Origin of the sequence: Corynebacterium uterequi (assembly GCF_001021065.1) — a bacterium.
GTDB lineage: Bacteria > Actinomycetota > Actinomycetes > Mycobacteriales > Mycobacteriaceae > Corynebacterium > Corynebacterium uterequi.
In genome coordinates, this window is record NZ_CP011546.1 from 1,140,803 (window position 1) to 1,196,286 (window position 55,484).

The 55,484-nt window shown below is 64.2% G+C and carries 56 protein-coding genes and 1 tRNA gene (1 of these 57 cut by a window edge); 22 read left to right on the forward strand and 35 right to left on the reverse strand.

Translation table 11 applies throughout. The features are described 5' to 3' along the window. The 11 genes from CUTER_RS05310 to CUTER_RS05355 form a co-directional block, all read right to left on the reverse strand. Positions 1–2,022: the 5' portion of a DEAD/DEAH box helicase gene (locus tag CUTER_RS05310; RefSeq protein WP_047259550.1), read on the reverse strand. It extends 621 nt beyond the left edge of the window; only the first 2,022 of its 2,643 coding nucleotides appear in the window; the start codon lies at positions 2,020–2,022; the stop codon falls past the left edge of the window. Positions 2,023–2,027: 5 nt separating this feature from the next. Then, entirely contained in the window at positions 2,028–3,071 is a 1,044-nt protein-coding gene (gene tatC, locus CUTER_RS05315) for a twin-arginine translocase subunit TatC (protein ID WP_236684770.1), read from the reverse strand. A 68-nt stretch (positions 3,072–3,139) separates the two neighbouring features. After that, positions 3,140–3,421: a Sec-independent protein translocase subunit TatA gene (gene tatA / locus CUTER_RS05320; protein WP_047259551.1), complete on the reverse strand. Its 282-nt coding sequence runs from the start codon at positions 3,419–3,421 to the stop codon at positions 3,140–3,142. Between the two features lie 49 nt (positions 3,422–3,470). Beyond that, positions 3,471–4,457 carry a helix-turn-helix transcriptional regulator gene (locus CUTER_RS05325; protein ID WP_047259552.1) on the reverse strand — a complete coding sequence of 329 codons (987 nt, stop codon included), beginning with the start codon at positions 4,455–4,457 and terminating at the stop codon, positions 3,471–3,473. Beyond that, positions 4,454–5,377 (reverse strand): helix-turn-helix transcriptional regulator, encoded by a 924-nt coding sequence (locus CUTER_RS05330; protein ID WP_047259553.1) that lies wholly within the window; start codon positions 5,375–5,377, stop codon positions 4,454–4,456. The genes CUTER_RS05325 and CUTER_RS05330 overlap by 4 nt, the downstream gene beginning before the upstream one ends. Then, positions 5,377–6,681 (reverse strand): Pup--protein ligase, encoded by a 1,305-nt coding sequence (pafA, locus tag CUTER_RS05335; protein WP_082121400.1) that lies wholly within the window; start codon positions 6,679–6,681, stop codon positions 5,377–5,379. Before pafA ends, CUTER_RS05330 begins: the two co-directional genes overlap by 1 nt. Before the next feature lie 20 nt (positions 6,682–6,701). Next, complete coding sequence (locus CUTER_RS11300; RefSeq protein WP_082121279.1) at positions 6,702–6,878, reverse strand: ubiquitin-like protein Pup; 177 nt, start codon at positions 6,876–6,878, stop codon at positions 6,702–6,704. Positions 6,879–6,891: 13 nt separating this feature from the next. Continuing rightward, a complete protein-coding gene (gene dop, locus CUTER_RS05340) occupies positions 6,892–8,430 on the reverse strand; it encodes a depupylase/deamidase Dop (RefSeq protein WP_047259555.1) in 1,539 nt (512 codons plus the stop codon). A gap of 33 nt (positions 8,431–8,463) precedes the next feature. Further along, the gene (gene arc / locus CUTER_RS05345) at positions 8,464–9,957 is read right to left on the reverse strand and encodes a proteasome ATPase (protein ID WP_144412269.1); all 1,494 of its coding nucleotides are present in this window, start codon (positions 9,955–9,957) and stop codon (positions 8,464–8,466) included. A 10-nt stretch (positions 9,958–9,967) separates the two neighbouring features. Next, the gene (locus CUTER_RS05350) at positions 9,968–10,804 is read right to left on the reverse strand and encodes a tRNA (adenine-N1)-methyltransferase (RefSeq protein ID WP_047259557.1); all 837 of its coding nucleotides are present in this window, start codon (positions 10,802–10,804) and stop codon (positions 9,968–9,970) included. A 34-nt stretch (positions 10,805–10,838) separates the two neighbouring features. Continuing rightward, the gene (locus CUTER_RS05355) at positions 10,839–12,032 is read right to left on the reverse strand and encodes a M18 family aminopeptidase (RefSeq protein WP_047259558.1); all 1,194 of its coding nucleotides are present in this window, start codon (positions 12,030–12,032) and stop codon (positions 10,839–10,841) included. A gap of 17 nt (positions 12,033–12,049) precedes the next feature. Between CUTER_RS05355 and CUTER_RS05360 the strand changes: the two genes are divergently transcribed. From CUTER_RS05360 to CUTER_RS12105, 3 genes are all read left to right on the forward strand, one after another. Further along, positions 12,050–12,877 carry a RecB family exonuclease gene (locus tag CUTER_RS05360; RefSeq protein WP_047259559.1) on the forward strand — a complete coding sequence of 276 codons (828 nt, stop codon included), beginning with the start codon at positions 12,050–12,052 and terminating at the stop codon, positions 12,875–12,877. Positions 12,878–13,314: 437 nt separating this feature from the next. After that, positions 13,315–13,827: a hypothetical protein gene (locus tag CUTER_RS12100; protein WP_456236263.1), complete on the forward strand. Its 513-nt coding sequence runs from the start codon at positions 13,315–13,317 to the stop codon at positions 13,825–13,827. Continuing rightward, on the forward strand, positions 13,809–14,000 hold the full coding sequence (locus CUTER_RS12105) for an integrase core domain-containing protein (RefSeq protein ID WP_456236264.1): 192 nt from the start codon (positions 13,809–13,811) through the stop codon (positions 13,998–14,000). Before CUTER_RS12100 ends, CUTER_RS12105 begins: the two co-directional genes overlap by 19 nt. Before the next feature lie 355 nt (positions 14,001–14,355). Here CUTER_RS12105 and CUTER_RS11045 read toward each other — a convergent pair whose 3' ends face one another. The 10 genes from CUTER_RS11045 to CUTER_RS05415 all read right to left on the reverse strand — a co-directional run bounded on the left by CUTER_RS11045 (position 14,356) and on the right by CUTER_RS05415 (position 24,495). Continuing rightward, positions 14,356–14,853, reverse strand: coding sequence for a helix-turn-helix domain-containing protein (locus CUTER_RS11045; protein ID WP_052844044.1), 498 nt, complete (start codon positions 14,851–14,853; stop codon positions 14,356–14,358). Positions 14,854–15,558: 705 nt separating this feature from the next. Next, on the reverse strand, positions 15,559–17,217 hold the full coding sequence (locus CUTER_RS05375) for a formate--tetrahydrofolate ligase (protein WP_047259561.1): 1,659 nt from the start codon (positions 17,215–17,217) through the stop codon (positions 15,559–15,561). Between the two features lie 75 nt (positions 17,218–17,292). Next, entirely contained in the window at positions 17,293–18,600 is a 1,308-nt protein-coding gene (locus tag CUTER_RS05380) for an anaerobic C4-dicarboxylate transporter (RefSeq protein ID WP_047259562.1), read from the reverse strand. Positions 18,601–18,614: 14 nt separating this feature from the next. Then, on the reverse strand, positions 18,615–20,060 hold the full coding sequence (aspA, locus tag CUTER_RS05385; RefSeq protein ID WP_047259563.1) for an aspartate ammonia-lyase: 1,446 nt from the start codon (positions 20,058–20,060) through the stop codon (positions 18,615–18,617). Between the two features lie 52 nt (positions 20,061–20,112). Continuing rightward, positions 20,113–20,955: an ATP phosphoribosyltransferase gene (gene hisG / locus CUTER_RS05390; protein WP_047259564.1), complete on the reverse strand. Its 843-nt coding sequence runs from the start codon at positions 20,953–20,955 to the stop codon at positions 20,113–20,115. 13 nt (positions 20,956–20,968) lie between these two features. Next, positions 20,969–21,232, reverse strand: coding sequence for a phosphoribosyl-ATP diphosphatase (locus CUTER_RS05395; RefSeq protein WP_047259565.1), 264 nt, complete (start codon positions 21,230–21,232; stop codon positions 20,969–20,971). An 11-nt stretch (positions 21,233–21,243) separates the two neighbouring features. Continuing rightward, positions 21,244–21,912 (reverse strand): HAD family hydrolase, encoded by a 669-nt coding sequence (locus CUTER_RS05400; RefSeq protein ID WP_269079423.1) that lies wholly within the window; start codon positions 21,910–21,912, stop codon positions 21,244–21,246. Then, entirely contained in the window at positions 21,902–22,285 is a 384-nt protein-coding gene (locus CUTER_RS05405; protein WP_047259567.1) for a hypothetical protein, read from the reverse strand. The genes CUTER_RS05400 and CUTER_RS05405 overlap by 11 nt, the downstream gene beginning before the upstream one ends. 24 nt (positions 22,286–22,309) lie before the next feature. Next, positions 22,310–23,521 carry a cysteine--1-D-myo-inosityl 2-amino-2-deoxy-alpha-D-glucopyranoside ligase gene (gene mshC, locus CUTER_RS05410; RefSeq protein ID WP_047259568.1) on the reverse strand — a complete coding sequence of 404 codons (1,212 nt, stop codon included), beginning with the start codon at positions 23,519–23,521 and terminating at the stop codon, positions 22,310–22,312. Between the two features lie 101 nt (positions 23,522–23,622). Then, positions 23,623–24,495 (reverse strand): undecaprenyl-diphosphate phosphatase, encoded by an 873-nt coding sequence (locus CUTER_RS05415; RefSeq protein WP_047259569.1) that lies wholly within the window; start codon positions 24,493–24,495, stop codon positions 23,623–23,625. A gap of 65 nt (positions 24,496–24,560) precedes the next feature. Between CUTER_RS05415 and CUTER_RS05420 the strand changes: the two genes are divergently transcribed. Beyond that, entirely contained in the window at positions 24,561–25,544 is a 984-nt protein-coding gene (locus CUTER_RS05420) for a YncE family protein (protein WP_144412270.1), read from the forward strand. A 15-nt stretch (positions 25,545–25,559) separates the two neighbouring features. Further along, entirely contained in the window at positions 25,560–26,630 is a 1,071-nt protein-coding gene (locus CUTER_RS05425; RefSeq protein ID WP_047259570.1) for a quinone-dependent dihydroorotate dehydrogenase, read from the forward strand. Here the strand turns inward: CUTER_RS05425 and CUTER_RS05430 are convergent. Then, positions 26,627–27,181 (reverse strand): YbhB/YbcL family Raf kinase inhibitor-like protein, encoded by a 555-nt coding sequence (locus tag CUTER_RS05430; protein ID WP_047259571.1) that lies wholly within the window; start codon positions 27,179–27,181, stop codon positions 26,627–26,629. The two genes, CUTER_RS05425 and CUTER_RS05430, sit on opposite strands and share 4 nt — an antisense overlap. 119 nt (positions 27,182–27,300) lie before the next feature. On the opposite strand from CUTER_RS05430, the gene CUTER_RS05435 reads away from it, so the two are divergent. Continuing rightward, positions 27,301–27,387: transfer RNA gene (locus CUTER_RS05435), tRNA-Leu, on the forward strand. A gap of 141 nt (positions 27,388–27,528) precedes the next feature. Here the strand turns inward: CUTER_RS05435 and CUTER_RS05440 are convergent. After that, entirely contained in the window at positions 27,529–27,954 is a 426-nt protein-coding gene (locus CUTER_RS05440; protein ID WP_047259572.1) for a cupin domain-containing protein, read from the reverse strand. Positions 27,955–28,051: 97 nt separating this feature from the next. Here CUTER_RS05440 and CUTER_RS05445 point away from each other — a divergent pair, with 97 nt between their 5' ends. Both CUTER_RS05445 and CUTER_RS05450 read left to right on the forward strand, forming a co-directional pair. Next, entirely contained in the window at positions 28,052–28,738 is a 687-nt protein-coding gene (locus CUTER_RS05445; RefSeq protein WP_236684771.1) for a TVP38/TMEM64 family protein, read from the forward strand. 27 nt (positions 28,739–28,765) lie between these two features. After that, a complete protein-coding gene (locus tag CUTER_RS05450; RefSeq protein ID WP_047259573.1) occupies positions 28,766–29,308 on the forward strand; it encodes a DNA-binding protein in 543 nt (180 codons plus the stop codon). On the opposite strand, the gene CUTER_RS05455 is transcribed toward CUTER_RS05450, so the two are convergent. The 3 genes from CUTER_RS05455 to CUTER_RS05465 are packed head-to-tail and all read right to left on the reverse strand — an operon-like array spanning position 29,264 to position 31,795. Next, positions 29,264–30,535, reverse strand: a complete 1,272-nt coding sequence (locus tag CUTER_RS05455) for an SPFH domain-containing protein (protein ID WP_047259574.1) — start codon at positions 30,533–30,535, stop codon at positions 29,264–29,266. The genes CUTER_RS05450 and CUTER_RS05455 overlap by 45 nt on opposite strands. Next, a complete protein-coding gene (locus tag CUTER_RS05460) occupies positions 30,536–30,961 on the reverse strand; it encodes an NfeD family protein (protein ID WP_047259575.1) in 426 nt (141 codons plus the stop codon). 9 nt (positions 30,962–30,970) lie between these two features. Further along, on the reverse strand, positions 30,971–31,795 hold the full coding sequence (locus CUTER_RS05465; protein WP_047259576.1) for a DUF3097 domain-containing protein: 825 nt from the start codon (positions 31,793–31,795) through the stop codon (positions 30,971–30,973). Between the two features lie 33 nt (positions 31,796–31,828). Here CUTER_RS05465 and CUTER_RS05470 point away from each other — a divergent pair, with 33 nt between their 5' ends. Further along, the gene (locus CUTER_RS05470; RefSeq protein ID WP_047259577.1) at positions 31,829–32,491 is read left to right on the forward strand and encodes a hypothetical protein; all 663 of its coding nucleotides are present in this window, start codon (positions 31,829–31,831) and stop codon (positions 32,489–32,491) included. Between the two features lie 22 nt (positions 32,492–32,513). On the opposite strand, the gene CUTER_RS05475 is transcribed toward CUTER_RS05470, so the two are convergent. Together CUTER_RS05475 and CUTER_RS05480 are read right to left on the reverse strand one after the other, a co-directional pair. Continuing rightward, a complete protein-coding gene (locus tag CUTER_RS05475) occupies positions 32,514–33,548 on the reverse strand; it encodes a ferrochelatase (protein ID WP_047259578.1) in 1,035 nt (344 codons plus the stop codon). 59 nt (positions 33,549–33,607) lie between these two features. Then, positions 33,608–35,125 (reverse strand): DIP1281 family NlpC/P60 protein, encoded by a 1,518-nt coding sequence (locus CUTER_RS05480; RefSeq protein WP_052844046.1) that lies wholly within the window; start codon positions 35,123–35,125, stop codon positions 33,608–33,610. A 612-nt stretch (positions 35,126–35,737) separates the two neighbouring features. Here CUTER_RS05480 and can point away from each other — a divergent pair. Continuing rightward, complete coding sequence (can, locus tag CUTER_RS05485) at positions 35,738–38,554, forward strand: aconitate hydratase (protein WP_236684772.1); 2,817 nt, start codon at positions 35,738–35,740, stop codon at positions 38,552–38,554. Positions 38,555–38,562: 8 nt separating this feature from the next. Next, positions 38,563–39,126, forward strand: coding sequence for a TetR/AcrR family transcriptional regulator (locus tag CUTER_RS05490; protein ID WP_047259580.1), 564 nt, complete (start codon positions 38,563–38,565; stop codon positions 39,124–39,126). Between the two features lie 51 nt (positions 39,127–39,177). Here the strand turns inward: CUTER_RS05490 and CUTER_RS05495 are convergent, their stop codons facing one another. Genes CUTER_RS05495 through CUTER_RS05505 form a run of 3 tightly spaced genes read right to left on the reverse strand, consistent with a single transcriptional unit; the run spans position 39,178 to position 42,324 of the window. Further along, the gene (locus tag CUTER_RS05495) at positions 39,178–40,302 is read right to left on the reverse strand and encodes an ABC transporter permease (protein ID WP_047259581.1); all 1,125 of its coding nucleotides are present in this window, start codon (positions 40,300–40,302) and stop codon (positions 39,178–39,180) included. Next, a complete protein-coding gene (locus CUTER_RS05500) occupies positions 40,299–41,369 on the reverse strand; it encodes an ABC transporter permease (RefSeq protein WP_047259582.1) in 1,071 nt (356 codons plus the stop codon). The genes CUTER_RS05495 and CUTER_RS05500 overlap by 4 nt, the downstream gene beginning before the upstream one ends. Positions 41,370–41,388: 19 nt before the next feature. Next, positions 41,389–42,324 (reverse strand): ABC transporter ATP-binding protein, encoded by a 936-nt coding sequence (locus CUTER_RS05505; RefSeq protein WP_047259583.1) that lies wholly within the window; start codon positions 42,322–42,324, stop codon positions 41,389–41,391. A gap of 115 nt (positions 42,325–42,439) precedes the next feature. On the opposite strand from CUTER_RS05505, the gene CUTER_RS11050 reads away from it, so the two are divergent. Together CUTER_RS11050 and CUTER_RS05515 are read left to right on the forward strand one after the other, a co-directional pair. Beyond that, positions 42,440–43,057, forward strand: a complete 618-nt coding sequence (locus tag CUTER_RS11050) for a TetR/AcrR family transcriptional regulator (RefSeq protein WP_052844047.1) — start codon at positions 42,440–42,442, stop codon at positions 43,055–43,057. Further along, positions 43,054–43,728: a DsbA family protein gene (locus CUTER_RS05515; protein WP_047259584.1), complete on the forward strand. Its 675-nt coding sequence runs from the start codon at positions 43,054–43,056 to the stop codon at positions 43,726–43,728. Before CUTER_RS11050 ends, CUTER_RS05515 begins: the two co-directional genes overlap by 4 nt. Here the strand turns inward: CUTER_RS05515 and CUTER_RS05520 are convergent. The 3 genes from CUTER_RS05520 to CUTER_RS05530 all read right to left on the reverse strand — a co-directional run bounded on the left by CUTER_RS05520 (position 43,721) and on the right by CUTER_RS05530 (position 45,862). Next, complete coding sequence (locus CUTER_RS05520) at positions 43,721–44,401, reverse strand: copper homeostasis protein CutC (RefSeq protein WP_047259585.1); 681 nt, start codon at positions 44,399–44,401, stop codon at positions 43,721–43,723. The two genes, CUTER_RS05515 and CUTER_RS05520, sit on opposite strands and share 8 nt — an antisense overlap. Before the next feature lie 14 nt (positions 44,402–44,415). Beyond that, positions 44,416–44,658 (reverse strand): PLDc N-terminal domain-containing protein, encoded by a 243-nt coding sequence (locus CUTER_RS05525; RefSeq protein ID WP_047259586.1) that lies wholly within the window; start codon positions 44,656–44,658, stop codon positions 44,416–44,418. 70 nt (positions 44,659–44,728) lie between these two features. Beyond that, entirely contained in the window at positions 44,729–45,862 is a 1,134-nt protein-coding gene (locus CUTER_RS05530; RefSeq protein ID WP_047259587.1) for an amidohydrolase family protein, read from the reverse strand. Between the two features lie 165 nt (positions 45,863–46,027). Here CUTER_RS05530 and CUTER_RS05535 point away from each other — a divergent pair, with 165 nt between their 5' ends. The 4 genes from CUTER_RS05535 (at position 46,028) to CUTER_RS05550 (ending at position 50,425) form a co-directional block, all read left to right on the forward strand. Further along, positions 46,028–46,291, forward strand: coding sequence for an ACT domain-containing protein (locus CUTER_RS05535; RefSeq protein ID WP_047259588.1), 264 nt, complete (start codon positions 46,028–46,030; stop codon positions 46,289–46,291). Next, positions 46,291–47,655, forward strand: coding sequence for a PFL family protein (locus CUTER_RS05540; protein WP_047259589.1), 1,365 nt, complete (start codon positions 46,291–46,293; stop codon positions 47,653–47,655). The genes CUTER_RS05535 and CUTER_RS05540 overlap by 1 nt, the downstream gene beginning before the upstream one ends. Before the next feature lie 79 nt (positions 47,656–47,734). Further along, the gene (locus tag CUTER_RS05545; RefSeq protein ID WP_082121281.1) at positions 47,735–49,249 is read left to right on the forward strand and encodes an amino acid permease; all 1,515 of its coding nucleotides are present in this window, start codon (positions 47,735–47,737) and stop codon (positions 49,247–49,249) included. 198 nt (positions 49,250–49,447) lie between these two features. After that, the gene (locus tag CUTER_RS05550) at positions 49,448–50,425 is read left to right on the forward strand and encodes a bile acid:sodium symporter family protein (protein WP_047259590.1); all 978 of its coding nucleotides are present in this window, start codon (positions 49,448–49,450) and stop codon (positions 50,423–50,425) included. 46 nt (positions 50,426–50,471) lie between these two features. Here CUTER_RS05550 and CUTER_RS05555 read toward each other — a convergent pair whose 3' ends face one another. Beyond that, a complete protein-coding gene (locus tag CUTER_RS05555; RefSeq protein ID WP_047259591.1) occupies positions 50,472–51,197 on the reverse strand; it encodes a metal-dependent transcriptional regulator in 726 nt (241 codons plus the stop codon). Positions 51,198–51,282: 85 nt separating this feature from the next. Between CUTER_RS05555 and nrdI the strand changes: the two genes are divergently transcribed. The 5 genes from nrdI to CUTER_RS05575 all read left to right on the forward strand — a co-directional run bounded on the left by nrdI (position 51,283) and on the right by CUTER_RS05575 (position 55,482). Continuing rightward, a complete protein-coding gene (gene nrdI, locus CUTER_RS05560; RefSeq protein WP_047260632.1) occupies positions 51,283–51,747 on the forward strand; it encodes a class Ib ribonucleoside-diphosphate reductase assembly flavoprotein NrdI in 465 nt (154 codons plus the stop codon). 25 nt (positions 51,748–51,772) lie between these two features. Next, a complete protein-coding gene (gene nrdF, locus CUTER_RS05565; protein WP_236684773.1) occupies positions 51,773–52,759 on the forward strand; it encodes a class 1b ribonucleoside-diphosphate reductase subunit beta in 987 nt (328 codons plus the stop codon). A 3-nt stretch (positions 52,760–52,762) separates the two neighbouring features. Beyond that, entirely contained in the window at positions 52,763–53,341 is a 579-nt protein-coding gene (locus tag CUTER_RS05570) for an NADPH-dependent FMN reductase (RefSeq protein WP_047259592.1), read from the forward strand. Between the two features lie 252 nt (positions 53,342–53,593). After that, entirely contained in the window at positions 53,594–53,746 is a 153-nt protein-coding gene (locus tag CUTER_RS11790; protein ID WP_162488648.1) for a hypothetical protein, read from the forward strand. A 1,145-nt stretch (positions 53,747–54,891) separates the two neighbouring features. Next, a complete protein-coding gene (locus CUTER_RS05575; protein ID WP_047259593.1) occupies positions 54,892–55,482 on the forward strand; it encodes an ATP-binding cassette domain-containing protein in 591 nt (196 codons plus the stop codon). Positions 55,483–55,484: the final 2 nt, after the last annotated feature.

Here is a 55,484-nt window from a genome sequence, read left to right on the forward strand (position 1 = left end):
TCGGCCTCGGTCGTGGAGCGCTTGGAGCCGACCAACCTCCTCCGCCGTACGGGCGAGCGCCTCCCGGTCCGCCGTGGGCCAGGAATGGACCGGGTGATTGTGCACCGCCTCGCGGTACTTCGACGACAGCCGTGTACGCTGCCGCATCTTCTTCGGCCTGTGGAAGCGCTGGCGTTTGAACTCCGCCACCACTGAGCGGACCGCCCGACGCGGCTGACGACGCGCCGCCGTCGACAAACGCATCCGGCCCACTTCGATGGGCGGAATAGTGATGCCTTCCGCGTCGATGCGCCCCGACCAGCCCTGCTCGGTGGTGATCCACGGCCGCGGATCCGAGGCCTGGGCGGCCGCCATGTTCACCACCGCGAGCAGTGGACGCTTCGCGGCGGCCAAGGCGATGACGTCGCCGGCCTGCAGACGCCCCAGGATGGCGATGACTTCCTTGCCGCGTTCCTCCGCCGCCTGTCGCTTTGCTTCGCGTTCCCGGTGCGCCAGGTCGCGTCGCAGCTCCACGTACTCCACCACGTCGTCGGCGGTGCCGGGCACCGCCAGGCGTTCAATCTGGTCAGCCAACCTTGCCTGCGCGGCGGTGAGCTTGGCGGTCGTGCGCTCCAACTCGCGGGCGTCGCCGACGACGGAGGCGTCCGCCTGATACTGGGCGAAGGATTTTTCAATGAGCGCAATGGACTCATCGAGGCCGTTGAGGCGCAGCAGGTTGATCGCCATGTTGTAGCCCGGCGAAAAGGTGGATATCAGCGGATAGGTACGCGTCGACGCCAACCCGGCTACTGCCCGCGGATCCACCGCTGGCGCCCACTGCACGACGGCGTTGCCGAGGGTATCGATTCCTCGCCGGCCTGCTCGCCCGGTGAGCTGCGTGTACTGCCCCGGGGTGAGCTCCACGTGGGCCTCGCCGTTGAATTTCACCAGGCGTTCCAACACCACGGTGCGCGCCGGCATGTTGATACCCAACGCCAAGGTCTCGGTGGCGAATACCGCCTTGATAAGGCCCTTGACGAATAACTCCTCGACGATGTGCCGAAACGCCGGCAGCATTCCGGCGTGGTGAGCGGCGAAACCGCGGGTCAGGGCCGAACGCCACTGCCTAAAACGCAGCACCCGCAGGTCCTCGTCGGGAATATCGGCGACCCGCCGGTCGACAATCTCCCCGATCTCCGCGGCCTCCTCCTGCGTGGTGAGCACGAGCCGGGAACGGTGGCATTGGATGAGGGCGCCGTCGCAGCCTGCCCGCGAGAAAATGAACGTGATGGCCGGCAGCATCTGCTGGCCATGAAGAACCTCCAGCACCTCCGGCCTGCCCAGAGGCTTGAAGCGGTCCTCGTGCGTTTCGATGCGCTCGATGTCTCGAAGGAGCCGGCCGTTGACCCGATCCCCGCCGGGCTCGAAGAGCTCGTGAATACGCCGCCCCACCATCATGTACTGGTTGAGCGGCACCGGCCGGAACTCCGACACGACGACCTCGGTGTCCCCGCGCACGGTGCGTAGCCACTGCCCAAACTCCTCGTAGTTGGAGACCGTGGCCGACAGGCCGACGATGGACACCGACTCGTCCAAGCCGAGGATGATCTCCTCCCACACCGCGCCGCGCTCTCGGTCGGCCAGGTAGTGAATCTCGTCCATCACTACGTGACTGAGGCGATCAAGGCGACCGGAGCGGGCGTAGATCATGTTACGAAGCACCTCGGTGGTCATCACGACCACGTCGGCCTGCGGGTTGATAGACACGTCGCCAGTGAGCAGACCCACCGCGTCCTCGCCGTGGGCCGCCACCAGGTCGTGATACTTCTGGTTGCTCAACGCCTTGATGGGCGTGGTGTAGAAGCACTTCGTCCCGCGGCTTAAGGCGAGGAATACTGCGTACTCCCCCACGACGGTCTTGCCGGCGCCGGTGGGGGCGCAGACGAGCACACCACGGTCGGAGTCGACCACCCGGCACCCCTCGAGCTGAAAGTCGTCCAGCTCATAGGGGCGGGCGGCAATAAAATCATCGAGAGCAGCCATGCCCCCTAGAGTACGTCGTCAAAGTAACTCGTCGACGGTGCGGAGTCGAAAGTGCCGGACGGGCGGGCCGCCTGGGTGGGAGCCGGGCTCGGCTCCTTCACGGGCGCCGGGGCGGCTACGGGTGCGGTCATAGCGGGGGCGGTCGCTGGCGCCGCGATCGGCTCAGCCGGGTCCACCGCCGCCGGGGTGTAGTCGAGGCGCGACGCCTCGTCGTCGCTGAGGTCCGCAAACTCCTCGGCGTTCATCCCGTGGCGCTTGTCGTTCCAGCGGCAGAATTGGAACGCCATCTCCACGAGCAGGCCGACCGATACGCCGAGTGCGAGCATCGAATACGGGTCGCCACCCGGGGAGAGCAACGCCGCGAAGATGAAGACCAGCACCCAGACGATCCGGCGCTTGCCCCTGATCGCGGCGTACTCCAGCAGCCCGATGGCGTTGAGGGAGACGATGATGAGCGGCACCTCGAAGGCGACGCCGAAGACCACCAGCAACGTCAGCACCAGGTTGTAGTACTTTTCACCGGTCCATGCCGCCACCTGCGTCTCCTGGCCGATTCCCGTGAGGAACAACAGGCCGAAGTCCAACACGAAGTACGCCAGCACCGCGCCAATGACGAAGAGCGTCACCGCGAGGCCGACGAAGACAATGGTGTAACGGCGTTCGTTCTTGAGCAGACCCGGGGTGATAAACGCCCAGATCTGGTAGAGCCAAAACGGAGAGGACAGTACTGCGCCGGCCAGTGCACCGACCTTGAGGCGCAGCATGAACATCTCCATCGGCGAGGTGGCCAGCAGGCGGCATTCGCCGTCTCCGGTGAGATCGGCGCGGTATTCCGGCGGCAGTGAGCAGTACGGCCCACGGATGATCTCACCGAGGGTGATGAACCCCGGGGGCGCCCAGCCGTACCAAATGAAGCCGACGATGGTGCCGACGAGCAAGAAGAGCACCGCGAAGATGAGCCGCTGGCGCAGCTCTTGCAGGTGCTCGACGAGGGTCATCTCGCCGGTGGGATTCTTCGGCCGCCGCCGAAGCTTGTTCTTCAGTGCCATGGAACTCCTAGCAGACGCGTCGCGACAGTCCTCTCGGGCGGTGAACCCAAGCCGGGAGGTCGGTGATTCTACTGCTGGGTCTGCTGCTGGTTCGGCAGGTAGTTCTGCGCGGGCGGCTGCTGCGGATCCTGCGCGATCTGACGCGGCTGGTTTTCAGGGCGATCCCAGAAATCAGGCTGCGGCTGCGGCTGCACCTGCGGGGCGTCCTCGTTTTTCATCTCCTTGACTTCGGACTTGAAGATGCGAGCGGAGCGGCCGACGGAGCGAGCCAGGTCCGGCAGCTTTTTGGCTCCGAAAAGAAGCAAGATGATGAGAAGGATGATGGCGATTTCCCACGGGCCGAGGTTCATCAGGGCCACCTTTCACGTTGACTAGTTTCCGGGATACCAGCCTAGCTGGCTAGGTCGATTGTTCATCGTATCCGGCGAGGCCGAGTTTTGCTCGACGAGCTACCTCCGCGGCCGCATCCGCCGGACTGAGCAGGGTCAACCGGTCGGCATGACTCAGACAGAAGCGAATGAGCCAGTCCCTGGAGCCGTAGGCGAGTTCGGCGAGGACGGACTCCTCGCCGTCGGTCTCTTCCGCCCTCGCCTCACACACTGTGGCGCTATCACTGACGGCGAGGGGCACGTAGTCCTGCAGCCATAACGCTCGCCGCTGGATGCGCACCGTGGCGTTGTGGCTAAAAGCGAAGGGATCGTCGGGCACCAGCTTGTGGTGCGGGTTAGCGCGCTCGTCTGTGACCGACGGGTCGCTGATCCGGTCGAGCCGGAAACTCCGGTGCTCCCCGCGGGAGTCATCCCACGCCAGCAAATAGGTCTCCCCATCGCGGACCACGAGACGCACTGGGTCGACGAGGCGTTGTTCGCTGGCCAACCGGGAGGCGTTCCAATACGTCATCGCCAGCCGGCGCCGGCCGTGAAGCGCCTCGGTGACGACCGCCAGATCGGGATCTCTCACGTCCGGGTCGGTGTCCGGCAGCCCGGCGGTGATCTGGGACTTCGCCGCCCGGATTTTGGCGGCCGCGCTACGCGCCGCAGTCGGATCGATGAGGTGGTCCTCAAGGTGCTCCAGCATGAGCAGCAAGGCGGTGGCTTCACGTGTGGTTAGCCGCAGCGGTGTGACCGCCCCTTGGTTCATCGGCCCCACAAACGGGTCGCTGCTTTCGAAGGCTAGTTCAAGCAGGGGGCCGGTGCTGTTGGCCACTCCGGAGATATGCGCCCGCTGGAGGGCGCGGAAGGCATCGCTGGGTTTCATTCCCAGGTTTATCGCGGCTTCGAAGGCGGTGTGGGTGGGGTGAGCCCGCAGGTAGGGCACGATGTTCAGGGCGCGGACCAGCTCGAGGTAGCGGTCATGCTGATAGTTGGCAGCGCCGGATGCGGTCATGACCTCTGTGCCTCCCTGAGCAGGTTGATGACGTGCTCGCGCACGCTTTCGGGCGATTCGACGATGACGCCGGGGGCGTAGGCCGCTGCGGTACGGGCGATGTCGTCGGCGTTGACCTGCGACAGCTCGATGATCCCGTCGACGGGCTGACCGAATTCGGTCGCTACTCCTTCGGCCACGCGAAGCCGAACGTCGACGAGTACCCGGAAGGATTGGAGGTTCTCTCGCACCACGTCGACGAGGCTTTTCTCCGGGACGGCGTGTGTGGACTTGCCGCAGCTATTGACGTCACTGACGCGGATGGCGCGGAAGCATCGGGTATCGTCGCGGTCCAGGTCGTGGCCGACGAGGTACAGCCGCCCGTCAAGCGGGACCAGGCTCCACGGATCCATTCGGCGGTGCTGCGCGGGTGCGTCGCCGGCCGGGTGATAGCTGAAGGTGATACTGAGCTTGTACTTGATGGCCATGAGCAGCCGCTCGATGATGTCCGGGTTGATGCGTATGACATCGTTTTCCTTCGTCAGGCGGGGAACATGGCCCGTGCGGGCGCTGGCGAAGTCCCGCTCCGCTCCTGAGGCGGCGAGTTTCGTCCACCCGGAATTCGCGAAGGCGCCGAGGGCACTGTCGTGGCCGAGTTGCCCAGCGATGGCGATCGTATTCGCCTCGTCGGCGTTGAATTCGATGGGCGTCAGCGCGTAGGAATCGACGTTGAGCGCGACGCGCCGGTCCTTGTCCACCCGAATGGGAACCCCGGTGGCGCGCAACGCCTTGATATCGCGGGCGACAGTGTTCTCGGATTTGATGTCCTCGTATCCGTCGACGTTATTTAACACCCACGAGTAGGAGCGCGGACGGGTCTCGTTGAGCAGGGCGAAGGTGAGATTGACCTGGCGGCCAAGCATCGAGTCGTACCGAGCCATCACCCCAGCCCTTCGATGAGGGCATCGACGCGCTCGTCGACGTTGGTAAACGGGTCAGGCAGCTCCACCTGGTTGAACTCGTGCTTGAGGCGAACCCAGTCCACGGTGACGCGGGCGCCGACGGCGTCAGCACGGGTGAGAAACGCCCCCCGGAGTGCGGCACGGGTCGTGGCCGGCGGGTGCTCGACGGCGTCGGCGATGTCCTCGTCGGTGGTCAGGCGTCGGGCCAAACCGCGGGACACCAGCACGCTGTGTAGGCCGCGTCCGGGGCGGATGTCGTGGTAGGCGAGGTCAATCTGGCGCAGCTTCGCCTCCGACGCTCGCCCGGCGTAGCGGTCAAGCAGGGTTTTCTTTATCACCCAATCGATCTCGGTGGCCACGCCTGCGAGGTCTCCGGTCTCGATGCCGCGCAGCGTCCGGGCCCACAGGTCAACGGCGTAAGTCAGCTCGGGGTCTGCCGCCTCGGCCGGGCGCTCGTCGAGCCACCGGGTCGCGGCGTCGCAATAAATCTGCTGAACGGCCAGCGCCGAGATGGTGGTCCCCGACTTCAGCAGCAGCGGCGTAGCCCCGGAGGCATCGCGGGCGATGTCGCGGATGTGCTTAATCGGGTTCGCTAGCTCCAGGCTCGGCAGGTCGAAGCCTGCCTCCATCATCTCCAGGACCAGCAGCGTCGAAGCGATCTTGAGGACGAACGTCGGCTCAGACATGTTCGAATCGCCGACGATGACGTGCATTCGGCGGAAACGTTGGGAATCCCCGTGCGGTTCGTCGCGGGTGTTGATGATCGGCCGGGCGCGCGTCGTCGCCGAGGAGATGCCCTCCCACACCTGGTCCGCCCGCTGGGACAGCAGGAAGGTCCCGTCCCGGTACAGCCCAGCCCCGCAGATGAGCTGGCGGGTGATGAGGAAGGGCAGCAGTTTCGTGCCGAGGGTCTTAAGCACCATGTCGCGGCCGAGGAGGTAGTTTTCGTGGCAGCCGTAGGAGTTGCCCACTGAGTCGACGTTGTTCTTGAACAAGTACACCGACCCGGAGATCCCCTCCGCTTGAAGGGCTTGCTCGGCGGTGAGGGCTAGCCGGTTGACGGTGGCGTCGCCGGCGCGTTCGTAACGCAGCAGCTGCCCGACACTGTCGCACTCCGCAGTGGCGACCTCCGGATGAGAGCCGACGTCCAGGTACAACCGGCCCGCGTTGTGCGTGAAGATATTCGTCGACGAATAGCGCGCCACCAGGGGGCGGAACAGGTAGCGGGCTGTCTCCTCGGGGCTGAGCGCCCCGGCGATGCCATACTCCGTCTCCACCCCCATGATGCGGCGGGTGAAGACGGTCACTGCCCGCCCTTTTGCACGTAGGAACGGACGAACTGCTCGGCGTTGTTCTCCAGCAGGCTGTCGATCTCGTCGAGGAGATCGTCGGCGCCGGTGAGGTGCACCTGGCCGGCGGACTGGGCCTCGGAGGAGGCGTCGTCGTTGCCGCCGGAACCGAACATCTGTTGCTGTGCCATTTAAAAGACTCTCCTAACGTGTTGTAGATAGATTATCGCTTAGAACGACGTCCACGCCCGCGTTAACAAGGCCGGCGACGAGTTCATCAACGCTGGTGGCCGATTCGACGAGGTCACCCACCAGCTCCCGGGTGCCGCCATCGACAGCGGTTTGGGCGATGACCGCCGTGCCCGCCGTCGTGGCGAGGGTGATGTGCAGCCACGACGCGGAAACCACGTCCTCCGGGAAGCGAGCACACAGCCGGCCCCGGAGATAGGCTCGCGAGTCCGACGGCGGCGTGTCGACGGCGCGGGCGATGGCCTCCGCGTCGACAAGAGTGCGCATCCTGCCTGAGCGCACCAGCGCGTGATAAAGCGACCGTTGTGGGTCGATGTCCGCGTACTGCAGGTCGACGAGCGCGAGCTTGGCGTCATCTAGCGCTACTCCCCGGTCCAGGTAGCGGGAGATGAGCGCGTACTTGGCGGTCCAATCCAACCGGTCCGCGGTGCTCAGCGGGTCCCGGGCAAGGTCGGTGAGCACCTCGTCCCACAGCTTCGCGACGCGTCGCTGCACCGTCGTGGCCGGGTGGACGCGGTCGAGGTAGACGCGCAGGATCTCTATCGCGGTCAGGCGCCGGCCGTCGCGCAACTGCAGCCGGTGGGTGAGGCTGAGGTCGTGGGAGACGGCCTTGATCTCCGCGACGGCATTGCTTAGCCGCAGGTCGGTGAAGTCCACGCCGTCCTCGATGGCGTCCAGGACCAGCTCGGTCATGCCCATCTTGAGGAAGGCGGAGTACTGAGACATATTCGCATCGCCGACGATGGTGTGCAGGCGCCTAAACTGCGCCGGGGCGGCGTGCGGCTCGTCGCGGGTGTTGACGATGCCCCGGTTGAGCGTCGTCTCCAGCGAGATCTCCTGCTCGATGTAGTCCGCGCGTTGGGAGATCTGGAAACCGGGCCGCTCGGAGTTTTGGCCGATGCCCATCCTGCCAGCGCCGATGATGACCTGGCGGGTGGTGAAAAACGGGATGAGCGCCTGCGCGACGACGTCGAAGTCGATGCTCCGCGAGTACTGGTAGTTCTCGTGGCTGCCGTAGGAAGCACCCTTGCCGTCGACGTTGTTCTTGTAGATCTTCAGCGGCGGACAGGGATCGTGGCCCTTGAGCACCGACACGCCTTGGGCGTGTAACTCGGCGAGGTCCTTCACGCAGCGGTGCAGGACCAGATCCCCGGCGGCGTCGTACACCATCGCGTCGAAGGCGTTAGACACCTCCGGGCTGGAGTATTCGGGGTGGGCGTGGTCCACATAAAAGCGGGCGCCGCTGGCGGTCATCACATTAGCCACCCCGATGGTGTCCGCCTCAACGACCGGCACCGTGTGATAGCGGCGGAGGTTGAAACCGCGGGCGTCGGCCAACGGCTCCTCGTCCTGGTAGTCCCACCGGGAGCGGGCCCCGGTGCGCAGCGCCGCATAGGAGACGACGGCGTGGGTAGAGGTGATAATCGGGCTGAGTTGCGGACGCGACGGCGTGGCTATTCCGTATTCGGTCTCGGTTCCCATAAAACGCGTCATAATGAACCAGAATATCCGAGGCGCCCGCGGGATCTAGGTCAGAACGCGCGCGGACACCACTCGAAGGCCGTGGCGGCCGGTGATCCGGCTCCACTCGTCCGGGGACGCCGTGTTCGGCAGGTCCTCGCTCTCACTCTGCTCGGCGGCCACCGCGTCGATAAGATGCCGCGCCGACACACCGGCCGTGCTCACGCCGGCGAGGTGGTCCTTAATGGCCGCCTTTTTCGCCCGGTCCACGACGTTGGCGATCATCGCCCCGGTCACGAAATCCCGATAGTACAGCGTTTCGGTGCTGCCATCAGCGAGGGTGAGTTCCACGTACTGCTTGGGAGCGAAGAGAGCGTCGACGATCGTCGCCGTGAGGTCGGCCAAGTCGCCGTCGTGCGGGGTGGCCTCGGTGAGATGGCGAGCGACGATGTCCGCCGCCCCTGCCCGGTCCGGCCGGCCGATGCGCACCTTAATGTCCAACCTCCCGGGGCGCAGAATAGCTGGGTCAATTAGCTCCTCGCGGTTCGTGGCCCCGACGATGATGACATTGCTTAAGTCCTCCACCCCGTCCATCTCGGTGAGCAGCTGCGGGACGATGGTGGTCTCCATATCCGAGCTCACCCCCGAACCACGGGTACGAAACAGGGACTCCATCTCGTCGAAGAAAATGATGACCGGGCGGCCCTCACCGGCCAGCTCCCGGGCGCGCTCGAAGATAAGCCGGATGCGGCGTTCGGTCTCGCCGACGTACTTGTTGAGCAGCTCCGGGCCCTTGACGTTGAGAAAGTAGGACCCGTCGGAGCCGAGGGAATGGGCGATGGCCTTGGCGATCATCGTCTTTCCGTTGCCCGGTGGACCATAGAGCAGCACCCCCTTCGGCGGGGTGAGCTGATAGGAACGGAACAGCTCCGGGTGGGCGAAAGGCAGCTCCACGGAGTCGCGGATCTGCTCGATCTGCGCGTCGAGCCCGCCGATGTCGGCGAAGGTGACGTCCGGGACCTCCTCTAGAGCCAGCTGGGTGATCTCCGCCTTATCCACCTTCTCCACGGCCACTCCGGCCTTGACGTCTGCGAGAACGGTATCGCCCGCCCGGGCTCCGTCCGTGAGCGCGGCGGCGAGGTGGACAAGGTGCTCGTCGCCCTGCGGGCCCTGCACCACCGCCCGGTCCGGGCCGATCTTCTCCACGAGCGTGAACAAATCCCCGGCGGCGGCGAAGCCGCAATCCTCCACGACGACGTAGCCCTCCCCCAAGCGCACCAGGGCCCCGGGCGTGAGCTCAGCGACATTCGGGGACACCTTGACCCGCATACGCCGGCCCTGAGTGGAGATGTCCGCCTGGCCGGGGCAGGGTACCGCCAGCACCACACCGAACGTCGAGGCCGGCTCCGCCAGGGCCTCCACCTGGGCGTTCATCTGTGCGAGCCGATCTCGGGAAGCCTTGAGCATCTCGGCGAGCTTCGTGTTGCGCAGGCCGAGCGCCCGGACCTCGCGCTTGAGCTCGGCGTTGTCCTGCCGGAGAGAAACGGTGGTTTCGGACATAAGCCCCAGGTTAGCGTCGGGCCTTGCGCTGCGGCCGCGGCGGGGTGACGCCATCGGCCAGCCGGCGCGTCATCACCAAAAAGGCGGTGTGGGCATTCATCCGGTGCTCCGGGCGGGTGGCCAGGCCCTCAACGCGCCACTCACGCAGCAGCGTCTCCCACGCGCGCGGCTCCGTGAAGCACTGCTGCGCACGGATGCCTTCCATGATGTTCATCAGCTGCGGCACAGTGGCCACGTAGGTCATGAACACCCCGCCGGGGATGAGGACGTTTTTCACCGTCTCCAGGAAATGCCATGGCTCCACCATGTCCAGGATGACGCGATCCACTGGCCCACCCAGGTCCTCCGGGGTGACCTCGCCGAAGTCCCCGAGGCGCGGAGACCAATGCTCCGGCTGCTGCCCGAAGTATTCGGTGACGTTATCAATCGCGAAGCTGAGGTGGTCCTCGCGAAGCTCATAGGAAAAGACGTGCCCTTTCTCCCCCACGGCGCGCAGCAGCGCCATCGACAACGCGCCGGATCCGGCGCCGGCCTCCAGGACGCGCGCGCCGCTGAAGATATCGCCCTCCACGAGGATCTGGCCAGTGTCCTTCGGATAGATCACCGCCGCGCCCCGCGGCATGGACAATACGTGGTCCACCATGAGGTGGCGGAAGCAGAGGAAATCCGTGCCCATCGTGGAGGTGACCACGGATCCCTCATCCGACCCAATGATCTCATCGTGGGCGATCATGCCCTTGTGCGTGTGGAAATGCGCGCCGGGAGTGAGTTCGAAGGTGAAGTGACGGCGCTTTGGGTCCGTGAGCTGGACCTTGTCGCCGGGTTGGAAGGGGCCAGAATATGCCACGGGATGCGTCTTTCCGTCGGAGATTACGTTCGATCTAGGAAGTCAAGTATGCCTCAAGGGCGTCGATGAGCGATATCTCATCGCGCAGGCTCATCATTTCCCGCGCCGAGTGCATACTCAGCAGCGGCACACCCACGTCCACCGTGGGGATGCCCAACCGAGTAGCCGTGATGGGGCCGATGGTGGAACCACAGCGCACCGAGTTATTGCTCACGAACACCTGGTGGTCAATGCCGGCGCTCGCCCGCTCCCACAGGGCAATGGTCGCCGCGTCGGAGGCGTAGCGCTGATTCGCGTTGACCTTGGTGACTGGACCCGCTCCCAGCACCGGCCGGTGCTGAGGATCATGCTTGTGGGGATAGTTCGGGTGGATCGAGTGCGCCGCATCGGCAGACACGCAACTCGACGCCGCGATGAGCTGGCGCGGATCCTTCCCCAGCGCCCCAGCCAGGCGATACAGAAGGTCCTCCAAGAGCGATCCCGCCGCACCCTGCGCACTGGCGGAGCCGACTTCCTCATGATTGAAGGCGGCAAGGACGACGACGTCGTCTAGCTCACCGACGTCGCGCGCCGCCCGCTCTAAGGCGATCATGCCGGCGAACACCGAGGAGAGATTATCGAGGCGCGCCGAGGTCACCACGTCTCCGGTGATCGCCGCCGGCTGGGCGTCGACGGTAATGAGCTCATGGCCGGCGATATCCGTCACCTCCACGCCGAGCTCCCCTGCTACCGCCTCCATGATCGGCCCGACAAGCGAGATCGGGCTCAGGTGTGCCTGTCGGTCGATGTCCTCCCGGCCCAGGTGGATGGCGAGATTCGCCAAGCGCAGCGCCGGGCCGGTGGACACGAGGTGCTCGGTGCCGTCGAGCAGCACCACCCGCCCAGCGACAGTGAGCTCCCGGTCGAAGAAACTCTCCAGGATCGGCCCGCCATAGACTTCCACCCCTACCTGGTCGAAGCCGAAGGCCTGGTAGTCCGGCCGCGGTTTGAGCATCAGCCCCGGGGAATCCGTATGAGCCCCGATGATGCGCACGCCGCGCGGGTTGGGCGGGATGACGTAGGACACCACTGCCCCGCCGCGGATGATGGTGTGCCCACCCACAGAGGCGTCGAAGTTGTCCTGTTCGAGTTGGCGGGGGAACCCCAGGTGGCGGGCGACCTCGTGGGCCGCGTGGAAGGCGCTCGGGGAAGCGACCAAAAATTCACGGAGGTCTCGTGCTACAGCCATGTCCTAAAGTTAGCAACATGCCCTCTCCCCTTGCCCTGTCCCCCTCCCGTGCCCTGGATTACTTGCAGTGCCCGCTGAAGTACCGGCTCGGCGCTATCGACAAAATCCCGCAGGAGCCGAAGGAACACCTCGTCAAGGGCAACCTCGTCCACGCGGTGCTGGAAAAACTGCACCAGCTGCCCCGGGCTGACCGGACATTTCCCGCAGCAGTGAAGCTCATCAAGCCGACCTACGCCGAGATGCTGGCCAAGGACTCAGGCATTGAGCACGCCATCGACGACGAGGACGTCTTCTTCAACGATTGCCGCGACCTGGTACGAGGCTATTTTCGGATGGAAAACCCCGGCGGCTTCGACTGCGACGCTACGGAGAAATACTTCGAGGAGATCCTGCCCAGCCGGGTGCCGGTGAGAGGCTTTATCGACCGCGTGGATACCGCTCCGACGGGCGAGGTGCGCGTGGTCGATTACAAGACGGGTAAGAAGCCCCACCCCCGGTACTCCTTCAACGCCTACTTCCAGATGCGGTTCTATGCACTCGTCTACTGGCGTACGACGGGCCGCGTTCCGGACCTGCTTCGCCTCATGTACCTGAAGGTGCTCGACGACCTGGTGCTCAGCCCGTCCCCGGAGGAACTGGAGGCCTTCGAGCGCGATCTCGCCGAGCTATGGGAGAAGATCGTAGCCGACGGCCGCAGCGGCCGCTTCCGGCCAAAGACGTCCAAGCTGTGCGACTGGTGCGATTACCGCGAGCTGTGCCCAGAGTTCGGCGGAGTTCCACCGGAATACCCCGGCTGGCCGGGGTCCACGGCGGATCACTCAACCCACCAGAACTTAGCAAAGTAGGTTCCGATGGCCCTCCTAGCCAACTTTACGGAAGATCACTTCAGACGTGTTATGTATCAGGACTGCAGTGACAGTTCTGCCTCAAGACATGTGTGACACAACCGGCTAGGGAGGGTGTGACACGTCGGCTTGGATCGATCGGGTGACCAAACGCGTAGAACCCATCGATCCGAAGATCCGCTTAGCGATTACGCCGTGGCCATAAGACGCCGAACGAGGCGCGGTGAGCGCGTTCTGCGCTGCCCATGGCATCTCGCTCCAGACCTTCTACAGGCTACCGTTCACGCGCTGTATCCGAAGGCCCAAACGCGATCCTGGATCCGAAATCCAGGCGTCCGCACACCAGCCCAACCAAGCTCGACGAAGCGATCAACGACCACGCCGCGGCTTAACGACGCGCTCTTGACGCCTCCGGGCTGGATTGCGGTCCGATCTCGGTGTACGACAAGATGACCGCCCTGGCACTGCCTTCGCCATCGATTGCTTCTTTAGCCAGGACCTTCCGCGAGCGTGAGCAATCACACCCACAGCCTCGTAAGAAGCCACGATCAGCGTATCGGCGGTTTGTCTACCCAGCCCCCAACGCCTGCTGGCAACTCGATGGGACAGAGTATGTTCTTGCTGGTGGGAAGAAATGCATCATCTTCCAGCTGCAAGATGACCACTCCCGTCTTGCTATCGCCTCTCTCGCTGCGGCCGGAGAAACCACTGCTGCAGCTATCGAGGTCTTCACCATAGGCGTGGCCCGCTGCGGACTACCACAGCGACTGTTGACTGATAACGCCCTGGCACTAAACCCCACCCGGCGAGAGATCAGCGCCGGGCTGAGCCAACACGTCACCGCAGGCGGAGTCGAAGCGATCACCGGCAAGCCGTATACACCAACCACCCAAGGAAAAACGAGCGGTTCCATCAAACGCTATTTCGATGGCTGGACAAACGCCCCCTAGCCTCAACCCTTCAGCAACTTCAGCGCATGCTCGATCAGTTCGATCAGTACTACAACAATCACCGCCCTCACCACCGGTTACCGGGACGTATGACCCCGGCGATGGCGTGGAACGCCACTGCTGTTGCTGCGCCACCACAACCGAAGCAGACGACCACCACCCACCGGAGGTAGGTGATACCCCTAGCGGGGCTCTATGGGGGGTGAGAATGCCAACGGGGCATAAGCCCAGGATGGTGAATGCTTCCGGGACGGTGGGCATTGCAGGAGTGCAACTGTGGGTGCCTCAGCTGCCCGTGGGGTCGCCTGTGATAGTGGCCTGGGATGTTCATACGGTGGACCTCACCGCCAACAGCGGTGAGGTCCACATGGAGTACCAGTGGCCTGCTACCCGGGTCAGCTATATCGGCAAGTCCTACGCCAGGTGGATCATCGATGACTCTCAGCTTGTGTCACTGATGTCGTGAGACACCAACTATCACTGATGTCTTGAGGCAGAACTGTCACACATGTCTTGAGATATCACATTTTAGATACTTTCGGGTAGTTCTTTCGGCATGGCCCATAGCTTCCTCCCTTCGTCGGTGAGTCGAATACCGGGGCGGATTTTGATGGCCATGCCTTCGTCTTCGGGGGTGCGTGGCACGTACGCAAAACCCGGTTTGCTGGAAAGCCCCTTTACTGCAGGGTAGCGGGGATCGTAGTCAATGACCTGTTGAAACAGCTTTAGCCTCTTGACCAGCGCGTTAACCCGTTCAAGGCTGGAAGGCGATATCTCATACAGTCCACTGTTATAGTGAGCCAGAAGTCTAATCACATAATAGAGTGACCCGTCCTGCCATTCAGTTGGGACTTCCCACGGCAAATTGTCCGTGACAATTCTCCCAACGTTTTCAGACTTGTGACCTCCCTGCTTAGCGAGCTTATGGACATACTGCCGTGAAACCTTGAACGTCCTAGCGATAGCCGATTGAGACTCACCGGCTTCCATTAGTTGCATCACTATCTCTGGTGTTAACCCGCTCATAAAACTCGCACTCCTAGGCAACTGTTCATACAGTCGCTAGTCTACCGGCTCTTCGTGCCTGAGCACCCCTCGCGGGGCGGGTGTCGTGTGTACACGAAGTGGCAGGAGCCTAGCAGAATTGGAGATTCGACTCACCACCAAACCTGAGATGTGGGAGGAGTCGAACCGTCTCCAACCCTACGGCCAATCGCCATCCGGTGAACCATTCACACCCTGCCGACTACTGACCGTGGCCAGAACCTCTCCTCACGGAGTTTCTCAACGAACCTCGGGCTTTGGTGACTAGAAGTGACCCTATTACCACTGTCGCCAGAAGTGATACTACGATTCCCACAGCTGCAAAGCTCATCCAGCCAGCTGCGGTCGCCGGGCTTCCATTTTGGGCGAGCACTGTAGCTACATATGCCACCAGCGTGGCTGCCAGTGTGGTGGCGTAGATTGAAATCGTCTTAGCCTTCACGGTATTTCTCCATCTCTCGGTCGTTCGTGGGACGCTGCTTGTATCCAAGGAGAACTCTAGCGGTCTTTCAGCGGCCATCTGGATGGATTATCGAAATACCATGAATTCGTGATCGTTTTGTTATCGTTCGGTGGCTTGGTCGTATCGGCTATCCTCCGGAAAGCCGAAAACCCAGGTCTCCGCCTTGGCTAAGACCTGGGCACGAGCTCAGCTGCCCGCTCGGTACGGTGGAGAGACTCCGACCCTTAGAACAGTCCGGAGATGACGCCGGCTGAATCGACGTCGATATTGTTCGCCGCCGGCTTCTTCGGCAGGCCCGGCATGGTCATGACAGCGCCCGTCAGGACCACGATGAACCCGGCGCCGGTACGCGGCAGGAGCTCGCGTACGTGCAGGGTGTGACCGCTCGGGGCGCCTAGCGCGGCCGGGTCATCGCTAAACGAGTACTGAGTCTTGGAGATGCACACGGGCATCTGGTCCCAGCCGTTGGCTTCGAGCGTGGCGATGTCCTTTTCCGCCTGCGGGGAGTACTCGACGCGATCGGCGTGGTAGATCTCCTTGGCGATCGTCTCGATGGACGCGCGCACACCAGCTGACGGGTCGTAGAGCTGCGTCGACGGGGTGTCGCTGCGGCTGGCGAGGACAGCGTCGGCGAGCTCCAGTGCCCCGTCGCCGCCCTTGGCCCACACGTCGGCCTCGGCGAGGGCAACGCCGAAGTCCTCGGCCCACTGCTTCATGAACTCCCGCTCCGCCTCGGTGTCCGAGGTGAAGAGGTTGACCGCCACGACTGGGGTGGCACCAAACTTGCGGACGTTGTCCACGTGGCGTTCCAGGTTGACGATGCCGGCACGCAGAGCGTCGAGGTTCTCCTCGTTGAGATCCGGGCGCGCTACCCCACCGTTGTACTTGATGGAGCGGATCGTGCTGACGATCACCACGGTTGCGACCGAGAGGTCACCGAAGCGGGCCTTGATGTCGAAGAACTTCTCGGCGCCGAGGTCGGAGCCGAATCCGGCTTCGGTGAGGGTGACGTCGCTGTAGGCCAGCGCGGTGCGGGTAGCCAGCAGCGTGTTGCAGCCGTGGGCGATGTTGGCGAAGGGACCGCCGTGGACGAACGCCGGAGTGCCGCCGAGGGTCTGCACGAGGTTGGGATTGAGGGCGTCCTTCATCAACGCGGTCAACGCGCCGTCGGCCTGGAGCTGCGCGGCGGTGATGGGCTCACCGTCGTAGGAGAAACCGATGGTGATGGCGCCCAGGCGGCGCTTGAGGTCCTCCAAGGAAGTGGCCAAACCGAGGATCGCCATGATCTCGGAGGCGGCGGTGATGGTGAATCCGGTTTCGCGGGGGACGCCGTTGACCTTGCCTCCCAGGCCAATGATGACGTTGCGCAGGGCACGGTCGTTGACGTCGAGGCAGCGCTGCCACGTCACGCGACGCGGGTCGATTCCCAGGGAGTTGCCCTGGTGGATGTGGTTGTCGATGATGGCGGCGAGGGTGTTATTGGCCGCCGCGATCGCGTGGAAGTCCCCGGTGAAATGGAGGTTGATCTCCTCCATCGGCACCACCTGGGAGTATCCGCCACCTGCGGCGCCGCCCTTGATTCCCATGACGGGTCCTTGGGAGGGCTCGCGCAGGGCGACGACGGTCTTCTTGCCGCGCTGGGACAGTGCATCGGCCAGGCCGATGAGCACCGTGGACTTGCCTTCTCCGGCCGGGGTGGGAGAAACGCCGGTGACGAGGACCAGCTGGCCGGGCTCCTGGTCCAGGTCAATCTTGGTGATGTCCACCTTTGCCTTGGTGGGGCCGTACGTCGTGACGGCGTCGGCCGGTAGTCCCGCGCGTTCGGCGATATCGGTGATGGGTTCCAGAGTGTGGGCCTGGGCGATTTCTACGTCGGATAGCACGTTGGTTGCGTCTCCTTCTCGGGTAGCAGGGAGGCACGTGCTGCGAGTAACACATCCCGGGCAACCCGGCGTGGTTTAAACCAGCACCGCACCTATGGCGTAGGCCATCACTATCGATAGTACGATGGTGAGCACTCCGGGGACGAGGAAGGAGTGATTAAACACGAGCTTTCCGATTTTTGTTGACCCGGTATCGTCCATTTCCACCGCGGCGAGAAGCGTGGGATACGTCGGCAGGACGAACAGCGCGGACACGGCCGGGAATGCCGCGAGGGCCGTAAGCGGGCTCACGCCGATGGCCAGTGCTGCCGGAATGAGCGCCTTGGCGGTCGCCGCCTGCGAATACAGCAGGCACGCGGCGAAGAACAGGACGACGCTGAGTAGCCACGGCTGGGAGTCGAGAACCGTGGCGGCGATGCCCTCAATGTCGTCGAGATAGTAGTTAATGAGCGACGTCCCCAACCACGCCACGCCGAGAACGCAGATCGCGGCGGACAGCCCTGAGCGAAACACCTGGGTGGACAGGACGTCGGCGGCCGGGATTTTCGCGATGAGGATGATGATGGTCGAGGCGGCGAGCATAATCGTCATGATGGCTTCGTTGCGCGGCAGCGTCGGCTCCGAGATGAGCCCCACCTGCTCGCTGATGGCGGTAGCGTAGGCCACCACCGCCAGGATGGCAGCGAGGAACACGAGGACGGACGCCTTCGCCCCGCGAGGGATGCTGTACTGCCGGTTGGCGATCGGCGCGGCTACGAGTCCCCGGGCGAGCCGGTCTTGGTAGATCGGATCCTCGTCGAGCTCCGGGCCGAGGTGATTGACGAGGAAGGAAACTGGGATGATGGCCAGCAACGTCGCCGGGATCATGACTGCGAGCAGCGTCAGGTAGCTCACTCCGAACGGTTCGAGGACTGAGGCCATGAACACCACCGCGGCAGAGATCGGCGACGCGACGATGGCCATCTGCGAGCTGACCACAGCCAGCGACAGCGGACGCGACGGGCGGACTTTGCCCTCCTTCGCCACCTCCACGATGACCGGCAGCGTGGAATACGCGGTATGGCCCGTTCCGGCGGCCACCGTCATGAACCAGGTAACGATGGGCGCCCACAGGGTGATGCGCTTAGGGTTGCGGCGCAGGAAGACCTCGGCCCGGTGGACCAGGTAATCCAATCCGCCGGCGCGTTGCATCGCCGCGATGGCGGCAATGACGCACATGATGATTCCGACAACGTCAAAGGGGATGTCTTCCTGGGTCACCGGAATGCCGGTCAGCCCCAGGGCGAGTACCCCGAGGCCGCCGGCCATGCCGATGGCGATGGACCCGAGCCGGGCACCAAGGATAATGGCGCCCAACACAATGGCGATATGGATAAAGAGCATCCAGCCATTATGGATTAGTGATGCGGATTTTCTTCTTTCGCCTGCTCAACGTACAAAGTTCCCTGGTAACGCGGATGCATGAGATTATCCTTGCTGAGGACCCGGTCCAGGGTCTCGGCATCGAGAAGGTTATGTTCTACAACCAACTCTCGGGGAGTTTTGCCGGTCGCGAGCGTTTCCTTGACGATCATGTCGCCATTGTGGTGGCCGATGAACGGGTTGAGGTAGGTGACAATGCCAGCGGAACGCTCGACATGATTCCGGGCGACGTCCGGGTTTGCGGTAATGCCCACGACGCACTTGTCGCGCAACGTGTCAGCGGCATTACCCAACAACCGCACGGACTCAAAGAGCGCCTGGGCGATGACCGGTTCCATGACATTGAGCTGCAACTGGCCGGCTTCGGCGGCCATCGATACGGTGACGTCGTTGCCGAAAATCTTAAAGCACACCTGGTTGACGACCTCGGGGATGACCGGGTTGACCTTCCCCGGCATAATCGAGGAACCGGCTTGTCGGTCGGGCAAGTTGATCTCATTAAATCCCGCCCGCGGTCCGGAGGACAGCAGCCGGAGGTCGTTGCACGCCTTCGAGAGCTTCATCGCTGCCCGCTTCACCGCGGCGTGGGCGTGAACGTAGGCGCCGGTGTCACTCGTCGCCTCAATGAGATCCCGGGCGGAGACGATGTTCAATCCGGTAACCTCGCGCAAGGCGGAAGTCGCTGCGTCGCGGTATCCCGCCGGAGTGTTCACCCCGGTGCCGATCGCCGTGGCTCCCAGGTTGATCTCAAGGAGTTTCGCGGCGGCATCGGTGAGCGTCAGTTGCTCCTCGTGGAGATTGGCGGCGAAAGCCTTGAACTCGTCGCCCATGGTCATGGGGACCGCGTCCTGGAGCTGAGTGCGCCCCATCTTGAGAATGTCGCCGAACTCGTCACCCTTCTCCCGAAATGCCTGTGCTAGCCGGTCGAAGCGCTGCACCAACTGCAGGATCACGTCGTGCAGGCCCAGGCGTAGGCCCGTCGGGTAGGCGTCGTTGGTGGATTGGGACATGTTGACGTCATCGTTGGGGTGGATGACGTCGTAGCGTCCCCGCTCATAACCGAGGTTTTTCAAGGCGACGTTAGCGACCACCTCGTTGGTGTTCATGTTCAATGACGTGCCGGCGCCGCCTTGGAAAAGATCAATGGGGAACTCGGAAAGGTAGTCCGGGTGTGCCAGGATCTCGTCGCACGCCGCGATGATGGCGTCTGCCTTGTCTTTGGGCAGGGCGTGGACGCGCCTATTCGCTAACGCCGCGGCCTTCTTTACCAACACCATTCCCCGGATGAATTCGGGAACGGTGGACATGGCGGCGCCGGAGATGCGAAAGTTCTCGATGGCGCGCTGGGTATGGATGCCGTAGAAGGCGTCGGCCGGGACGTCGAGGGTGCCGAGGAGATCCTCTTCGGTTCTGGTATGCATAAGCCCGACCTTACCCCCGAGGTCTCCCCCGCCACCCCCGAAAGCGCGGGTGCTAGATGCGGGCGATGCGCAGATCGGAGGCGAGGATGGCTTCGGCGCCAATCTTCGTGAGCTCGTCGATGTCCTGGTTGGCCTGCTTCCGCGGCACCAGGGCCCGCACGGCCACCCAGTCCTCCACGGACAACGGCATGACAGTGGGGCCGGACAACCCCGGGGTGATGGTGGTGGCCTTCTGCAGCTGCGATCGCGGGATGTTGTAGTCCAGCATGAGGTAGTTGTGCGCCGTGAGGATGCCACGGATGCGGCTGATGACCACCTCGTGCTCGGCGGTCAGCTCCCGGTCCTTGCCCTTGATGATGACGGCCTCGGAGCTGACAATCGGCTCGCCGAAGGGCTTCAAGCCTTGCTGGCGAAGCGTCGCCCCGGTGGAGACCACGTCGGCGATGACGTCCGCCACGCCCAGCTTGATGGAGATTTCCACCGCGCCATCGAGGCGGATGATCTCCGCGCTCATCCCGCGGCTGTCGAGGTCCGCGGCAACGAGGTGCGGGTACGAGCTGGCGATGCGCACCCCGTCGAGCTGGTCGACGCTCCACTCCTGATCCTCCGGGGCGGCGTAGCGGAAAGTAGACACCCCGAATCCCAGCGGCAGGACCTCGTCGACCTCGGCGCCGGAATCCCCGGCGAGATCTCGGCCGGTGATGCCCAGGTCCAGGTGGCCCTGGGCAACGTAGATGGCGATGTCCTTCGGGCGAAGGAAGTAGAACTCGACGCCGTTGTCCGGGTCGGGGACGTTGAGCTGCTTATCGCGGCGCGGCTTGTACCCGGCCTCTTCGAGGATGTGGGCGGCCTTTTCCGACAGCGCACCCTTATTAGGGACAGCGATTTTAATCATGGCAGGCGAGCTCCTAGAGATACTTATAGATGGATTCCGGGGTCAGACCACGGGAGACCATCACGACCTGAGTCCAATACATCAGCTGCGAGATCTCCTCGGCCAGCTCCTCGTCGGACTGGTACTCGGCGGCGATCCATACCTCGCCCGCCTCCTCGATGATCTTCTTGCCGATGGTATGGACGCCCGCGTCCAGGGCTGCGACGGTGGACGACCCCTCGGGGCGCTCGGCGGCGCGCTGGGTCAGCTCTGCAAACAAGTCATCGAAGGATTTCACAGTTAACCAGACTAACGCAGGGCCTTAAACCACGTCTCGACGTGGTCGGTGGTCACGCCGTCGAGGCTCAAGCTGCCGTGCAGCGCGGCCAGGCTCGTGACCCCTTCGGGGGTTTCATGAGCCAAACCGATAACCACACACCCAGCGGCGTGCGCGGCCGTCATCCCAGCGAAGGAGTCCTCGAACACCACGCACTCCCCCGGTACCGCGCCGACCTGCCGGGCGGCCTCCAGGTACATGTCCGGCGCTGGCTTGGAATGAGCCACCTCGTCGCCGGTGATGGAGCTAAAGAAGAACTCCCTTCCCACCGCGTCGATGCACCGATCAGCCAACTCTCGTTCCGTATTGGTGGTGACCAACATCGGCAGGGGGTACAACGCGGTGAGCAGCTCCCGCACGCCCGGGTTGGGGGTGAGATCGGTGAGCAGCTCGCCCATCCGACGGTACATCCACTGGCGGTATTCGTGCTCGTCGAGCGTCGTCGGGTCGATGCCCGCCCAGGTGGCCAGGACGTTAAGGGTGTTGCGGAAGCTGCCGCCGACGGTCTTCTCGCGTACCTCCGGGGTAATACGCCTGCCCAAGAGCTCCGAGAGCTCATAGGTAGCGACGCTCCACAGCGGCTCGGAATCAATGAGGGTGCCGTCCATGTCCCAGAAGACGGCTCGGAAACTAAAATTCAAGGTTATCCAACTCCGCCAGTGCATCCTCGGTGGCGCCCGTCTCCGCCGCCGCGTTAGCAATAAGTTCCCGGATGGTGGCCCACTCCTCCGGCTCGATGACGGCGCCGTCGTGGCGCTCGTTGAACTCCTCCAGCGCCGTGACTTCCTGGGAGACCAGGGTCACCAGAATGTCTGCCGGTGCGTCGGCAGGGAGCGCGTCAAGCCCGTCGAGGAGGCGTTCCAGAAGCCGCTTAAGCTCCGGCAACGCCACCGGGTCGAAGGGCTGCTCCCAGAATTCGGTCTCCCCCTCTACGAGGTAGGAACCGGTGGCGAACTCGTGAAGATCGTCGATGAACTCATCAACGGTGGGCTGAAAGTCCGAGCGGATTGTCATAAGGCCAATTGTGGCTGATCGGGCCTAAAGTCGCACGCCGAGCAGACCGTCGAGCGCCGCAGCCATCAACTCGCGGGCGGCTGGCTCCCGGCCCGGGCTCTGCGCCCACTCGTCGACGACGCCCAGCGCCCCCGGAGTATCGAGGTCATCGGCCAACCGGGCACGCAGCTGCTGGACGAAGTCCTCGGTCTGCTCAAGGGTTCCGCAGCCCTCACGCCAGCGGGCGAGGCGCTGCTCCGCGTCCGTAAGCACCTGCGCCGACCAGTCTCGGTCCGTGCGGTAGTGCGCGGCGTAGATGCCCAGCCGGATTGCGGATGGCTCATGGCCGGCCTCGGTTAGCTTATGGACGAACACGAGGTTGCCCAGGGACTTGGACATCTTCGTACCCTCCAGGCCGATCATCCCGGTGTGGACGTAATGCCCGGCCATCCGCTCGACGTCGAGGGCAGCCTCGGCGTGGGCGGCAGAGTACTCGTGGTGGGGGTAGGCCAGATCGCTGCCGCCACCCTGGATGGCGAAGGACGCTCCGAGACGGTTCGTGGCGATGGCGGAGCACTCAATGTGCCAGCCCGGCCGCCCCGGGCCGAAGGGAGACTCCCACGACGGCTCGCCGGCGCGCTGGGCTCGCCAGATCAACGGATCGAGCGGGTGGCGCTTGCCCGGGCGCTCAGGGTCCCCGCCGCGCTCGGCGAAGGCGGCGGCCATCTCCTCGTCGGTGTATCGGGACTCGTAGCCAAACTGGGGCGTGGCTTCGATCGAGGCGTAGACGTCGGGGTAGTCGGCGTCGTCGACGACGTAGGCCGCCCCGGCGTCGAGGAGCCGCTCGACCATAGCGATGACCTCGTCTATGGCCTCCATGGCACCGATGTAATGCTGCGGCGGGACCACCGCAAGCTGCTCCATGTCGGATCTGAAGAGGTCGATCTGGCTGGTGCCCAGCTCGCGCCAGTCCACCCCGTCGCGCTCGGCGCGCTCAAAGAGGGGATCATCCACGTCGGTGATGTTCTGAACGTACGTGACCTCACGGCCGTTGTCGCGCAACTGCCGAAGGATGACGTCGAAGGTGACGTACGTGGCGGCATGGCCAAGGTGGGTCGAGTCATACGGGGTAATTCCGCACACGTACATCCCGGAACCCTCGACGGGGCGGATGGCGTCATCCGCGGTGTCGTAGAGCTTCAGGGGCACTGGGGTGCCGGCGACGCGAGGGACTTCAGGTTGTGGCCATGAACGCATAGGGCACACCTTAGTACGTCACCCCCAAGCCGACCGCTTCAGCGCGCCAGCGGCAGTGCCTGCGCCGCCCGATGTCGGGCAGTGCAGGTAATGCTGGTTCTCTAGTACGGCTGCAGCACGCCCAGCAGGAGCAGGACCATGACGAGCAGGCCAGCCGGGATCCGGTAGGCCGCGAACCACGCGAAGGAGTGGTGCGCGACGAACTTGAGCAACCAGGCAATGGAGGCGTAGCCGAGCACGAACGTGATGAGGCTGCCGACGATGAGCATCGGCGCGGTGGCCGCCTGCCCGGAGTCGGGATTAAAGGCGTCGGGCAAGGAGAACAGGCCGGAGGCGACGACGGCCGGGATGGCCAGCAAGAAGGAGAATCGGGTGGCGACTTCCCGGTCGATGTTGAGGAAGAGGCCGCCGGAGATCGTCGAACCGGAGCGGGACACGCCCGGGATGAGGGACATGCACTGCCACAACCCCATGATGACGGCATCCTTGACGGTCATGTCTTCCAACGTGCGCTCGTGCTTGCCGTACTTCTCCGCAGCGATGAACACGAAGGAGAAGAGCACCAACACGGTGGCGGTGATCCACATATTGCGCAGGCCGGAGCGAATCGCGTCCTGGAAGAGGAAACCGATGAGCCCGACGGGGATGGTGCCGACGATAACCATCCAGCCCATCTTGTAGTCCTGGCCGCGCTGGGTCTTATCCGCGAGACCGCGGAACCAGCCCGTGATGATCTGCCAGATGGTTTTAGCGAAGTACACCAGCACGGCGGCCTCAGTGCCGAGCTGAACCACGGCGGTAAAGGACGCGCCGGCGTCGACACCCCAGAACATTTCCGAGATGATGCGCAGGTGGCCGGAAGAGCTGACGGGCAGGAATTCGGTGAGTCCCTGGACAATGGACAAGACGATGACCTGAAGCCAAGACATCGTCTCCGGTGCCGTGTCGGCAGACGCTGAGGCGAGGAGAATCATAGGGGCACACCTTACAACCGCGCGGTGAATTGGACGTTATCGTCGAAGGGCTAGGCTAGATGCTTGTGACACCACGCAACCAGACCTTGTCAGTATTAGTCCTGGCCGCGGGCCTCATGATGAGTTCCTGTCAGGATTCGGCCCCCGCGGCGCTTGTCACCGGGGGCGAGGAAGAAGCGCTGGGCAACGCGGTGCCGGTGGCTTCTCCCCCGGCTGAAAACAACGTCGGTGAGACGATCATAGATGGTGAGGTCAGCGAGGTCGTCACCACGGGGTCGCTGCTCGGCGCCCGGATCGGCGACGAGCTCATCGTCGGCAGCATCGCCGACTTCCGCGGGGGCGACGCCCGACGGCTGGACATCGCCGGATGCGCCGACGTCACCGGCGCCCCGTCGGGGATCGTCGTCGCCTGCGGTGACCACGTGCGCATCGTCGACGCCGCCGGCGACCGGCGGGTGGATGTTAACGCCCCGGCCACGACGGCGGTGCTGACCACGGACGGCGCCCTCGTGACCGCCTCGGACAGTGAGCATGTGGTGCAGGTCTACGACGGCGCCGAGCTCGCCGAGGAGTTCGACGTCGCCGGTGCCACCCACGAGCTGCTGGCCGTACCGGTATCCGGCAGCGACGACGCGGTGCTGCGCATCAACCGGGACAATACGACTATCCAGGACGTGCGCGTGGCCGAGGCCCGCCAGGGCGGCACGCTGCGCGTCGGCCTCGGCGTGGGCACTGCCGCCGCCGGCGACAACGACCTGGCCGTGGTGTCGGACACCCGCGGTAGTCAGCTCGCTATTTACACCGCCGACGAGGTCGTACGGCTGCATCAGACCCTCCCTGTCGACGAGTCGCCCTTCGCGGTGGCCTACGACGGTGAGCTCGCCTGGATCGCTTCCACGGCAACGAATACGGCGACCGGTTACGATATCGCCGGTGGTGTTCCGGTCGAGAAGCGCCGCGTCCCCACCCCCGCTAATGTTCGGGCGATGGTCTTCGTCGACGGCCACCTCGTCGTCGGCGGAACCGATGGCCTCACTCTGCTTTCCTAAGGACCTCTCACACCCATGGGCATATATCAGCTCGCTTTGAAGGCGATGTTTCGCCTTGACCCCGAAAAAATCCACGGATATGTCAACAATGCCCTCGCGGTGACCCAAATGGTGCCTCCGGTGCGCTTCGCGCTATCGAAGGTTCTGCCGGTGCGTGACGACGTCCTCTCCCAGGACGTATTCGGCGTGACCTTCCCCCGCCCGCTTGGCTTGGCCGCCGGATTCGACAAGAATGCCGCCGCCCCGGATGTGTGGGCCGCGCTCGGCTTTGGCCACGCGGAGCTGGGAACGGTGACCGCCTCGCCGCAGCCGGGCAACCCGAAGCCGCGGCTTTACCGGCTCACCGCCGACCGGGGCCTACTCAATCGGATGGGGTTCAATAACGAAGGCGCGGCCGTCGCCGCCCGCAATCTGCGGATGCGTAATAGGGCCAACGTGGTGGGCATCAACATCGGCAAGACCAAGCTTGCCGACGACGCGGTGGCCGATTACCGGACCTCCGCGATGCTGCTCGGGGACCTAGCCGACTACCTGGTAGTCAACGTCTCCTCCCCCAACACTCCCGGGCTGCGGGACCTGCAGGCTGTGGAGTCCCTGCGACCCATCCTTGAAGTGGTCCAGCAGTCTACCGCCACCCCAGTGTTGGTCAAGATAGCCCCGGATCTGGCAGACGAAGAGATTGACGCCATCGCGGATCTCGCGGTCGAGCTGTCCCTAGCCGGTATCGTCGCCACGAACACGACCATTTCCCGTGACGGCCTGCGTACCAAGAACGTTGACAAGCTCGGCGCCGGCGGTGTGTCCGGAGCGCCGGTGGCTGAGCGCTCCCTTGAGGTCCTCCGGCGACTGTATGCACGCGTGGGCGGCAAGGTGGCGCTCGTCAGCGTCGGCGGCATTGAGACCCCGCAGCAGGCGTGGGAACGCATCGGCGCTGGGGCTGACCTTCTTGAGGGCTACACGCCCATGATCTACGGCGGGCCGGCGTGGATCCGCTCGATCCACAAGGAACTAGCCCGTCAGGTCCGTGCCCACGACCTGAGCAACCTTTCCGAGGCGGTGGGCCGCGAACTCCCCTGGGCTGACTAGCCGCGGTTTTCGTACCAACCCCACAGAACGGCGCGGCCGATCGTGTGGAAGTGAAGATTGAACCCGAGGACCGTGGGGGTGGCCTCGGGATCGATGTCGAGGCTTTCGACATCTACGGCGTGGACCACATAGAGGTAGCGGTGCGGTGCGTGCCCCGCCGGGGGTTGTGCGCCGTAGTGGGTGCGCTGGCCCGAATCATTGCGCAGAGATACCGCGCCGACGCCCAGATCTTCCGCCGAGCCCGCCCCGGAGGGCAGCTCGGTGACCGTAGCCGGAATGTTGAAGGCAGCCCAGTGCCAAAAGCCGGAGGCTGTCGGCGCATCCGGGTCGTAGCATGTCACGGCGAAGGACTTCGTCCCCGCGGGCGCATCCGCCCAGGACAGTTGCGGGGAGACCGACTGCGGCGCCCGGAGGCGTTCGTCGAGCTCCGCACCATTGCTGAGGTCCGTGGAGCTCAGTGGGAAGCTGGGTACCGCCTTCAGGGGCGCGTAGGGGTCGGGGCCGGGAAAGCGCGGATCGACGTAGGAGGCCGAGTGCTGTTCGTTAGTCATAGGGCCCGTTCTACCAAATAGCATCACTGTAGTTTTGGAAACCGCTTCTGAGCTGCCGATTTGCGCCCATAGGTGGGTGGGGGTTACATTATTCCTCGTTGCAAGGAAGCAACCACCCAGCCCGGGTGGCGGAATTGGCAGACGCGCTAGCTTGAGGTGCTAGTGTCCTATTAACGGACGTGGGGGTTCAAGTCCCCCCTCGGGCACAGTTTAAGGCCCTGATCGGTATCCCCGGTCAGGGCCTTACTTTTGCTTTATACGTACGCTGAGGCACTCGTAGATAGTCACAAGGGGCACGCGCCGGCGTTCATCGCCCGGCACCGTGCCCCCTTGCGGCTTAGGTTTTTCTAGTGCTGCTCGTTCGGGTCGTTGTCGGCGTCTTCCTTCGTCTGGTGGAAGGTGCCCTTGACGTGATCGGGGGCGGCGTAGATGGAGTACACCTTCAGCGGCTCATCGAATTCGTTGACCACATTGTGCCACTTGCCAGCCGGGATGAACATGGCGAAATCGTCCTCGACGATCTCGTTGACCTCCAGGTTGTTCTCATCCGTGCCGATCATCAGGCGGCCCTTGCCGGATTCCACGCGTAGGAACTGGTCGTGGTCGTCGTGAACCTCGGCGCCGATTTCTCCCCCGGCGGGGATGGACATGACCGTCAGTTGCAGGTACTCACCGGTCCACAGCGTGTCGCGGAAAGCTTCGTTGGCGATGGTGGCCTCTTCGATGTCGAAGACGAAGGGGTTGGGACCGTGATCGTGGCGCAGGACGCTCATTGCGAGTGATTCCTCATTTCCATGGTTACCGAAAGAACATAGGACACCGACCATGCTACCTACCGTTCCTGGCCCTCGCCCGTAGGATGAACGTGTGGTGATTGAACGACTCCGGTGCTTGTGCCGCGATGGGATCGCAGAGGTGGCCCGGTGGCCGCTCTGGAAGAAGGGCGCGGCCGCCCTCGTCCTCGCAGGCTTCGTCGTCGGACTGCTCACCCTCGATGTGCCTTCGATGGCGCAACTGCGGTCCTGGGCCTCTAGCCTGGGCCCCTGGTTCCCCATGGCGTTCCTCCTCGCCTACATCATCATCACCCAGTTCCCGATGCCGCGAACGCTGCTGTCCATATCCGCGGGAATCCTCTTCGGGCCGTGGTTGGGAGGAGCCATCGCCATGATCGGGGTGACTGTCTCCGCCGCCATCTCTCTGGTGGTGGTACGCGGGTTCCTACGTGAGTGGATCGAGCCCCGACTAACGCACCCGGCCGTGCAGAAGATTAACGCCCACTTGCATCGCCGCGGCCTTATTGCGGTGATCTCGCTGAGGATGATCGCGGGGGTGCCGTTTTCGATCATGAACTATGCCAGCGCGATCACGAAGGTTCCCGTCGGGGTATTCACCCTCGGCACGCTTATCGGGTCCCTGCCGGGCACCTTGCTCATCGTGTTCTTCGGCGACACGCTGGCCACGGAGCCGAACCCGGTCATCATCGCAGCGATGGTGGTGTTGGCAGTGGTGGGGATCACGGCCTTGGGGTTTGACGCGCGGCGAGCCATGCGAGTTTAGGTCAAGTCCAAGGGGTAGACTTGAGTCATGTTAGCGCTTCACGCTCGGTATCGCGGTCGGGAGACCGATCGAGCCGCTATCGTCGCCCGCTCCGCGCAAGCCCTGGCAACTCTGCCGGGCGTATCCCCTTTTGAAGTCCTCGGTGTTGAGGACATCCGCACCACCATCACCACCCCCGAGGCATTGACCAACCTCACGATGGCACTGCTGTCCGACGGCGGCTGGGCGGTGGGAATCGGCATCGCCGTGCCCTCACAAGCTCGCACCGCGGCGTCGGCGGCCGTGAGCCGGCGGGCCGGTCAGGTGCGTGTCCGCGGCGCGGCTGGGGCCGAATATGTAGAGGCGGCCTTCGTCCTTCTTTCGCAGGTCCTGGCCAAGCGCACCTACGAGGGGCGCGAGGCCACCTCCTTAGTGCGCCGCGGCCTTAACCAGAACGAAGCCGCAGAGGAGCTGGGTATCTCCAAACAAGCGATGTCGCAGCGGCTGCAGGCGGCCGGGTGGGCCGCCGAGCAGGCCGGGTGGCGGTTAGCGGTTCACCTCATCGGTGCCGCGGACAGCGCCAGAGGGTAGCCCCGGGTTGAGCCCGATGGCGTCGTCCGCGGCAGCCGCTTCGAGCTCGGCCGGGGAGGTGTGACGCCCCCGCTTGGCGTCATGCCCCTCGGCTGCCATTCCGGGTCGTGACGGCGTCTGGGTCGCTGGGTCCGGATCGACCGGCTTCTGGGCCACCGCGTTGGCCTCGGCGACGGCTTGCGCGATCTCCGGCGACGACGCCGTGGAGAACCAGTCCTTGGTATCATCCAACTCCGCCATCTGGAGGGTCGCTTCATCAACATTCGGGGACTCGTAGCGGAACACGCCGTCGGCGTCCTGCTTGGCGAAAGCCTTGGCAAAGTGCTCCAAAGAATCGCTGAAGGAGGCGGGGATCATCCACATCGTCGAGGACTCCCCCTTCGCCATCTCCGGCAGCTTTTCCAGATACTGGTAGGCCAGCACCTCCGGGGTGATCTTGGCGGACTTGATAGACGCGTTGATCTTCTGGATCGCCCGGGCCTCGCCCTGCGCCCGAAGATACTTCGCGGCCCGCTCACCTTCGGCGCGCAGGATCTCCGCCTGGCGGGCGGCCTCGGCGGCGAGGATGGCGGCGTGCTTTTCGCCCTCGGCAGAAAGAATCCGGGCCTGCTTCTTACCTTCGGCGGTCTTGATGTCCGATTCCCGCTGACCTTCGGCCGTGAGGATCATGGCGCGCTTCTCCCGGTCCGCCTTCATCTGCATCTCCATGGACTTCTGGATCGACGGCGGCGGATCGATGGCCTTGAGCTCCACGCGGGAAATGCGCAGGCCCCAGCGTCCGGTCGCGGAATCCAGTTCGCCACGCAGGCGACGGTTGATGGTGTCGCGCGACGTCAGTGTCTCCTCAAGGGTCATGCCGCCGACGACGTCGCGCAGTGTAGCCACGGAGATCTGCTCCACGCCAACGATGTAGTTGTCCACCCCGTAGATAGCCTTGGCGGGATCGTTGATCTGGAAGGTGACCACGATGTCGATGGCCACGGTGAGGTTGTCCTGGGTGATAACCGCCTGCGGTGGGAAGGACACGACGCGTTCACGGGTATCCACCCGCTCCCGCACGCGGTCGATGAAGGGCGCCAGCAGCGTGATACCGCCGGACACGGTCCGGGTATAGCGACCTAAGCGTTCGATGATGGCTGCCTCGCCCTGCGGAATCAGGGCGATGGACTTAATGACGACGAGCGCCACAAAGACCAATAAGGCAATGCTGAGGATGAGTCCTACCATTTACTCTCTCCAAACGAGTGCAGTGGGGCCGTCGAAACCTGTCACGGTCACGGTATCCCCTGGTTGGAAGGTGACGTGTGAGTCGATAGACCGGGCGGTCCAGATGGATCCTTCTAACCGTATCTGACCGCCGGAACTCGAAATCGTCTCGAGAACAGAAGCCCTCGAACCAACGAGTGCCCGCGGCGACGTATCGAGGGTTTCGGGCGCGGTAAGCCGCCGCCTCAAGTGCGGGCGTACCAGCGCCAACAGCGCAAAGGACGACACGCCGAACATGGCGATCTCCGCCCACAGCGGAACGCCGAGAAGCGACACTCCCGCCGTGGCGAGCGAGGCGGCTGCCAGCATGAGGAGGGTGAACTCCCCTGCTGCCAGCTCTAGGCAAGCAAGAACAATAGCGGCAATTAGCCAGATCACAGGACCCACACGGCCAGGCTACATGAGGTCTTCCTTACGCACAGCGGGATTCGTGACAAAATCAAACAGGCGTTCTACTGCGCCGATGAGCGTCGGATCAAGGTCGCGGAAACTCTTGACCGACGACGCCACCCGGTTCCACCCCTCTCGCGGGTCGGACCACCCGAGCCGGCGGCACACTCCGGTCTTCCAATCCTCACCGCGAGGTACCTCCGGCCAGGCGGCGATGCCGACGCTCGCCGGCTTCACTGCCGCCCAGATGTCCACGAAGGGATGTCCGGTGACCAACACGTGCGGCCCCACCTGCTCAGTAAGCCGCGTTTCCTTCGAACCGCGGATCAGATGATCCGCGAGCACACCCACCCGTCGGCTTGGGTTAGGCCGGAACTCGGCAAGTCGCTCGGGCAGGTTGTCCAGCCCCTCCAGGTATTCCACGACCACGCCTTCCACGCGCAGGTCATGCCCCCACACCTGCTCGACGATGGCCGCGTCGTGGACACCTTCCACCCAGATTCGGGAGGGCGCAGCCACCTTGGCCTGGACGTTGTCCACGCGGCGTGAGCCGGAATTGGATCTCTTAGGAGCCGCCGCGACGACGGGGCGTCGCAGGCTCACCCGCTGGCCTTCATAGAGGAAGCCGCCTCGCAGTAGTTTAAAGAGCCGCTGACGCCCTCGGCGATCCTCCAGGCGGACGAATTCGCCGTCGTAGGTGCGCTCGCAAGAGATGACCGCGCCGACGAACTCATCCCCGTGCACCTCGACGACAACCCCCGGGGTGGCGTCGATGATCGGGTAGTCGACCGGTCGGTTACGGCGGTGGCCGGAGAAAATGTCCTCATACATGGCCCGTTACCTTATCCACTAAGGTGACCGGACATGGATATCCGCGCCGAAGTCTGGTCTCCGCTGCAAAATGCCGCTGTCTGGCTCACGGCCTGGCTCTACGGGCACGAGTCTACGGACGAACTCGTCGACGCCTGGCGTCAGCTGGGCTATTCGACGCCCGTGGAGGTGCTCGCCGCGGTGCGCGACGTCGAACTGAGCAGTCCTCCGGTGGTGCGTCTCGTGCTCTCCGGCCCGGGACACCCCTCGGGCCTGCCGGGCGGGCGCCGGGAGGCGATCGTCGTCGGCGAGCGGCTCGTGCTGTGCCCAGAGTGGGAGGTCGTCGAGCTAGACACCGAGCTGCCTGCCCCGGAATGGCTCAGTCCCGGCGACGCCGACCGTCTCCTCACCGAGGCCACCAACCGCGCCGCAGACCTCATCGAGGCCACCGGGTACCGCAGCACCGCGCTTGGCAATCCGCGCCTCACGGTCGGCACGTTGACCGACTTCTACGGCATCCCCGGGTTGCCGTCCTCGGTGCCGCCGCGGGCCGCGAAGCTCTTCGCCCGAGCCGACGTGGTCGCCGCCATCATCGAAACCGTGACCGAGAAGATGGGCGATCACAGCGTGGATCCGCAGCTCTTGGCGCTGTGGCGACACATCCGCATCGCCCGGATGGCGGGAGTGACCTACGCGGCGGTGGAGTTCGCCCGCTAAGGCGTCGGCGGGGGCGTGGAGTTTAGAGTCGGCTGCAGCAGCCGTCGGCGCAGGGCAATCCGTTATCGGTGCATCCCTGCACGCTCACCGAGCTCTGCCCCACCAGTGGAGCGTTCGTGGTGTGCTCGATGATGAGGTCCACGACCATGTCTGCGAAGCGTTCGGTCAGACCGGGGGTTGCTACGCGGTGCACCTGCACGCCGAGCTCGTCGGCGGCGGTGACCAGGTCCGTGTCGAGGTCCCACAGCACCTCGATGTGATCGGTGATGAACCCTACCGGGCACACGACGACGTCCGTGACGCCACGTTCAGCCAACGCGGTGGTGTGGTCGACGACGTCCGGTTCCAGCCAAGGAACGTGCGGGGCGCCAGATCGGGACTGATAGACGAGGTCATAGTCCTCGACCCCCGCCTTCTCAGCGACGAGCCGGGCGGCCTCCGCCACTTGACGGGAGTACAGGTGCTTGTCGCCGTCGCCGCCGGACTTCGCGTCGGCACTCGTCGGTATCGAGTGTGCGGTGAACAACACGCGGGTTGATTCCCGCCGCTGTACTGGCACTTCTTCCCACGCGCGCTGGAGGGAATCGGCGAATTCGGCAATAAATTTCGGGTGGCTATAGAACTGCCGCAGCTTGCTAAAGGACAGCTCCGGGTGCTGGTCGATGAGACCGCGGATGTCTTCGTTGTATTGCAGGCACCCGGAGTAACCTCCCCAGGCGCTGGTGGCGAAGACAAGGACGCGCCGATGGCCGTCGTCGGCGATGCGGTCGGCGGTCTCGGCGGCGAAGGGGTGCCAGTTTCGGTTGCCGAGGTAGACGGGAAGATCGATGCCCCGATGCGCGAGCTCGGCTTCGATAAGGGTCACTAGCTCGCGGTTCTGGGCGTTGAGAGGGCTGACGCCGTCGAAGTGGTAGTAGTGCTCGCCTACCACTTTCAGACGCTCGTCGGGGATACCACGGCCCGCGGTCACGTTACGCAGGAACGGGATGACGTCATCGACGCCCTCCGGACCTCCGAAGGACAGCAACAGCAAAGCGTCGTAGCGCGTAGATACCATGCGGTAGAGCCTATCAACGCCGCCGTCTTTTATGGATGTCGCCACTAAAAAGTGGCGACCTAGATGAGGCGAACGGCGTGGGCCGACAAGTTGGAGTAACGAACAGGGGTGACGTGGACCTGGCCACCAGACTGCGGTGCCTCGATCATCATGCCGTCGCCCAGATAGATGGCAACGTGCTGCGATCCATTGACACCGTAGAAGATGAGGTCGCCGCGCTGCATCTCGGAGTGGGCGACGGGAGTGCCACGTTGGTACTGGTAGCCGGTGTAGTGCGGCAGGGCGATCCCGGCGCCGGCGAAGGCGTAGAGAACGAGCCCGGAGCAGTCGAAGCCGACCTTGTTGAAGTCACCGTGCGCATCGGCGACGCCGCCGTCACGGATACCGCGAGACGGGCCGGTGGCGGTGCCGCCGCCCCACGCGTAGGGCACCCCCGTCTGGGATTGTGCTCGGGCGATGACGGTCTCGATGAGCGCGGCACGATCGGCATCGTCGGAAGCCTCGGTGTCCTCGGGCGTAGGCTCCTCTTCGGCGACGGTGGTCTCCTCGGCCTCTGCGACCGGCTGAGCAGGAGCGGTGGACGGGGTCTCCGGCGAGGAAGACTCAGGCGCGGTCGTCTCCGCGGGCTCCGGCGTAGATGCAGCCGTGGCAGCGGCCTCGATGGGGTCCTTCTCCGGTTCCTGTTCGGGCTCTTGTTCAGGTTCCTGGAAGGGGTCATCGAGGGAGGCGTGGTCAGGCTGGGTGGCGGCTACGGTACTGGCGGCCTCGGCGCCCGGCACAGGAACGTCGACGGCTGGCTTCTCCTCGGCCATCGCCGGAGCGCCGACAGCCGTCACGACGGTGGTGCCCGGCGCCTGGTCCTTGTTTTCTTCGACGGCCGGCTGGTTCGGAGCCGTCCCCTTGGCCTCGTCGAGGCGGGCCTGGGCTTCATCGCGTTTCTTTTGCAGCTCAGCGTGCTCGGATTCCTTTTCAGCGATCTGCTGAGCATTGTCCGCGACGGTCTTCTGAGCTTCCTGTTGGGCCTGGTCGGCCGCCTCAGCGCCGGCGGCGGCTACCTGTTCGGCCTCCTTCAGTTCGGCGGCCTTGTTGGCCTGCTCGGTGCGCTGGCGTTGAAGCTCGTCGACCACCTGCTGCTGCTTCTCCACCTCTTGGCGGAGGAAGGAAGAACGGTCGAGGTTGTCCTGGGACGCGGTGGAGCTGGACAGTGCGAACAGCGGCGCGCTGGAACCCCCCTCGGCATAGAGGAGGGCGGACAACTCGTCGAGCCGCTTCTGGGCCTCGTCGAGCAGGATCGTCGCAATGCGCAGCGCTTCCTCCGCGGCGGCGACGGCTTCGCGGGCTTCGGCGGCGTCGAGCTGAGCGTTTTTCAGATCGACGAGGGCCTTGTTACCGGCCTCCCGGAGTTCCCCGAGAGCGGCCTCTAGATCGGAAAGATCCTGCTCGGCGTCGGTGACGGCTACGACCAGAGGCGACAGTGACGACTGCGCGAAGGCGGGCGTAGGAAAGGCGAAGAGAGAGAGCGTCGCGGTGAGTGCGACGCCGGCGGCGAAGCGCCGGGGGCGGGACGTGGGGGCCACTAAAACTCCTGTACCACCAAATCAAGCTGGCGCACTTGACTCGATTAGCGATGGACTTCGTTTGCAGCTTCCCGCGAGGGCGGTTTCCCGTCGGTGCTAGCCGACCACGGCATGCTTCCCCACACGCCCGGGCGTAACCTAAACCCTAAAGTAAAGGTTTAAGGATAGACACTGTTGGGAAAAACCGCACCTCGCGAGTTGCTAGCCATACCTTAAGTCACAATTTCATTACGTCGCACTTTGGCTTCGTTGGCACTCACCGGCCCCACTGGCCACATCCGTTTATCGACGCCCTGACCAGGCATTTTACCTACATGCTGCGCTTCTGTGATTTTTATCACAATTAGGGAAGGTTCGGCGTGTCTAGATTTTTGGCTTGACTTTGAGGGCGTATCGGGATCGTTCCGCCGTGCCGTGCGTGCCACGATCGGGGGTAGCTCCACCTGTGATATTTAAACCGGACAAGCGTACTGTTAGGATCGTTGTCAAGGCGCAAGTCCGGTATCTACCCAGCGACGTACACTGAAATAACGGACCGCAAGCGTTCTCAACCGCAGCCCCCCAGACCAGAGGGCGGGCAGAAGACCAGAAGTCGACGAATTGGAGCTCAACGTGACTGATAGCAAGAACTCCTTCAATGCCAAGCGCACGCTCGAGGTGGGCGATAAGTCCTATGACTACTTCGCCCTCGACGCCGTCGAAGGCATGGAGAAGCTTCCCTACTCTCTTAAGGTTCTTGGCGAGAACCTCCTGCGCAACGAAGACGGCGCAAACGTGACCGAGCGCCACATCAAGGCGATCGCCAACTGGGACCCCAGCGCGGAGCCCGACACGGAGATTCAGTTCACCCCGGCCCGCGTCCTCATGCAGGACTTCACCGGCGTGCCCTGTGTCGTTGACCTGGCCACGATGCGTGAGGCGGTGTCCACCCTCGGCGGCAACCCCGACGATGTCAACCCCCTCAATCCCGCCGAGATGGTCATCGACCACTCCGTGATTATCGAGGCGTTTGGCCGTCCCGACGCCATCGACAAGAACGTCGAGATCGAGTACCAGCGCAACGAGGAGCGTTACCAGTTCCTGCGCTGGGGTGCGGAGAACTTCTCCAACTTCAAGGTCGTTCCCCCGGGAACCGGCATTGTCCACCAGGTCAATATCGAGTACCTCTCCCGCGTTGTCTTCGATAACGAGGGCGTGGCCTACTCCGATACCTGTATTGGTACCGACTCCCACACCACCATGGAAAACGGCCTGGGCATCCTGGGCTGGGGTGTCGGCGGCATCGAGGCCGAGGCCGCCATGCTCGGCCAGCCGGTGAGCATGCTCATCCCCCGCGTCGTCGGATTCAAGCTCACCGGCGACATCCCGGTCGGTGTCACCGCTACCGACGTCGTGCTCACCATCACGGAGATGCTGCGCCAGCACGGCGTGGTCGGCAAGTTCGTAGAGTTCTACGGCAACGGCGTGAAGTCCATCCCGCTGGCCAACCGCGCCACCATCGGCAACATGTCGCCTGAGTTCGGCTCCACCTGCGCGATCTTCCCGATCGACGAGGAAACCATCAAGTACCTTGAACTCACCGGCCGCGACCAGGAGCAGATCGACCGCGTCGAGGCCTACGCCAAGGCGCAGGGCCTGTGGCTGGAGCAGGACGCCCCGGAGGCTGAGTACTCCGAGTACCTGGAGCTGGACCTCGCCACCGTCGTGCCGTCCATCGCCGGCCCGAAGCGCCCGCAGGACCGCATTCTGCTGTCCAAGGCCAAGGAGACGTTCCGCGAGCAGGTCACCACCTTCACCAACGACCCGGTGGCCGAAGCCCAGACCCCCGCCGCTCAGGCGATGGGTGCCGAGGGCGAGGACCAGCACGAGTACGACAAGTCCGCCGCGGAGGATTACAACGCGGCATGGCCGGGACGCGGTGAGTCCGCCGCGCTCGGCGCCGAGGGCCGGCCGTCCAAGCCGGTGAAGGTCACCTCCGGTGCCGGCGGTGAGTTCACCATCGACCACGGCATGGTTGCCATCGCCGCGATCACGTCGTGCACCAACACCTCCAACCCGTCGGTCATGGTCGGCGCCGCCCTTCTGGCGCGCAAGGCACACGAGTTCGGCCTCACCGCCAAGCCGTGGGTCAAGACCATCATGGCCCCGGGCTCGCAGGTCGTGGACGGCTACTATAAGCGCGCTGATCTGTGGAAGGATCTGGAGGCCGTCGGCTTCTACCTCTCCGGCTTCGGCTGCGCCTCGTGCATCGGTAACTCCGGCCCGCTGCCGGGTGAGGTGTCGGACGCGATCAACGACAACGACATCACGGCCACCGCCGTGCTGTCCGGCAACCGTAACTTCGAGGGCCGCATCTCCCCCGACGTGAAGATGAACTACCTCGCGTCGCCGCTGCTGGTCATCGCTTACGCCATCGCCGGCACCATGGACTTCGACTTCGAGACCCAGCCGCTGGGCGTGGCCGCCGACGGCACGGAGGTCTTCCTCAAGGACGTGTGGCCGTCCACCGAGGAAATCGAGGAGACCATCAACGGTGCGATCTCCCGCGAGATGTACCTGGCGGACTACGCGGACGTCTACAAGGGCGACGAGTCCTGGCAGGGACTGAACATCCCGACCGGTAAGACCTTCGACTGGAACGAGGACTCCACCTACATCCGCAAGGCCCCGTACTTCGACGGCATGCCCACCGAGCCGAGCCCGGTCGAGGACATCGCCGGTGCCCGGGTGCTGGCCAAGCTGGGCGACTCGGTCACCACGGACCACATCTCCCCCGCCTCGGCGATCAAGCCCGGTACCCCGGCCGCCAACTATCTCGACGCCAACGGCGTCGAGCGCCAGGACTACAACTCCTTCGGCTCCCGTCGCGGCAACCACGAGGTCATGGTCCGTGGCACCTTCGCCAACATCCGCCTGAGCAACCAGCTGGTGGACGTCCAGGGTGGCTACACCCGCGACTTCACGCAGCCCGACGCCCCGCAGGCGTTCATCTACGACGCCGCCCAGAACTACGCCGAAGCCGGTATCCCGCTCGTGGTCCTCGCCGGTAAGGAGTACGGTACCGGTTCCTCGCGTGACTGGGCTGCGAAGGGCACTAACCTGCTGGGCGTCAAGGCCGTCATTACCGAGAGCTTCGAGCGCATTCACCGCTCCAACCTCATCGGCATGGGCGTCGTCCCGCTGCAGTTCCCGGCCGGCGAGTCTCACGCCTCCCTCGGCCTCGACGGCACCGAGACCTTCGACATCACCGGGTTGAGCGAACTCAACAACGGCGTGACCCCGAAGACGGTCAAGGTCACCGCGACCAAGGCTGATGGCGATCAGGTCGAGTTCGACGCGGTGGTGCGCATCGATACCCCGGGTGAGGCGGAGTACTACCGCCACGGTGGCATCCTGCAGTACGTGCTGCGCCAGATGGTCAAGGCATAAGCGCCACCATGCCAGTCGTCAGCGGCGATGAGCTGCAGCGCCGTCGTAATGAGATCCTCGATGCCGCCAGGGCGTGCTTCGCCGAGTACGGCTACGAGGGGGCGACGGTGCGCCGCCTAGAAGAGTCCACGGGGAAGTCCCGCGGGGCGATCTTTCACCACTTCGGTGATAAAGAATCGCTCTTTCTGGCCATGGCGCGCCGCGACGCCGCCCAGCAGGCGGAAATCGTCGCCAGCGATGGCCTCGTGGAGGTGCTGCGGGACATGCTCCAGCGCCCGGAGCACTACCAGTGGCTGCGGACTCGCCTAGAGATCGCCGCCATTGTGCGCAAGGACCCGGAGTTTAAGGCGAAGTGGCAGGACCAGCAGGCCGTCCTCGACGCCGCGATCCGGGACCGGCTGCGGCGCAATACGGAGACCGGTGAGCTGCGCGACGACCACTCGGTGGAGGCGATTGCGACTTTCTTGGACATCGTCATGGACGGGTTCATCGCCCGTCTGGCATCCGGGTGCCCCACCGAGGACTTGGATACCGTCCTCGACATCGTCGAGGAGGCGGTCCGGGCCCGCTAGTCCGCACTAGGACTCCGTGGTCTCAGCGCCAAGACGCCAAGGCGCCACTGGTTAACGCGCGGCGCCGAGGCTCCGGTGATACTGCCCGTAGGCTGCCGCGGTAAGCACCACCGCGTACAGGCCCATGACGAGCCAGCCGCGGTGCGTGCCGAGTAAGCCGCCGGCGCTGTGATCGACGTCGAACACGATCGAGCGGATCTGCGACAGCGCGTAGCTCGACGGCAGCGCCAGCGATACTGCCTGTAACTCCCCGGCCGCGTATTTCACGGACGTTGTGGCCCCGGACAAAAACCAGATCACCACGGTGGCGACCATGGATAGCATGGCTGCGCCGCTAAACTTCGGCACGAGCAACGATACGAGGGCCGCGAAGCTGACAAAGGCGAGGGCGGTGACGAGCAACGGCCCTGCTATCTCTAGTGAGTGCCTAAGAATATTCACCGAGGTCAGCGCCCAGGTGAGAAGGGCGTTGACCACCGCGGCGAGGCTGCCGGCGAACAGGGCGACGGTGATGCGCGCACCGAAGCTCGGCAGGAGGCTGGCCGACGCTAGGCGGTATTCGCTCAAGGTTGCGTAGTCGCGCTCCTTGTTGAATAGGTACAGGAAGTTAAACATGGCCCCCATGAGGAAGGCGAGCAGGAATACTCCTACCGCGATGATGGAGAACCAGTCCAGCTGTGCCGATACCGCTATGTCACGGGTGATCTCAAGGTCCATGCCCGGCATGCGCTGCTCATAGAAGGCGAGGATTCCTTCGTCGAGGTAGAGACGGAGGTTTTTCGCCAGATCCGAGTTGTAGTTGTTCAACGCATAGTCAACGGTGGCGGGATCCCCGGCGGCCAGGCGGTCGCTGAAGTCCGGTGGGATGGTGAGCACCGCGCTGAGGGCGCCGTCGTGGTAAAGCGTCGCCGCCCGGTGGGCGTCGGTCTCGGCCAGGGTGAAGTAGGGCTGGTCGCTTAAAGGTGAGGTTTGAGCGAGGACGGCTTCGGCGAGGGCTTCCCCTTCCGGCCCGGCGTCGTGGTTCACGATGCCGATAGCGAAGGCGGCGAAGTTGCCGAAGGTCAGCGCGAAGACCAGCAGGACCACGGTGGGGGCGATGATTCCGGCGGCGAGCGATTTGGGATCGCGGCGGGTGAGCCGGAGTAGTTTCTTGAGTTCTTCGATGAATAGTCTCATGACGCGACCTTTTCACTGTGACAAAAGCGGGCGAAGACGATGATGCTCGCAGTGGTAGTGACGCCGGCACCCACCACTAGCCAGAGCAGCGGATATGGTCCGAGCTCGGCTCCGAAGTAGCCGTAGCGCACCACCTCGATGCCGTAGGTAGCTGGATTGAGCGCGCCGATGAGCCGGGCCGCGGCGCCGAAGTATGACAGGTCGCCGAAACCTCCACCACCGACCCATAGGCTCAGCGACCCGACCAGCGAAATCAGGAATGCGGTCATGGTGGAGCGCACGAAGATCCCCAGTGTCATCCCGACGCCGGAGAAAGCGAGGTAGATCAAGGCGAGGCCGGCGAAGAGGTGAACCGGGTGCGGGATGATTCGGGCGTACATGGCGGCGATGACACCGATGAGTACGGCCCCGGCAAGAAGGGACTTCGTGACCGCGCCCGCGATCTTTCCGGCGGCGACGACTCTCGGGCGTGGTGTGAGCGCCAAGATAGTGGTGGTGGCGTTCTCCCACTCGCTGGTCATGGAGAACTGCCCGAAGAGCAGCCCCGCCAGCATGGCGGCGAACACGAGGGTGCTCACGGCGAAGCTCTCGCCCCAGGGGATGTCGTGGGGGTAACGAGGAGCGTCGACGACCGAGACTGTCATCGGAGCGCCGTGGGTGGTGAGGTAGTGGACGACGGCTCCGTCGAGCCGGTTGGCGTAGTTCTTCGTCATGTTTGCGTTGACGTCGTTGACGACGTGGGTGATGTGACCGGTCACCCCGTCGTCGGTGACTGTCGGCTCCGTATCAACCAGGTAGCGGTCGGGGCTTCCGGAATCCGGCGTAGCGCTTTGCGCGGGACGGAGGTCAAGATAAGGCTGGCCGGCAGGGTTACGGAACTGCTCCGCCGACTGGAGAAAGGCCGAGGACTCTGCGGCGGGGCGGGTGTCCACTGGCAGGGTGACGTCGCCGGAGACCATGAAGGCGAAGGCGAAAAGGAACAACAGCGGAGAAAGTATCGTGGCGGCGTTGAAGGCCACGTTTTCTTTGACGCCGAGCACTTCTTTGGCGAGGATTGTAAAGAACATGATGCGTACTGCCCTTGTACTAGTCGCGGAGGGTTCGCCCTGTCAGGGTCAAGAACACGTCCGCCAGGGTGGGGTGATGTACCTCTACCCCGGCGATGTCGACGACGCCGGCCAGGCGCGTCAGCACCGCGGTGAGGTCGGCGTCACCGCCCGCGGCGGCGACGCGGAGCTGGCCGTGGACAAGCTCGACGTCGCCGAGCGCGCGTCGCACTGCGACCTCGTCGAGCACGGCGCCGGGGGCCGGGGTGATGCGAATAGTGCTGGATCCGAGCTCGGCCTTGAGGTTGGCTGGCGTGTCGAAACGGACTAATGCACCGCGATCGAGCAGGAGGATCTTGTCGCAGAGGGCATCCGCCTCGGCCATGATGTTGGTGGCCACGATGACGGTGCGCCCCTCCTGTTTAAAGCGGGCTATGTAGTCCCAGATCCGGTGCGTGGCCTGGACGTCCACCCCGAGGGTGGGTTCGTCGAGGAGGAGCAGGTCGGGGTTGGGCAGCAGCGCCCGGCCGATGGCGAGGCGGCGTTTCATTCCCCCGGAGTAGTTCTTGACAGGCTCTGTGGCACGGTCGCTGAGCTCGACGAGGTCGAGCACGTCCCGGATCCGGGCGTCGGCCCGGCCTTTCATGTACAGCGCAGCGTGAAAGCGCAGGTTCTCGATGGCATTGAGCTCCGGGTAGAGCGCGGTGTCCTGGGGCACCACGCCGATGAGCCGTCGCACCCGTTGCGCGTCGGCGACCGGGTTGAGGCCGAAGACGCGCACCGTGCCCGTCGTCGGCCGGTAGAGCCCCATGATGAGCTTCATGAGGGTGGATTTGCCGGCCCCATTGGGGCCGAGGAGCCCGTAGACCTGACCTGGTGGGCAGGTGAAGGTGACATCGTCGGTGCGGGGCTTTCCTCCCAGTACCTTGGTCACCTTTGTCATCGTGATTGCGTCCGTGTGTTCGTCGTTGGTCATTGTCCCTCCCACGGTGAAACCCAACATGTGTCGTATATTGACGAGTGTGGCAGAGGTAAAGAGCAGAAAAAACCAGCAATTGTGGCCATTGTGTCGGGTATGGCAGGACTGAGAGATGGGTAGACCGCGGAAGAACGCCGGCACGCCCGGCGCGCAGGCGCGGATGGTGAAGGCCTTCTGGAACCAGCTAGCCGCCGGCCCCTATGCCAGGATCAGCGCCACGTCCATCGTCAGGGAGGTGGGCTGCAACCGGGCCACCTTTTACTACTACTTCGATTCGATCGATGATCTGGCGGCCGTCGCGCTGGCGGAGTCAGTTCCCAGGCAGATCATGGACACGGTGGGCCAGTTGGTGAGCGGACAGGCCACATCCATGGAGCTCGACGACGCTACGCGCCAAGCGATTTCCCGGTTGTGCCTCATCGCCGGCACTGCCGGTTCCGCGCTGCTCATCGAGGAGTGCGAGCAGGCGCTGCAACGTGCGTGGGTGCACCGCTTCGACCTCGATATGGCCCGCCCGGAGATTGAGGCGGTGGTGCAGTTCATGGCCTCGGGGGTACTTGGTGTCATGGGCCGGTGGGCGGGTGCGCCTCTCGGCGAGGACTTCGACGCCTACCTGCGCACCATTACCGAGGTGTTTTCCGTCCCGGCGCTCACCTTTGTGGCCGGGCGTCGTAGCCTGGGAGGCGATAACCCGCCCACCCGTGCGACACCTTCAAGGAGACACCCATGAGCCCCACCGGGGATAAGATTCAGTTCCTTTACGCCTTCGACGCTCTCTGTGGCTGGTGCTATGGCTTCGGCCCCGCTCTGATGTCCTTTACCACCGCCAACGCCGAGCGCATCGACGTCGATGTTCGCTCCGGCGGGCTGTTCACCGGTTCCCGCGTGATGCCGGTGCGGGACTTCACTCACGCGGCCGAATCCAATGTCGCGATCGCCAAGGCGACGGGCGCCGTCTTTGGCGAGGGCTACGAGGCCATGATCGCGGAGGGCTCCACCGTCATGGATTCCACCTACCCGGCTAAGGGGCTCATTGCGCTGCGCCGGCAGATCGAGGCGCGGGCGGAGGGGTCAACGTCCGTGGCCCTCGTGCAGGCTGCCGAGGCCATCCACAAGGCGTGGTACCTCGACGGCAAGGACTTAAGCAACGAGCAGGTCTACCGCGCCATTGCCAAGGACCTAGGCCTGGATGCCGACGCCGTCGCCGCGGACTTCGCTTCCTCGGACACGACCCGGGGCGCGCAGCAGGAGTTCGTCGAGCTCAGCCGGTTGGGCGTGACACGCTTCCCCACCCTCATCATGGCCACTGAGCGGGGTCCTCGCGTCTTCGGCTCCCCGACGGCTACGGGCGAGCAGCTCACCGAGATCCTCGACGCGTACCTCGACGGGCGGATCAGCTAGCGTCGAGCAGCTCGCGCCAACGGGCGACGAGCGCCGGGTTCACCGGCTGGGTAAAGCTAGCGTTGTCGCGGGCTGGCGAGCCGAGGTGAAAGGCCTGCACCCCCGCCGCGGTCAGTGGTGCGAGGTGCTCGGGGCGTAGCCCGCCGCCGACCATCATGAGCTCAGCCGCCCCGGGTACGGAGCCTAAGACCGAACGCAGGGCGTCCATTCCCTGGGTGACTCCGGCCGGGGATCCGGCGGTGAGGACGTGGGTCAACCCGCTCGGCAGATCGGTGAGCTGCTCGAAGGCCTGGCGGTAATCGACGGCGTGGTCGATAGCGCGGTGCAACGTGTACGCGCCGGCGCCGGCCAGTACGTCGGAGAGGACGGGAATATCGAGGCGCCCGGAGGCGTCGAGGAAGCCTAGGACGACGCCCTGTGCGCCGGCGTCGAGGTAAGCGCGCTGGAGGGACTTGAGGCGGGTGATCTCGGCGGCGTCGGTGGCGAAGCCGGCGCGCAAGCGCAGCATGGCACGCACCGGAATGCCAGTGGCAACAGCGGCGGCCACCATGTGCGGGGAGGGCGACAGGCCGTCTGAGTCCATGGTGCCGACCACTTCGACGCGGTCGGCTCCGCCGTCGCGGGCGGCGCGGGCGTCGGCGGCGGACAGGGCAATGACTTCGAGCAGGGGCATGGCGTGGCGTGAGGTCAGCGACGCGGGCGAGAGCTGGAGCGTCCGAGCAGGAAGTAGGCGGCGGGGCCGAACCCGTTGACGAGCTGGGCCGCCATCCACGCCCACTTGGGGCCGCGCACACGGGCGACTGGCCGGCGGGCGAGGTCCTTGATCGCGAGGGCCTTGAAGGCCAACTCGGCGGCCCCGGCGCCGACGATGACGGCGCGGGCGGCGGTGGGAAGATCGTTGAACTCACTGCGCACCTGTGTGGGTTTCATGACTTATAGCCTATCGGTCTACCCCGATCATCGCCTGCTGAGACCAGCGCGCCGCTACGTCCTCGGGTGCCTAGGCCTCGCTCTGCGTCAGGCGACCGTCGTAGAGCGCGACCGCGTTGGCAGAGAGAATGGCGGCGGTGATCTCGGGGCTCAGCCCGGTCTCCCGGATGTAGCTGACGGCGCGGGTGTACTTCTCCTCCTGGAAGTACGGGAAGTCCGAGCCGGTGAGCAGCTTGTCCGTGTCATACACCTCGGAGGCCAGCCGCAGCGAGCCGGTAGAGAAGTTGGCGGCGTCGAACCACATCTGCCGCAGCGTCTTCGAGGGATCAGACTCGAAGGAACCCCAGTCCTCATAGTTGTCCTGGATGCGTCGCGCCAAGAAGGGCACGTCACCGCCGAGATGGGCGATGTGGAAGCGGATGTCCGGGAAGATGTTCGGGTAGTTGGCCTTGAGCAGCTGCAGGGTGACGATACCGTCCTCCACCGGCGCGCCGTTGACCCAGGTCAGCTCGGTGTTTTGCATCGGCGGGCAGTGCGCGGCGTGGCCGGTGGGGTGGATGTAAAGGACGGCCTTGCGGCGGTTGAGCTCCTCGAAGATGGGCCGGTAGACGTCCTGGGTGATGACGGCCTGCGGGTCGTTGAGCATGGCGTTGATGGCGATGCCCACAAACCCTAGCTCGTCGAGGCAATAGCCAATTTCCTCGATGGCCTTGTCCGGGTGGTTAAAAGGAATGGCGCCGTAGCAGGCGAAGCGACCAGGGTGGGCGTCGACGATCTCCCGGTAGAGGTCATTGACCATGCGGGAAGCCTCCGCGCCGGCCTCCGGGGTGGGCAGCAACGGGGACTGCGGAGTGGCGGAGAGGACCTGGATGTCCACGCCGGCCTCGTCCATCATGCGCAGGCGCTCCCCCAGGTCCTTCGCGGTGTTGTCCGAGTTGGGCATGCGCGCGATCTCCACGGCGGCGGCGTCGGCGCCCAGCTCGATGAGCCGGTCGAGGTAGGCGCCGGGATAGACGTGGGCGTGGGTATCGACGATGGGGGTGGGATCGACGTCGTCGGCTGTCGGGACCGCGCTCGACGAGCTGGTGGCGTTGGCCAGAGTCTGCATCGAATCACCTTCCTTATTGGTGTTGGAGCATCCGGCGGCTGCGAGGGGCGCGGCGACGGCGGACATCGCTAGGAACGAACGTCGAGTAAACGTCATATGGCCAGACCTCCCAAAGCCTTAGAAGGCCAACCTAACAAATCAAACTAAAGTATGCATCTCGGGATTCATTCCCGCGAATGTAACGACGTAGGGTCGAGGTCGAACCGCCGTCCTGGCCACCAGGACTCCTAGCCTGGCCGGGTGGAGGGTTAGACTGCCACCATGTTCGCCATCATCACGGTTACCGGTGAGGACCACACCGGCATCATCGCGTCGGTCACCACCGACCTCGCCGCCAACAACGCCAACATCGTCGACGTCTCCCAGACCATCATGGGAAAGTGGTTCACGATGATCCTGCGCGTGGAGCTCGCTGACACCACAGTGCAGGACCTCCAGGCGAGCCTCGACGAGGTCGCCGAGCGCGAGGCCTTGGTTATCCGCGTGCAGTCCGAGGCCCTCTTCGAAGCCGTAAGCGAGATCTAATGTCTGTCAGCATTCGCACCCGGGTCATTCTCGACACCATCGAGATGATCGAAAAGTACCGGCTGGACATCCGCACCGTGACCATGGGCATCTCCCTGCTCCAGTGTGCCCGCTCGACGATGTCCGCTACCGCGGAGGCGGTCTACGACCGTGTCACCTCCCAGGCGGCCCGCCTCGTGGAGGTCGCAGAAGGCATCGAGGCGGAGCTGGGCATCCCCATCGTCAATAAACGCATCTCGGTAACCCCCATCTCGCTCATCACCGCCGGCTGCGAAGGGTCGCCGGTCGAGGTCGCGAAGGCGCTCGACGCCGCCGCTCGCGAGGTGGGCGTGAACTTCATCGGCGGTTACTCGGCCCTCGTCGACAAGGGGGCAACCACGTCCGAGAAGGCCCTCATCCGCTCCATCCCTGAGGCGCTGGCCACCACCGATATTGTGTGCGGATCGGTCAACGTCGCGTCGTCGCGCGCGGGCATCAACATGAATGCGGTGGGCCAGATGGGCCGCATCGTCAAGCAGGCGGCCGAGGCCACGAAGGATGATTCCGCCATCGCGTGCGCGAAGTTTGTCGTGTTCTGCAACGCCGTGGGTGATAACCCCTTCATGGCTGGCGCGTTCCATGGCGTGTCTGAGCCGGACTGCGTCATCTCCGTGGGCGTGTCCGGGCCGGGCGTGGTGGACCGGGCGCTCGGCTCACTGGAGGGCGCCAGCCTCGACCAGGTGGCCGAGGAGGTCAAGAAGGCCGCGTTCAAGATCACCCGCTGCGGGCAGCTGGTGGGCACCATGGCCGCCGAGCGCCTCGGTGTGCCCTTCGGCATCGTGGACTTGTCGCTCGCGCCGACCGCCGAGATCGGCGATTCGGTGGCAGGCATCCTTGAGCACATGGGCCTGGACCAGGTGGGCACTCACGGCACGACGGCAGCGTTGGCGCTGCTCAACGACGCGGTAAAGAAGGGCGGCATGATGGCGTCGACGCGCGTCGGCGGCCTGTCCGGCTCCTTCATCCCTGTTTCTGAGGACAAGGGAATGATCGACGCGGTGCGCGCCGGGAGCATCTCCATCGACAAGCTGGAGGCCATGACCTCTATCTGTTCGGTGGGGCTGGACATGATCGCCATCCCGGGCGACACCCCGGCGGAGATCATTGCCGGGATCATCGCCGACGAGGCCGCGATCGGCATGATGAATCATAAGACCACCGCCGTGCGCGTGATCCCCGCCCCGGGGACGAAGGCCGGCGACGAGGTCAACTTCGGCGGGTTGCTGGGCTATGCCCCGGTCATCCCGGTTAACGAGGTGGGCAACGCGAAGTTCATCGACCGCGGCGGGTTCATCCCGGCACCCGTTCACGGCTTCCGCAACTAGCCTCAATTCGGGCGCACCCCTGCCGGATGATAGGAATTAGGTACTCAATTTTCATCTTCTTCCTAGACAAAGGGGTGCCATGTCCCACCCGACTAGCGCCGCGCCCGACCAACGAGTCTCCGCCGGCGATGCTTCTTCTACAGCCGAAAGCCGTCAACTTAAGCGCTCCTTAAGCACCCGCCACCTGACGATGATTGCCGTCGGCGGGTCCATCGGCACCGGCCTGTTCGTCGCCTCCGGCGCGACGATTTCCCAGGCCGGGCCCGGCGGCGCACTGCTGGCCTACTCCCTGATCGGTCTCATGGTGTGGCTGGTGATGCAGTCCCTCGGCGAATTGGCCGCCTACCTTCCGCTGGCCGGCTCCTTCCAGGAGTACGGCACTCGGTTCGTCTCCCCGTCCTTCGGTTTCGCCATCGGCTGGAACTACTGGTTTAACTGGGCGATCACGTTGGCCGCGGAGCTCGTCGCCGCTGCACTCGTGATGAAGTTCTGGTTCCCGGACGTACCGTCGATCGTGTGGTCGGCGCTCTTCCTTGCCGTTATCTTCGGACTCAACGCGCTCTCCGCACGCGCGTACGGCGAGGGCGAGTTCTGGTTCGCTTCCATCAAGGTGGTGACCGTGCTCGTATTCGTGGTGCTGGGTGTGGCGATGATCGCCGGCATCCTCGGCGGCACCTCCCCCGGATTTGAGAATTGGATCGCCGGCGAGGCGCCCTTCGTCGACGGCTCCATCGGCGTCCTGGCCGTCTTTATCGCGGCCGGCTACTCCTTCCAGGGCACGGAGCTGGTGGGCGTGGCCGCCGGCGAGGCCCAGGATCCCGGCCGCACCCTGCCTAAGGCGATCCGCACCATCTTCTGGCGCATCCTGCTGTTCTACATCGGCGCCATCGCGGTCATCGGTTTCCTCATCCCGTACACCGATCCGAACCTGCTCAACTCCGCTGAGGACAACATCTCCGTCTCCCCGTTCACGCTCGTGTTCGAGCGTGCCGGCATCGCCGTGGCTGCCTCGGTCATGAACGCGGTGATCCTCACCTCGGTGCTCTCCGCCGGCAACTCCGGGCTGTACGCCTCGGCGCGGATGCTCTACTCCATGGCGCGAAACGGCCTGGCCCCGCTGTATTTCACCAAGCTCAACAGCAAGCGGGTGCCGATGCGTGCGCTCGTGGCCACGACGGCAATCGGCGCGGTCGGTTTCATCACCTCCCTCGTTGGCGACGGCGCGGCGTACACCTTCCTGCTCACTTTGAGCGCGCTGGCGGGCTTCCTTACCTGGATGGGTATCTCCTTGTGCCACCTGCGCTTCCGTCGCGCGCTCGACGCGCAGGGCGTGGCCTTGGAGTCGCTTCCCTACCGTGCGCCTTTCGGCCCGTGGGGTTCTATCTTGGCACTGGTCATGTGCTTCGCGGTGGTGCTGGGCCAGGCTTACGCCCCCATCGTCAGTGGCGGTAATCTGTGGGCGATTCTCACCCCTTACCTGGGCATTCCGGTGTTTGTTGCGCTGTGGGTGGGTCACCGCCTCGTCACCAAGATTCCGGGGCACACCCCGGCCACGGCGGACATTTCGCGCGACGACGCCGCCTACGAGAGCTGACCTCGCCTTTTCGCCCTTCGCTGTCACCGGGAGACGCATCGTGCGTCAGTGCTCGAGCTCGGTGACAGCGAAGGGCGAAAACCTGTCTGGCCCCCGTCCGTGCGTCCCTTGCCGGGGGCACTGCGTCTCAAAAAACCAAGCAAGTATCCCGCCTCCTGGTACGATCATCTCAATCGATGAAACGACCAGGAGGTTTCTATGGCTGTCACCACCGACACGACCACCGCCGGCACCTCAACCTCGCCGGATGAAAGCCGCGCCGCCGTCCTCACTGTCACGGTGTTCCCGCTGTTCATCCTCGCCGGATCGATACTTGCCTACCTGGCCCCGGAACCCTTCCTGCCGCTGGGAGGTTTCATCACCTACTTCCTCATGGTCATCATGTTTTCCATGGGGCTGACCCTGACCCTGCCGGACTTTGCCGACGTCCTGCGTCGTCCCCTCATGGTGGGCCTGGGGGTGGTCTTCCAATACCTCATCATGCCGCTGGCTGCCCTGCTCGTAGCTAAGGTGATGGACCTCAACCCGGCCATCGCGGTGGGGCTCTACCTGCTCGGATCCGTTCCCGGCGGCACCAGTTCCAACGTCATCTCCTACCTCTGCCGCGGCGACGTCGCCCTGTCTGTCACCATGACGAGCGTGTCCACCCTGCTCTCCCCCGTCATGACGCCCGTGTGGATGCTCGTGCTCGCCCGCACCGAAACCGAGGTCGACGGCGTGGGTATGGCATGGACACTGGCGCAGACCGTGCTCATCCCCGTCATCGGCGGGCTCATGCTGCGCTACTTCTTTGACCGGCAGGTCAGTGCGATCTCGCCCATCTTGCCGGCGGTGTCCATTCTCGGCATCGGTGGGGTGGTCTTTCCCACCGTCGCGAAGAACGGCGAACTCATCGTCGCGTCCGGCGTGGTGGTGGTCACCGCGGTGCTGGTCCACAATCTCCTCGGGTACGTCATCGGCTATGCCGGCGCCAAGGCCTGCCGGTTCCCCGAGGCAGGGTGCCGCACCGTCTCGGCGGAAGTCTCTACGCAATCTGCCGGCCTGGCGTCCGCGATGGGGGCTAAGTTTTTCACCCCGGAGGCGGCGCTGCCCGGTGCGGTGGCCGCGGTGCTGCACAACATCACCGGCGCCATCTTCGCCGCCGTCATGCGTGCCGTGCCGCTGAAGAAGGACTAGGCGCGGTCAGCCGCGGTTATCATCTATCGCCTGGTCAAGGGGCTCATCAAGCCGGCGTAGACATGAGCGAGACCCAGATCGCGGCGGCGGCACTGGGCCCGAGAGTGAGGGCGTTATTTCCGGTATCGGCGTGTGCCACGGTGTAGGCCTTGGCCGACACCGTGTCTGTGAACGCCGGGCCTCGGGCGAGCCGGATCCGGGCGCCGGTGATGACGCCGTGCTGTGCCAGGTAACGCAGCAGCTCGGGATCCGCGTCGGAGATCCTCTCAACGCGCGCTTCGCAGCCGGCGTCGAGGGTTTCTCGGGGTAAGGCGCTTACCGCTATGGCGTCGAGGGTTTCGATGCGTCCGTCGCGGGTGGGGATGGGGTCGCCGTGGGGGTCGCGCATCGGGTAGTTGAGCTTGCGGGCCATGGCGTCGACGAGGGCGTTCGACGCCGCGTGTTCGAGCTTTTCGGCCTCGGCGTGGACTTCGTCCCAGGTGTAGCCGAGCTCGGCGACGAGGTAGGTCTCGATGAGCCGGTGGCGTCGCACCATGGCGACGGCAAGGTCGCGGCCGTGGTCGGTGAGTTCGACGGCGCCGTAGTGGGTGTTGTCGAGCAGTCCTTGCTGGCTGAGCTTGCGCACCGCGTCGGAGGCGGAGGAGAGTGTGACGCCCACGCGGGCGGCGAGCGCGGTTTTGGTGACGGGGGCGTCGTCCCATTCGCGCAGCACCCATACGGCTTTGAGGTAGTTCTGGGTGCTCACCGGCAGGCTGTCGAGGTCTGGTGCCATGACTGTGATCCTAACCAAGCTGTCTGTATCGGGCGGGTGCACCCACAATTGGAAACTACGGCGTAACGTAGTTATCGTGTTCGGCATGTCGAAACGCGTGATCCGCTTCCACCCGCTGCCCGCGGGCGAGGAAGTCGATCTGGTCTATTTCTCCTCCGTGAGCAACAACACCCACCGCTTTGTCCAGGGCCTTCGTTACCCCGGCGCCGGCACGCCTGTGCGCATCCCCCTTCGTCCTCACCTTGAGGGGATGCCGCGCGTGCACCGCCCATACGTGCTCGTCGTTCCCACCTACGGCGGCGGGAACCCCGCTCACGCGATCCCCCAGCAGGTCAAAGACTTCCTCAATGACCCCACAAATCGCAGCTTCCTGCGCGGGGTGATCGCCAGCGGCAACACCAATTTCGGCGAGGATTACTGCCTCGCCGGCCGTCAGATAACCGAGAAGACCCGCGTTCCGCTGCTCTACTGCTTTGAACTCCTCGGCACTCCCCATGACACCTCGGTCGTCAGCGAGGGACTTGCGAAGTTCTGGACCACCGTCGCCTAAAGAAACAGAAGGGACCTGTAGAACGTTGCCGATCACCCCACCGCAGCTGGCTACCCAGCCCGACGCCCGGGTTCGCCCCATCAATTGGAACCGGGTGGAGGACCCGAAGGATCTCGAGATCTGGAACCGCCTCACCGCCAACTTCTGGCTGCCGGAGAAGGTTCCTTTGTCCAACGACCTGCCCGACTGGGCCGGACTGACTGAGGCTGAACGCCGCCAAACGATCCGCGTGTTCACCGGACTGACCCTGCTGGATACCCTCCAGGCCACCCTCGGGGAAGTCTCCCAGATCCCGGATGCCCTCACCGAGCACGAGCAGGCCATCTACACCAACATCGCCTTCATGCAGTCAGTGCACGCCCGTTCCTACTCATCTGTCTTCTCGACGCTGACCTCCACCCGGGAGATCGACGAGGCCTACGCGTGGGCGGTGGCCAACGATGACCTCCAGGCTCGCGTGCATGCCGTGGCCCGCCACTACGTCGGCGACGACAAACTCAAGCGCAAGGCGGCGTCGACGCTGCTGTCCTCGCTGTTGCTCTACGCCGGGTTCTACCTGCCACTGCTGTTCGCCTCCCGGGGCACGTTGACCAACACGGCCGACCTCGTGCGGCTCATCCTGCGAGACAAGGCCGTGCACGGCTACTACTCCGGGTATAAGTTCCAGCGTGGTCTGGATCGCCAACCACAGCGCCGAGAGGAGCTGGCTGAGTTCGTCGACGACCTGATCCGGCAGCTCTACGACTTGGAGATGACCTACTCCGGGGCCCTGTATGAGCCGCTCGGCCTGACGGAGGCGGTAGCCATGTTCGTCTGCTACAACGCCAACAAGGCGCTGATGAATCTTGGCTACTCGGCCATCTTCTCCCCGGAAGAAACGCGCGTGGACCCGGCCGTGTTGTCCGCGTTGGCGCCGTCGGCGGACGAAAACCACGATTTCTTCTCCGGTTCCGGCTCCTCCTACATCATGGGCCGTTCCGAAAACACATCCGACACCGATTGGAGTTTCTAAACCATGTCCACCACCGTTACTAAGACCATCGCTGTCCTCGTGGGAAGCCTGCGCACAGGCTCCTACGCGAGGATCATCGCCCGCAACGCCATTGCGATGATGCCGGAGGGTTTTCACGCCGACATCATCGACATCGGGCACCTTCCGCTGTACAACTTCGACTACGACGACCCCGCCGTTGACGACGTCGCCCTGCCGGAGTCCTACACCGCCTTCCGCGAACGCATCGCCCGCGCCGACGGCATCCTCTTCGTCACCCCGGAGAACAACCGCACCATCCCGGCCGCACTGAAGAACGCCATCGACATCGGCTCTAAGCCGAATTCTGCCGTGGCGTGGAAGAACAAGCCGGCGGGCATCATCAGCCACTCCGTCGGGCGCATGGGTGGCTACAGCGCGCAGAAGAACCTGCGCCTGGCGTTGAGCTACTTCGACATGCCGCTGCCCGGCCAGCCGGAGGTGTTCCTGGGTAACTCGCCGACGCTCATTGGCGACGACGGCACCTTTACGCAGGACTCGACCGAGAAGTTCGTTGAGGACTATGTCCACCGCTTCTGCCGGCTGGTTGAGCACAACGGATAAGCGAAGACCCCGGGCAGGTACGCCCGGACACCCCTTGTAGAGGGGACAATCTAGGCGGAAATACGTCTGCTGTCCCCGGTTTTCCCGGAGGGTGCGGCGCATCGCGATTTCGGGAACAGGGGCTCGAGTTCTCTCGCAGCTGGGGGCAAAAGGTGGACAAGTGCCTTGGTATTTCGACATTTCGGGGCAAGGCATAATTCAGCAAGGCCCGCACCTCCAGGTGGCCACCCCACGAAGCAACCGAACCTCACTATGAAGCACAACCAGGATTGGCCGGAGCTAGACCTGGAATCTTTGCTGACTGGCCTCAATACGGCGACGGGCTATGCCACGAATCGGGTGGCGAAGCCGCATGACGACGCCGACTATGACGTCTGGATTTCTGGGGAATTGCTGGCCGTGTAATCGCGGTACCGCATCCCTTATCGAAAAACGGCAGCCGCTACCGGTTGCCCCCCTTAATCCAGCGCTCATTTCTTCCGGTGCCGCGCACATGCATACCGTGAATTCCTTCACGGCTGGGAGCCCGCAGCAACTAACTCTGGCTGGCGCCACAGCCTCTTAGTTTTTGTCTGATTTCTCCATCCGCGCGACCAGTAGCGGGCGCATATTCAGATCTAACATCGAGTGCCTTGCGTTCAACCCGGATAGTGGCAACCTTCTGGGCCGCCGCTATCAGCCGCTCAACTGCCTGACCGCAGCCTACGCACCCATCTGGGAAGAGGTCACGGGAAAACCGTAGGCGCCGGCCACTCCGGCGCACAATGCTGCTGAACGACGCCGCACAGCGGTCCTGGAACCACCCGCAGCCCGAGGCCTCCTGCATCTTCGAGAGCACGTTTACGGGTCTCGACTGAGAGGCGGGCTCGTCTCGCCGCCTACGAGAAGCTCTCCGCGGTTTAAACCCACATTCCGGTCCCCAGGGAGTCGAAACCGGCGGCTCCCCGGGGCCGTCATCGCGCGTGTCGTGCACGCGCCACGCGTCGCGGGTGGCGTCGCCGCCCTCGTTCCCACCTCCGAGTCGGGTAAAGCGGGCACACATCCGCCGGCTGTCAGACGTGCCGGCGGATACCTCCACTGATGTCCACTCCCACAGTTCTGGTGCGCTTTCCATTTGTTGCAAAGGTTTCTACCAGGGCTGTTCGTATCATGTTCGTATCTCGTTCGAGCGGTGTTCGATAGGCGTTCGAGTTGCGTTCGAGTAACCGAAAGGGGGCCTATTCTGGTGTAGTCACGACGTTCGAGGCATCGCTTTTAGTTTCGATTTCCTTGGAGTCTCGCCAGGCTTGGTTTCCGGAGACGGCTTCGGCAGTAGTGGTGCGTGGAAGCCTCTTCTTCCGTCCTTCCCAGCGAACGCTTGGAGAGCGCACCGGTTGGTGCACGTTTGAGCCCTCCCACTCCCCTACTTCTGATCGTCACGTGATTAATTGCCCGCCAGCAGCACACTGGACCTCTTTGAGGCGCTGATAGCAGCGAGGGGCGGTGCCTAGACTCGGAGTTGATGCTGCTTCACACTGTGTCCCTCGACGTTTCCGGCTGAAGGACTGACAGTGTCTGTCATCGCTCTTAACTCAGTCGCCCTTTCTCTCGGCTCCCGGCTGGTTCTTGTCCGGGTGAGCAAGACGGTGGCAGCCACGGAACGCGCGATGGTCGTTGGTCCGAACGGTGCTGGCAAGCCGACGTTGCTCGGCGTGGTGGCCGGAACCGTGCAACCCGACTCCGGCTCAGCCATCTCCGTCGGAATGGATATCTCGCTTCCGGATGCGAACTCTTTTGGCGGCTCAGTTCAGAGCTATCTCCACGAGGCCTTGGCTCCGCTGCGCTCGTTGTCCGAGCGCTTCGAGGAGCTTTCTGCGGCCTTGATCGCTGGCGCTGAAGGACTCGACGCCCAATTTGACGAAACGCTGTCGCCGGGACAACGCGCTCGCGTAGGACTAGCTACACTGCTGATCCTCAAGCCTGAGGCGCTGATCCTTGACGAGCCGACCAACCACCTCGACGCCGCGGCGCTCTCCTTCCTCACACACACCGTGACGAACTGGCCTGGCCCGGCACTGATGGCCAGCCACGACCGCTGGAACGGCCGACGCCTCGAACTCGTAGCTCCTGATGTGCGAGGTGCAAGCCACCCCCAAACGTAGAA

Excerpts from the sequence above, each read along its gene's own strand:
- tatC (WP_236684770.1), bottom strand. The coding sequence starts at position 3,071 with ATGGCACTGAAGAACAAGCTTCGGCGGCGGCCGAAGAATCCCACCGGC.
- tatA (WP_047259551.1), bottom strand. The coding sequence starts at position 3,421 with ATGAACCTCGGCCCGTGGGAAATCGCCATCATCCTTCTCATCATCTTG.
- CUTER_RS05325 (WP_047259552.1), bottom strand. The coding sequence starts at position 4,457 with ATGACCGCATCCGGCGCTGCCAACTATCAGCATGACCGCTACCTCGAG.
- CUTER_RS05330 (WP_047259553.1), bottom strand. The coding sequence starts at position 5,377 with ATGGCTCGGTACGACTCGATGCTTGGCCGCCAGGTCAATCTCACCTTC.
- pafA (WP_082121400.1), bottom strand. The coding sequence starts at position 6,681 with ATGGGGGTGGAGACGGAGTATGGCATCGCCGGGGCGCTCAGCCCCGAG.
- CUTER_RS11300 (WP_082121279.1), bottom strand. The coding sequence starts at position 6,878 with ATGGCACAGCAACAGATGTTCGGTTCCGGCGGCAACGACGACGCCTCC.
- dop (WP_047259555.1), bottom strand. The coding sequence starts at position 8,430 with ATGACGCGTTTTATGGGAACCGAGACCGAATACGGAATAGCCACGCCG.
- arc (WP_144412269.1), bottom strand. The coding sequence starts at position 9,957 with ATGTCCGAAACCACCGTTTCTCTCCGGCAGGACAACGCCGAGCTCAAG.
- CUTER_RS05355 (WP_047259558.1), bottom strand. The coding sequence starts at position 12,032 with ATGGCTGTAGCACGAGACCTCCGTGAATTTTTGGTCGCTTCCCCGAGC.
- CUTER_RS05360 (WP_047259559.1), top strand. The coding sequence starts at position 12,050 with ATGCCCTCTCCCCTTGCCCTGTCCCCCTCCCGTGCCCTGGATTACTTG.
- CUTER_RS11045 (WP_052844044.1), bottom strand. The coding sequence starts at position 14,853 with ATGAGCGGGTTAACACCAGAGATAGTGATGCAACTAATGGAAGCCGGT.
- CUTER_RS05380 (WP_047259562.1), bottom strand. The coding sequence starts at position 18,600 with ATGCTCTTTATCCATATCGCCATTGTGTTGGGCGCCATTATCCTTGGT.
- aspA (WP_047259563.1), bottom strand. The coding sequence starts at position 20,060 with ATGCATACCAGAACCGAAGAGGATCTCCTCGGCACCCTCGACGTCCCG.
- hisG (WP_047259564.1), bottom strand. The coding sequence starts at position 20,955 with ATGATTAAAATCGCTGTCCCTAATAAGGGTGCGCTGTCGGAAAAGGCC.
- CUTER_RS05405 (WP_047259567.1), bottom strand. The coding sequence starts at position 22,285 with ATGACAATCCGCTCGGACTTTCAGCCCACCGTTGATGAGTTCATCGAC.
- mshC (WP_047259568.1), bottom strand. The coding sequence starts at position 23,521 with ATGCGTTCATGGCCACAACCTGAAGTCCCTCGCGTCGCCGGCACCCCA.
- CUTER_RS05415 (WP_047259569.1), bottom strand. The coding sequence starts at position 24,495 with ATGATTCTCCTCGCCTCAGCGTCTGCCGACACGGCACCGGAGACGATG.
- CUTER_RS05425 (WP_047259570.1), top strand. The coding sequence starts at position 25,560 with ATGGGCATATATCAGCTCGCTTTGAAGGCGATGTTTCGCCTTGACCCC.
- CUTER_RS05430 (WP_047259571.1), bottom strand. The coding sequence starts at position 27,181 with ATGACTAACGAACAGCACTCGGCCTCCTACGTCGATCCGCGCTTTCCC.
- CUTER_RS05440 (WP_047259572.1), bottom strand. The coding sequence starts at position 27,954 with ATGAGCGTCCTGCGCCACGATCACGGTCCCAACCCCTTCGTCTTCGAC.
- CUTER_RS05450 (WP_047259573.1), top strand. The coding sequence starts at position 28,766 with ATGTTAGCGCTTCACGCTCGGTATCGCGGTCGGGAGACCGATCGAGCC.
- CUTER_RS05455 (WP_047259574.1), bottom strand. The coding sequence starts at position 30,535 with ATGGTAGGACTCATCCTCAGCATTGCCTTATTGGTCTTTGTGGCGCTC.
- CUTER_RS05465 (WP_047259576.1), bottom strand. The coding sequence starts at position 31,795 with ATGTATGAGGACATTTTCTCCGGCCACCGCCGTAACCGACCGGTCGAC.
- CUTER_RS05470 (WP_047259577.1), top strand. The coding sequence starts at position 31,829 with ATGGATATCCGCGCCGAAGTCTGGTCTCCGCTGCAAAATGCCGCTGTC.
- CUTER_RS05475 (WP_047259578.1), bottom strand. The coding sequence starts at position 33,548 with ATGGTATCTACGCGCTACGACGCTTTGCTGTTGCTGTCCTTCGGAGGT.
- CUTER_RS05490 (WP_047259580.1), top strand. The coding sequence starts at position 38,563 with ATGCCAGTCGTCAGCGGCGATGAGCTGCAGCGCCGTCGTAATGAGATC.
- CUTER_RS05495 (WP_047259581.1), bottom strand. The coding sequence starts at position 40,302 with ATGAGACTATTCATCGAAGAACTCAAGAAACTACTCCGGCTCACCCGC.
- CUTER_RS05500 (WP_047259582.1), bottom strand. The coding sequence starts at position 41,369 with ATGTTCTTTACAATCCTCGCCAAAGAAGTGCTCGGCGTCAAAGAAAAC.
- CUTER_RS05505 (WP_047259583.1), bottom strand. The coding sequence starts at position 42,324 with ATGACCAACGACGAACACACGGACGCAATCACGATGACAAAGGTGACC.
- CUTER_RS11050 (WP_052844047.1), top strand. The coding sequence starts at position 42,440 with ATGGGTAGACCGCGGAAGAACGCCGGCACGCCCGGCGCGCAGGCGCGG.
- CUTER_RS05515 (WP_047259584.1), top strand. The coding sequence starts at position 43,054 with ATGAGCCCCACCGGGGATAAGATTCAGTTCCTTTACGCCTTCGACGCT.
- CUTER_RS05520 (WP_047259585.1), bottom strand. The coding sequence starts at position 44,401 with ATGCCCCTGCTCGAAGTCATTGCCCTGTCCGCCGCCGACGCCCGCGCC.
- CUTER_RS05525 (WP_047259586.1), bottom strand. The coding sequence starts at position 44,658 with ATGAAACCCACACAGGTGCGCAGTGAGTTCAACGATCTTCCCACCGCC.
- CUTER_RS05530 (WP_047259587.1), bottom strand. The coding sequence starts at position 45,862 with ATGACGTTTACTCGACGTTCGTTCCTAGCGATGTCCGCCGTCGCCGCG.
- CUTER_RS05535 (WP_047259588.1), top strand. The coding sequence starts at position 46,028 with ATGTTCGCCATCATCACGGTTACCGGTGAGGACCACACCGGCATCATC.
- CUTER_RS05540 (WP_047259589.1), top strand. The coding sequence starts at position 46,291 with ATGTCTGTCAGCATTCGCACCCGGGTCATTCTCGACACCATCGAGATG.
- CUTER_RS05545 (WP_082121281.1), top strand. The coding sequence starts at position 47,735 with ATGTCCCACCCGACTAGCGCCGCGCCCGACCAACGAGTCTCCGCCGGC.
- CUTER_RS05550 (WP_047259590.1), top strand. The coding sequence starts at position 49,448 with ATGGCTGTCACCACCGACACGACCACCGCCGGCACCTCAACCTCGCCG.
- CUTER_RS05555 (WP_047259591.1), bottom strand. The coding sequence starts at position 51,197 with ATGGCACCAGACCTCGACAGCCTGCCGGTGAGCACCCAGAACTACCTC.
- nrdI (WP_047260632.1), top strand. The coding sequence starts at position 51,283 with ATGTCGAAACGCGTGATCCGCTTCCACCCGCTGCCCGCGGGCGAGGAA.
- CUTER_RS05570 (WP_047259592.1), top strand. The coding sequence starts at position 52,763 with ATGTCCACCACCGTTACTAAGACCATCGCTGTCCTCGTGGGAAGCCTG.
- CUTER_RS11790 (WP_162488648.1), top strand. The coding sequence starts at position 53,594 with ATGAAGCACAACCAGGATTGGCCGGAGCTAGACCTGGAATCTTTGCTG.